Genomic DNA, 57,671 nt, shown 5'->3' on the forward strand with positions numbered 1-57,671 from the left:
GGAAAATCTGAGCGTTTTGCGCCCACGCCAGCACGGTCCGTGGGCTCATGACGGTGGAAAGCTCGCCGTTCATAAACGCCGTTCGGGTAAGGTCAGCAACGGTCACCATTTGTGAGATCGTCTTGCGGCCCTTGTCCGTGTTGTAAGCAGGGTTCTTGGCAATCACGATGTTCGCTTCGGCATCGTGGCTAAGATAGTTCAGCGTGGCAACAAGCGACCAACGGTCCATCTGGCCTTGGTTGATCTGCTGGGTGCCGTGGTAAAGGCCGGTTGTATCGCCGAGGCCAACGGTGTTTGCGGTGGCGAAAATACGGAAATAGGGATGCGGTGTGATCACCTTGTTCTGGTCAAGCAAAGTGAGCTTGCCGTCTGCTTCAAGCACCCGCTGGATGACGAACATTACGTCCGCGCGGCCTGCGTCGTATTCATCAAAGACAATCGCGGTATTGGTGCGGAGCGCCCAAGGCAGGATACCTTCCTGAAATTCCGTAACCTGTTTGCCGTCTTTAAGTTTGATCGCATCTTTACCAATAAGGTCGATCCGGCTGATGTGGCTATCGAGGTTCACACGCACAGATGGCCAGTTGAGGCGCGCGGCAACTTGTTCAATATGGGTTGATTTACCTGTGCCGTGGTAACCTTGGATCATCACACGGCGGTTATGCGCAAAACCAGCGAGAATGGCGAGCGTGGTGTCGGGATCAAACTTATAGGTGCTGTCGAGCTCTGGCACACGGTCGGTTTTCTCGGCAAAGCCCTTAACAATCATGTCGCTGTCAATTCCAAAGACATCGCGTACCGAGATCTCTTCTGTTGGTTTTACGTTTTGATCCATTGCTCCGTCCGCCATCGTCTGTTTCCTTGAAATTCACGCCGCGCGCGCCTCGTTTTCAAGAGGTGTTGTGCTTGAAAATCAAGTGACGTGCAAGGGCGGCGCGGATTTATCGGCGTCAATCTCTGCATGACGCCGTGAAACTACGGTACACTATGAAAAAGGGCCGCAACATTGTGCGACCCTTTGGTTGGTGTGTGGCGTATGACGCGCCTAATCTTTGAATACGCGGCTGTCTTTGATCTGGTCCCATGCCCAAACCACTTCCTGCAAACGCTCCTCGTCTGAACGGTCGCCGCCGTTCATGTCAGGGTGAAGGATTTTGATAAGCTTTTTGTAAGCTTTGCGGATTTCTGCCTTGGTCCAATGATCTTTGGCCTCGAGAATTTCGATGGCCTTGCGTTCGGTCGGGGGCAGGCGGCGTGTACCAGTAATAGATTTGCCGGGATTGCGTGTGGCGTTCTCGCCCAGAACCTGATGCGGATCATCGATGCCAAGGCGTTCCCATGCGCGCTGCTCGGCAGATTTTTTGCCGAGCGGCTTTGTCTCGCGTTCCCAGACACGATCTTTGCCGAGCTGCTTCTCGATCTCTTCCTCTGTGGCACCGTTAAAGAAGTTCCACTTGAGGTTAAATTCCCGCACGTGGTCCTTACAGAACCAAAGATATTCGTCGAGGTGATCGGGCGAGCGTGGCGCGCGATACTTGCCGACTTCCTCGCAACCAGGATGCTCGCATTTGCGCGTAGAGGTTTCAAAGGCGCCAGACATGCCGCGCCGCCCTCTGGTGCGTTTTTTCTTGTCGGAAGAAACGCTCATGTCAAACCCGAAGGGATCGTCTTTCTTCATGCTGGCGTCCTAAAACTTTGTGGCCTACAACGGCCGTGTCCAACCTGTGCCTGAGCCAATTCGCGACTCGGAGCAGAGAGTTTAGTGTTTTGGCCAGCAAGTTGAAGCGGAAAAGGTGGAAAAATGGCAATCGCAGAAAAAATTCACGAAAAACTTACAGCCGCCTTTGCGCCGGACACGCTTGAGGTGATCAACGAAAGCCACCTGCACGCTGGACACGCAGGAGACGATGGATCAGGCGAGAGTCACTTTCGAATTGTGATCAAGGCGTCCGAGTTTGCAGAAATGTCGCGTATCAACCGTCACCGCGCCGTTCATAAGGCGCTCGGTTCTGATATTGTTTCACGCATTCACGCCTTAGCGCTTGATATCTCAGGCTGACTTTTCGCCGTCTTTGTTGGCTTTTTTGTCGTCAGTAGCGGCGTCATCGCTTTCTACTTCGGCTTCATCCGTGTCGGTTTCTGCGCTGTCTTCTTTGCTGCTATCTTCGTCGTTTGACAGTTTGGCGATTGCGGCAGGTTCGGGTGCGGTCGCAGGGCCAACGGATTTGCCAAAGGGTGCAAAGAGCGATTTTCCGCGTTCGGGGGCAGCAAGCTTATTTTCGTTTTCTGCTGTTGCTTCGCGACGAAATACGAGGACGGATTGAAACGAATTTGACTTGGTGCCGAGGGTCGATCGCTCGACACAGGGCAATGTCTCTGAGCGCAGATACTCCCAGCCTTCACGCGCCATTTTGTTCACTTCGTCAGTGAGTGCATTGGCAAAGCGGGCTTCGGTAGTACGCATCCCTTTGCCTTTGAGGCCTTTCTGCGGGGCAGGAACGATCTTGTATTCAAAGGCAGTCATCTTTGGTGTCACTCCGTTGAAGATGTGAAGTCCCTAAAGGATTTACCGAAAAACTCAAGTGTTTCGGCCGCTCCGACGGGCGGAACGGCGCGTAACTTAGCCTGCGAGTTTCTTGGAAACGATCTCGTTGACCGCTTTCGGGTTCGCCTTGCCGCCAGTCGCTTTCATAACCTGTCCGACGAACCAACCGGCCAGTTTCGGGTTGGCTTTGGCTTTCTCAACCTGCGCTGGGTTATCGGCAATAATCTGGTCCACTGCGGCTTCGATTGCGCCCATATCGGTGACCTGCTTCATGCCGCGCTCTTCCACGATCTTTGCGGGGTCGCCACCTTCGGTATAGACGATCTCAAAGAGGTCTTTGGCGATCTTGCCTGAAATATCGCCTTTGGTGATCAATCCGATGATCGCGCCAAGCTGCTCAGGTGTGACGGGGCAGGAATTGATATCCTTGTCGTCTTTCTTGAGACGGCCAAAGAGCTCGTTGATCACCCAGTTTGCTGCGAGTTTGCCGTCTTGGCCCTCGGCGACCTTCTCAAAGAAAGCAGCATTTTCGGCTTCGGCGGTCAGAACACTTGCGTCATAGTCTGTCAGGCCGAAGTCGCTCATAAAGCGCGCTTTTTTCTCGTCTGGAAGCTCTGGGAGGCTTTCTTTTATGCCATCTACCCAGTCTTGCTCGATTTCGAGCGGAAGTAGGTCAGGGCAGGGGAAATACCGGTAATCATGCGCTTCCTCTTTGGAGCGCATAGAGCGTGTTTCGTTCTTGTCCGCGTCATAGAGGCGGGTTTCCTGATCGATTTCGCCGCCGCTTTCAAGAATGGCAATCTGACGCTTGGCCTCGTAATCAATTGCCATCTGGATAAAGCGCATGGAGTTCATGTTCTTGATTTCGCAGCGGGTTCCGAGGTGGCTGAAATCTTGCGTTTCCTGATATTTTTCGTACTGCCCCGGGCGGCAAACAGAGACGTTAACATCCGCGCGCATGTTACCGTTTTGCATGTTGCCGTCACAGGTACCGAGATAGCGCAGCAACTGGCGCAGCTTCATCACATAGGCAGCAGCTTCTTCGGGGCCGCGAATGTCGGGGCGGCTGACGATTTCCATCAATGCAACGCCTGTGCGGTTAAGGTCCACAAAGCTCATTGCGGGGTCCATATCGTGGATGGATTTGCCGGCGTCTTGCTCAAGGTGGATACGCTCGATCCGCACAAGGCGCGCTTCGCCATTGCCCATTTCAACCAGAACTTCGCCTTCGCCAACGATGGGGTGGTAAAGCTGGCTGATCTGATACCCTTGAGGAAGGTCAGGGTAGAAATAGTTTTTGCGGTCGAAGGCAGAGTAAAGGTTGATATCCGCTTTAAGGCCAAGCCCCGTGCGCACGGCTTGTTCTACGCAATATTCGTTAATCACTGGGAGCATGCCTGGCATCGCGGCGTCAACGAAGGCAACATTAGAGTTCGGCTCTGCGCCGAAAGTGGTGCTCGCGCCGGAGAATAGCTTGGCATTGCTGGCGACCTGTGCGTGGATTTCCATTCCGATCACAAGTTCCCAATCGTGCTTGGCGCCCGCGATTGTTTTGACTTTGGGCGTTGTATAGGTCAGGTCGAGCATGTGGTTTTCCCTCGGCAACCGCCTGTTGATAGGCCAACAGGCCGCATTTTTCTCAGTTCAAGCCTATCTAGATCAGCCGCCCAAGCGAGGCAAGAGGATCGCCGCTATTTTGCGCGTGTTTCCGCAAGCTATACGCGGGAAACGAAAAGTCGATTGCATCCGGTTTGTGATCTGGTGTTTCTTTTGCCGGTAATTCAAGAGGAGTTTGCGGATGCAGCGCATTGGCGGATTGACAAAACGGGCTAAGATGCTCGGATGTGGTGTTGTTCTAGCTGTTTTGGTTGGGTGCGGCGAAGGCGGGTTCATGGGGAATGCTGCGGACTCTGGTGAATTCAAACCAAGTGTCGCGCGATGGGACCACCTGCCGAGCGGTGATGTCTGGACCGAAACAACATTGAACGCTTTGCAAACGCACGGCGCGGTCCTGCCGAAAACAATCCCCGCTGACATCCACCAATGGTGCCCTGCCTACGCAGAAAACAGTGAAAGCCAGCGGGCCCAGTTTTGGGTAGGTCTGATGTCGGCGCTGGCGAAATGGGAAAGCACGTGGAATCCAAAAGCCGTCGGTGGGGGCGGACGTTGGTTCGGCCTTGTCCAAATCGCTCCGGCAACGGCGCGCGGATATGGTTGCGATGCGAAAAGCGGTGAGGAGCTCAAAAACGGCTCCGCCAACCTCTCCTGCGCTATTCGCATTTGGGCAGAGACCGTGCCACGCGATGGCGTGGTTGCCGCGAAAGAGAATGGCAGGCGCGGCGGAGTTGCTGCCGACTGGGGACCATTCAGCAGCGCCTCCCGTACCGCGGACATGCGTAAATGGACGAGCCGCCAAAGCTATTGCGAATAATTACCGCCCGCCTGTGACGTCAAGGAAGCTGCCGGTCATATACGATGAGGCGTCCGACAGCAGATACAGTATCGCTTCTGCGATTTCTTGCGCTTCGCCCGGGCGTCCCATGGGAACCATCGGCGCAATGCGGTCTTCGCGGCCTTCCTCGCCGCCTTTTGCGTGGATTTTTGTTCGTGTAACGCCAGGGCGAACCGCATTTACGCGAATACCCTCGCGGGCGTTCTCTTTGGCCAGCCCGATTGTGAACGCATCTAACGCGGCTTTTGCAGCGGCGTAATCCGCGTATTCATTCGGACTTCCAAGCAGTGCGGCAACCGAAGATACATTAACGATCACGCCGCCTTTGCCGCCATAGCGATGTGCCATAAGGCGAACGGCGGTCTGGGCGCATTGCATCGGGCCGATAGTATTCACCGCGAACATTTGATCCAGGCGTGCGCGGCTCATGTCCTCGACCCGTATACTCGGCCCGACAATGCCAGCGTTATTTACCAATGCATCAAGCTGCCCAAGTTCCGAGGTGAACGTCGCAAACACCTTTTGGATGTCTGCCTCGACCGAGATATCGCCTTGTAGCAAGACCGTTTTTGCCCCCAGTGCTTCTGCTGCACGGGCGGTTTCTTCGGCGCCCTTTTTATCAGTGCGGTATCCAATTCCGATGTTGTAACCGCGCGCCGCAGCGAGTTTGGCCGTTTCCGCACCAATCCCATCGCTTGCGCCAGTGATCAAAAGGTTGCGCCGTTCGTCCATATCAGTCTCCTAAAATGCGGGTAACCATCTCTGTCGTATCCCGCGAGAGTTTCGGAGTTGCGAGAATGCGGCTCAGCTCTGCCTTGATGAGCGCTTGACGGTCGGCATCATAGCGCCGCCAACTGTCAAAGCAGGTGCTCATGCGGGCAGTGGTTTGGGGATTTGCGGCGTCAAGTTTAATGAGCCAATCCGCAACTAGCCGATAGCCGCTGCCGTCTGGTGAATGGAAGCCAGCCATGTTGCCAGTCAGCCCGCCCAGCGTTGCGCGGAAGCGGTTGGGATTTTTCCAATCAAACGCGGCGTGTTTAGTAAGAGCTTCTGTGGTTTGAACAGCGGCTTCAGGCGCGGCGAGCGCGGTTTGCAGGTTGAACCATTTGTCCATGACAAGCCGGTCGTCTTTCCACTGTTCCTCAAAGGCCGCAAGTTGTTCGCGCCCGCGATCAATCCGCAGGAGGCAGGCAAGTGCTTGAAGTTGCTGGGTCATATTGTCAGCCGCCGCAAATTGCGCCCGCGCTTGATTGCCACCATCAAGTCGCGACAATAACGAAAGAACCGCGCCCTGAAGCGCACGTTTGCCAGCAGGCTCCGCATCCGGAGAATAGGGGCCGTCCACATGCATGTCGGCATAGATTTTGGGCAGCACGTCTTGCAGGTGCGTTGCATAAGAGAGCGCAACTGTCTCAAGCGCGGTGTGAATGCGGCTTGGGTCTGGAGTATGGCCCGCATCAAAGAGCGTTTGGGCAATGTCATCCGCGCTGGGCAGCGCAAGGACAAGTGCGCGGAACGCGGGATCTAGGCTGTCATCGCGCAGCACTTTGGAAATGGCATCCAAAAGATCACTGCCAACTGTGCTGTCGTCGGTCAGCATGCGCGTGATTGTATCTTTGGCCAAGGCACGGCCAGCTTCCCATTTGTTGAACGGATCAGTGTCATGGGCGAGGAGGAAGGCGCGTTCGGCGTTTGTTGTTTCGCGCTCAAGGATCACAGGAGCGGAAAACTCGCGCAGGATAGAAGGAATGGGCTTTGCGGCGAGGCCAGAGAAGCGGAAGCTTTGTTCCTCTTCTGTCATTTCCAGCATGCAAGTCTCGCGGACTTCGTCGCCGTTGGGGTTGAGCAAACCAACAGCGATCGGAATAACGCGCGGGTCTTTTTCTGGCTGGCCTGGAGTAGGAGGCGTTTCCTGTTTGAAAGTCAGGATATAGGTGCCGTCCTCGAACGCTTCGCTCACCTTGAGGCGCGGTGTGCCCGCTTGCGAATACCACAGTGCGAATTGTGAAAGATCGCGCCCCGTCGTGTCTTCAAATACCTTGAGCCAATCTTCAATCGTCGCGGCCTCGCCGTCATGACGTTCGAAATAGAGATCAAGTGCACGTTTATAGTTTTCATCCCCAACAAGCCGCTTGAGCATTCCGATAATTTCAGCGCCTTTGTCATAGACCGTAGCCGTATAGAAATTGTTGATTTCGACAAAGCTCTCTGGGCGCACAGGATGCGCCAGCGGTCCGTTGTCTTCTCGGAACTGACGAGCGCGAAGTGTTATCACATCGTCAATCCGCTTCACCGCGCGGCTGCGCATGTCGCTGGTGAATTGCTGGTCACGGAAAACTGTCAGTCCTTCTTTCAAACAAAGCTGGAACCAATCTCGGCAGGTAATGCGGTTGCCTGTCCAGTTGTGAAAGTATTCGTGGGCAATGATCCCTTCGATCCGCTCGAAATTCGCGTCGGTTGCGGTTTCGGGACTGGCCAGAACGCAGGAAGAGTTGAAAATGTTCAAGCCTTTGTTCTCCATTGCGCCCATATTGAAGTCATCCACGGCCACGATGTTGAAAATGTCCAAGTCGTACTCGCGGCCATAAACCTCTTCATCCCACGTCATAGAGCGTTTGAGCGCTCCCATTCCGAAGGCGCATTTTCCTTCATCTCCGGGGCGAACATAGATGTTGAGCTCCACCTCTTTGCCGCTATTTGTGGTGAAGCTATCTGGGTGTGCCACAAGGTTTCCGGCAACTAGCGCAAAGAGGTAGGCGGGTTTGGGCCATGGATCGTGCCATTCTGCAAAGCCTTCGCCTTGTTCAACCGGATTCCCGTTGGAGAGCAGCACGCTTTCGCTCCCTTGAATGCGAACCTTGAACTTTGCCATCACGTCTGGGCGGTCGGGATAGTAAGTGATTTTTCGGAATCCCTCGGCCTCGCATTGGGTGCAATACATGCCGCCGGACATATAAAGCCCCTCAAGTGCGGTATTGGTTTCGGGCGAAATCTCGACCACGGCTTCAAATACAAACGGCGCATCTGGCACATCTGCAGTTAGTCCAAGATCGGTAACTTCAGGAGAGATCTCTTTACCGTCAATCTTTGCAGAGATGAGCTTCAGGTTTTCGCCATGTAGGAAAAACTCACGTGAGTCACTGTCTGGATTGGGGCGGAAATTGATCTTGCTTTTGACCCGCGTGGCGCGCGGCGCGAGATCAAAGTTCAACTCCACCCCATCAATCAGAAACGGGAAGGGTTTGTAATCGGCGAGATAGATTTTCTGCGGAGCTTCGTTGGTCATGGCGTCTTTCCTTACTGCTTGGCCAAGGTTGACCGCAATTCGCCGAAAGCTGCAAGCAATTGGCATAAACTGTTTTCCTATTCTGTTGAAAATCCGAAAAAACCTTTCCCGAAAATTGGTAAAGAGTTTTGACCGCAAATCTTGCCATCACAGGTGAAAGCCCATAGGTTTTGCGCAAACATATTCAGGAGTTGCACGATGGCGCAGTATGTAGAGAGAGCGGGACTTCAGGTCGCGCTGGAATTGGCAGAGTTTATCGAAACGCGCGCCATTGTCGGAACAGGGGTTGAGCCTGCGGTGTTTTGGGATGGCCTTTCTGGCCTTATCCACGAGAAAGGCCCGAAGAACCGCGCTTTGCTTGAAAAACGCGCCGAGATTCAGGATCAGATTGATCGTTGGCATGTTGAGCACCGCGGCCAGTCTCATGATCCGGTTGAATATGAAGCCTTCCTGCGCAGCATTGGCTATCTCGTTGAAGAAGGCGAAGATTTCTCCATTGATACGGCGAACGTTGATCCGGAAATCGCCACGATTGCTGGGCCGCAGCTTGTGGTTCCGATCATGAACGCACGCTTTGCTCTTAACGCCGCGAATGCGCGGTGGGGAAGCCTCTATGATGCGTACTACGGCACGGATGCGCTGGGCAGCCTGCCGACTGTTGGCGGTTTCGACCCAGAGCGCGGCGCACAGGTTGTTGCCGCAGCAAAGGCACATCTTGATGCCACCGTCCCGCTCGCGGGCGCGAAATGGGCCGATGTCACTGGCATAAGTGTTGATGACGGCAAGGTTAGCTTTGCGACCGAAGGCGGAAATGTTGAGCTTGAGAATGCAGCACAGTTTGCTGGCGCCAAGGCGGATGGGTCCGAGGTTCTGTTTGTCAAAAACGGCCTACACATTCGCGTCGTGATCGACAAATCCCACCAGATCGGTGCAACCGACCCTGCGGGGATCGCAGATGTAATCCTAGAGAGCGCGATCTCAACCATCATGGATTGCGAGGACTCGGTCGCTGCTGTGGATGCAGAAGACAAAGTGCTTGCCTATTCCAATTGGCTCGGATTGATGCAGGGCAACCTATCCGAAACCGTGACCAAAGGCGGGAAAACCTTTGAGCGTGTACTTGCTGACGATATCGAGTTTGTTGCGCCTGATGGTTCGGATCTTAAACTAAAAGGCCGCTCTCTCATGCTCGTTCGTAATGTCGGGCACCTGATGACCAATCCTGCGATCCTCGACAAAGACGGAAACGAAGCGGGCGAGGGGTTGATGGATGCGATGATCACCACATTGATCGCCATTCACGACCTGAAGAAAGATAGCGGCAACTCGTTGCACGGCTCTGTCTATGTGGTGAAGCCAAAGATGCACGGGCCAGAAGAGGTTGCCTTTGCAGATGAGATTTTCACAGCGGTTGAGGGCACGCTTGGCCTTCCAAAGAACACCGTCAAACTCGGTATTATGGACGAAGAGCGCCGCACATCTGTAAACCTCAAGGAATGTATTCGTGCCGCCAAGAGCCGCGTTGCCTTTATCAACACAGGCTTCCTTGATCGCACGGGCGATGAAATCCACACGTCGATGGAAGCAGGGCCGTTTCTCAAGAAAGGCGACATGAAAACAACGCCTTGGATCCTGTCCTATGAGGACCGCAACGTAGATATCGGCTTGGCTTGCGGGTTGCAGGGCAAGGCGCAAATCGGCAAAGGCATGTGGGCGATGCCCGACATGATGGCGGATATGCTTGCAGCGAAATCCGGTCATCCCAAAGCGGGCGCGAACTGCGCATGGGTGCCAAGCCCGACAGCAGCAACGCTTCATGCCACCCATTACCACGAGATTGATGTTTTTGCGCGTCAGGACGAGATCAAAGCGGGCGGGCCGCGCGGCACACTCGCGGCGCTACTTACGATCCCGACTGCGGATAGGCAAAACTGGAGCGAAGAGGAAATTCAGGCAGAGATCGAGAACAATGCCCAAGGTATCCTTGGCTATGTTGTTCGTTGGATCGATGCCGGTGTTGGTTGTTCCAAGGTGCCGGACATCAACAACGTTGGCCTGATGGAAGACCGCGCCACTTGCCGGATTTCGAGCCAAGCTTTGGCAAACTGGCTGCACCACGGAGTTGTGAGCGAACCGCAGGTTATGGCCGCGATGCAGAAGATGGCTGCCGTGGTCGATGGTCAGAATGCGGGCGACCCGACTTATACGCCAATGGCGCCGAACTTCGATGGCATCGCGTTCCAAGCGGCCTGTGACCTTGTGTTTAAAGGGCGTGTCCAGCCTTCGGGGTATACCGAGCCCGTGCTGCACGCACGTCGTCTGGAGCTTAAAGCACAGGCATAGTTGCAGATAAATTGTGCAAAGACGGGGGAGCTTGTGGCTTCCCCGTTTTCGTTTCCTCAACAAGCTTCTTTGCGATTTGCTATTGATCTCTGTGCGGTATTAAAAATGTGAGCCGCGCCGACTGTGCGTTTCCGCGCATAATCTTGCAGTTATCCAACTGCTGCGCCGTGGTATAGAGCTCTGAAGCAAACAAGCGAGGCAGTATGGCGCGACCAGTCGTCGGTATCATCGGGAACCGGTTTCTTATTAATGACGAGTATCCGGCCCATGCGTCCGGTTCCATGAATTCCGAAGCAATCGCCAAAGTTTCGGGGTGTGTTCCGTTGATGGTGCCTTCGGATTCAGATCTGGTAGAGATCGAAGACCTGCTCGCGTGTTGCGATGGTTTTATGTTCACAGGGGGGCGACCAAATGTGCACCCCGAAGAATATGGCGAAGAAGAAACCGAGGCGCATGGCCTTTTTGATCGCGCACGAGACTCGCTTACGCTTCCGCTCATTCGCGCATGTGTAGAGCGCGGCCAACCCATTTTTGGCGTTTGTCGTGGATTTCAGGAAGTGAACGTCGCTATGGGCGGTTCGCTTCATCCGGAAATCAGGGATCTTGAAGGACGGGACAATCACCGTATGCCGCCCGATGGTACGCTTGAAGAGAAGTTTGCGCTTCGCCATGTTGTAACATTCAGCGATGACGGCCCATTCGAGCAGCTCCTTGGTGCGCGCCAAGTGATGACCAATACGCTGCATGGACAGGGTATCAAGGTCGCAGGCCCGCGCGTGATTGTTGACGGCCACGCACCGGATGGTACGCCCGAGGCCCTCTATATAAAGGACGCGCCCGGTTTTACGCTTTCGGTTCAGTGGCATCCGGAGTGGAACGCAGAAAACGATAGGGTTTCCCGGAAGTTGTTCGGCGCGTTCGGGGATGCGGTGCGCGATTGGGCCGCAAAAACATAAGGCGGCCTAAAAGAGATCGCGCGCCATATTGTATCGGTCAAGCTCAACGCCTTCGCGCACAATGGTTTCGCGGCTGGTTATATGCCAGCCTCGTTTGGCAAAGAAGGGCTGTGCCATGCGACTGGCTTCGGTGAACAGGCGCTGTAGGCCGAGGGCGTGTGCATCCACTAAGATAAGGTCATAAAGCGCCCCAGCGACATCGGTGCCGTGGTATTCCGGCAAAACGAACACAAGATCAATGTGGCCGTCCTGTTCCAGAGTAAAAAAGCCGATCACTTCGCCGTCATCCTCGGCCACCCAGCAGGCTGTCTGCGCGAGACGCTCCGGCCATCCAGGGCGCATCTCTTCGCTTGCGGCCCAGGCCGAGCGTTGTTCCTCGCTGTAGTAATCTGCGGTTCCTTCACGAATAGCGCGATAGAACACGGCATAGGTCGGCTCGGCGTCTTCTACCTTGTAGCGCCGGTACGTTCGGGTCATGACGCCCTCCGAATTGACGCTAGGGAAGCATTGCGCGTGTCATTGCAAAAGAAACGACCAAACCCATTGGCGGAAACCTTGGCGAAAACGGCGTCCTTGCCTACGCAATGTTGCAACACCTTTGGCGCCGCGCTTGCGATGGAGCCATTTCCGTTCGGTGAGCCTATTATCCGAGCAATATCAGACATCTTACCCTCTAACACCTTGCGCATCGTGGCTTTCTATCGCGGCTTTGGCAAGTGAATCCGTATCTTGGCAATTGAGAATCTTTATGAAATCCGCGGTGGTAACTTGAGAAACAATCTTGCGCGAGATATGAGGTGATCGGCCCACAGATTTCAAAACCTGTGTTTTAGATAGAGAAAAGGGGAAAAGTGCTGTGAAAATCGGAGCACCGAAGGAAGTTTTCGAGGGGGAGGCACGCGTTGCCATGACGCCCGAAAGCGCGCTCCAGTTGCAAAAGCTGGGATACGAATGCGCGATCGAAGCGGGCGCGGGGAAGGGCGCTGGTTTTTCTGATGCCGCTTATAAAGAAGCTGGCGTTGAAGTTATTCGCGGAGCCGCCGCATTGTGGAAGGCCTGCGATATCATCGCCAAGGTTCGCCAGCCAAATGCCACGGAACTTAAGCGTCTGACCAAAGACAAAACTCTGATTTCCTTCTTTAACCCTGCTGCGAATGACGATGGTATGGAGGCTGCCAAGTCTTCCGGTGCCAATGTTATCGCAATGGAAATGGTGCCGCGCATCAGCCGTGCGCAAAAGATGGATGCACTAAGCTCCATGGCAAACATCGCCGGTTATCGCGCTGTGATCGAAGCGGGTAACAATTTTGGCCGGTTCTTTACGGGTCAGGTGACGGCGGCGGGTAAAGTGCCTCCAGCCAAGGTTCTTGTTGTTGGTGCCGGTGTTGCCGGACTTGCCGCAATCGGAACGGCCACCAGCCTCGGTGCGATTACCTATGCGTTCGATGTGCGCCCAGAAGTGGCGGAACAGGTCGAGTCCATGGGGGCCGAATTTGTTTACCTCGACTTTGAAGAAGAACAGCAAGATGGTGCCGCAACTGGCGGCTATGCCTCTGTTTCTTCGCCAGAATTCCGCGAAGCACAGCTTGCGAAGTTCCGCGAATTGGCGCCAGAAGTCGATATCGTGATTACGACCGCCCTTATCCCGAACCGCGAAGCTCCAGAGCTTTGGACCGAGGATATGGTTGCAGCAATGAAAGACGGCTCTGTCATCGTTGACCTTGCAGCCGAAAAAGGCGGCAACTGTAAGCTGACCGTCGCGGACGAGAAGATCGTAACGAAAAATGGCGTAACCATCATCGGTTACACAGACTTCCCATCGCGCATGGCGGCACAGGCATCGTCTCTCTATGCCAACAACATTCGCCATATGATGTCCGATCTGACACCTGAAAAAGACGGTCAGATCAACCACGATATGGAAGACGATGTGATCCGCGGCGCGACTGTGACCTACGAAGGTGAAATCACCTTCCCGCCGCCGCCACCCAAAGTGGCAGCAATTGCGGCGGCCAAGCCGAAGCCGGCTGCGCCCGAACTCACAACCGAAGAGAAAAAGGCCCAAGAAGTTGCGGCATTCAAAGCTCAAACCAAGCAGCAATTCACGTTGCTCGGTGTCGGTGGTGCGCTCATGCTTCTTGCCGGTCTCTACGCACCAGCAAGCTTCATGCAGCACTTCATCGTGTTCGTTCTTGCCGTATTCGTCGGTTTCCAAGTGATCTGGAACGTCAGCCACTCGCTTCACACGCCACTTATGGCGGTGACCAATGCGATTTCGTCGATCATTATTTTGGGTGCGCTCATGCAGATCGGGTCGGGATCGTTCCTCGTCATTCTGTTGGCGGCTCTGTCGATCTTCATGGCCGGAATTAACATCTTCGGCGGCTTCCTCGTGACACGGCGTATGCTCGCCATGTTCCAGAAATCTTAAGGGGGTAGGGATCATGGAATTTGGTTTCACCACAGCCGCTTACGTTGTTGCGGCGGTTCTTTTCATCCTGTCCCTTGGCGGATTGTCCGGACAGGAAAGCGCGAAACGCGCGGTTTGGTATGGTATCGTCGGCATGGCGCTGGCGGTCTTTGCAACGCTCGTCGGGCCGGGGTCTGGCCTCTGGGTGCTGTCGATCGTTCTCATCGTAGCTGGCGGCGTGATCGGCACCTATGTCGCGCAACGCGTCCAGATGACCGAGATGCCGCAGCTTGTGGCGGCGATGCACTCGCTTGTTGGTCTTGCGGCGGTATTTGTGGGCTATAACGCGCACCTCGAGCTTGGCAATGTTTTGTCGATGGACGAGACAGCACGCCACGGCCTCGAAGGGTTTGCGGCTTTGCTTGCGCATAAAACTCCGGTTGAACAAAACATCCTGCGGATTGAATTGTTCCTCGGTATCTTTATCGGTGCGGTGACGTTCACCGGTTCGGTTATTGCCTATGGCAAGCTGGCGGGTAAGGTCACATCGGCGGCGCAAAAGCTCCCCGGTGGTCATGTTCTGAACGCTTCGGCCGCTATTTTGTCGCTTGTCTGCCTTGTCTGGTACTTCAACACTGGCGGCATCTTGCCTCTCTTTATCATGACGCTGGCAGCCTTCTTTATTGGCTATCACCTCATCATGGGGATTGGCGGCGCGGATATGCCCGTCGTTGTATCGATGCTTAACAGCTATTCTGGTTGGGCCGCGGCGGCGATTGGTTTCTCGCTCGGCAACGACCTTCTGATCGTTGTAGGCGCGCTGGTTGGTTCTTCGGGTGCGATCCTCTCTTATATCATGTGTAAGGCGATGAACCGCTCCTTCATCAGTGTTATCCTCGGTGGCTTTGGTGGCGCTGCGGGGCCGCAGATGGAAGTCGAAGGTGAGCAAGTCGCGATTGATGCAGATGGCGTTGCTACCGCACTTGAAGAAGCGGACAACATCATCATCATTCCTGGCTATGGTATGGCCGTGGCACAAGCTCAGCAAAGCGTTAGCGAGCTGACAAAGCGCCTGCGCGCCAAGGGCAAGAATGTGCGCTTTGCGATTCACCCTGTTGCGGGTCGTTTGCCGGGCCACATGAACGTGCTTTTGGCCGAAGCCAAAGTGCCATATGACATCGTGCTTGAAATGGACGAGATTAACGAAGATTTCCCCGAAACCGATGTTGCCATCGTGATTGGTTCGAATGACATCGTGAACCCAGCCGCACAAGATGATCCAAACAGCCCGATTGCCGGCATGCCGGTTCTGGAGTGTTGGAAAGCCAAGCAGGTGTTCGTGTCCAAGCGCGGGCAGGGTACTGGCTACTCCGGTATCGAGAACCCGTTGTTCTATAAAGAAAACACACGGATGTTCTATGGCGATGCGAAGGCAAGCCTCGATCAACTGCTGACGATGATCAACTAACATCACTTCCGTTTTCGGAAGATCAATACCAAGCGCTCCGCCGGATATGGCGGGGCGCTTTTTCTTTGTTTGACGTTTTTGTATACATTCGCACACCATTAACGCATTGAAAACAATGCGAAAATTTCTTTACACTTTGGTGCGGCGCCTTATGTTGGATGAAAATCATAGCCCACTATTCACGGGCCGTAAGGGGCAAGTATGGACGAGATCAAAGATCATCCAGACCGATATCATTTGGCGAATGAACTTCATGCACGGCCATTCCCCGCGCTTTCCGCGCCAGCGAGCGCCGTTTTTCTGGCGCTAAAAACACCAGATGGCCAAGAGCGAGACTATGCAGCCGAGCGTGCGCATCTTCTGGATTTACTGGACCGTCACGGCGCTGTGCATCCACGTCCCGGCGCGACACACTACTTTGGCCCACTTGGCCGCCATTTTCTGAAATGGGAGAGTCATAGCGAGTTCTTAACCTATACGATCTTCACCGAAGCGGCCTCGAGTCGGGCGTTCGATCCGAAGGGTTTTGAAGTCTTTCCAAAAGATTGGTGCGCCAAAGCGCCCGGACTTCGGCTTACGTCCGCGCATTTTCATATCGAGAAGCGACCGGAGCATGACGAGGCAATCCTTGAAAATCTGATTCAGTGGTTTGTTCCGGAAAGCCTTGCCGTGAGCGAAATTTTGGATGCTTCTGCGCTGGTTGCCTCTGACTTTCGTATTGATGAGGCTGGCCATGTCAGGTTTGCAATGATGATGCAGGATGGCGTTGGTCCGCAACGGACAGGGCGTATTCTTCAACGGCTATGTGAGATCGAAACCTATAAGACTATGGCCATGCTCGGCTATCTCACGGCCAAAAATCTAATGGGTGAAATTGGCCCCATTGAATCCGAATTAACGGGTGTTGTGGCGCGGATGGGGACAACAGTGGACGCCGCCGAGGAGACCCTTGCCGAGCTCAAGCCTCTTACAGCGAGGTTGGAGCAGTTGACTGCTGAAACAAGCTATCGGTTTGGCGCGACAAACGCGTATGAGGCAATCGTAAACCAACGGATCAAGATATTGCGTGAAGAACGGTATAGAGGGCGACAGACCTTTGACGAATTCATGATGCGTCGATTTGATCCTGCGATGCGCACCGTTACGGCTGCGGAGAAATTGTTGCAGCGGATGTCAGATCGGGCGGTGCGCGCTGCTGAGTTGCTGCGCACGCGGGTGGATGTGGAGCGCGGACGACAAAATCAAGAGATCCTGCGGTCAATGGACAGACGCGCGGATTTGCAATTGCGCCTCCAACAAACTGTTGAGGGGCTCTCGGTTGTCGCAATATCTTATTATGCTGTCAGTCTTCTGGGGTATTTCTTTGCACCTATGGCCAAGAACTTTCATCTTTCCAAAACGGTTCTGACTGCGGGGCTTGTACCGTTTGTCGTGTTTGGAGTTTGGATGTACCTGAAAAACCTCAAGAAGCGAATTGGTCATTAAAGACACGATGGTTTTGCCATAAGAAAAGGGGCCACAAGGCCCCTTTGTTGTTTTTGGTATGTTGATTAGCGCCCGCGAATGCGTGGATCGAGCGCATCGCGCAGCCCGTCGCCGATATAGTTAACCGACAGCACCGTCAGCGAGATCGCAATGCCCGGGAACAGAACGCGCTCTGGGTACTGCTGAAGGAAGTCAACGCCGTCAAAGAGCAATCGGCCCCATGTTGGGAAGTCTGGTGGGAAGCCGAGGCCGAGGAACGAGAGCGCACTCTCTGTGATAATGGCATTGGCAATTCCGAGCGTGGCCGACACCATGATGGGCGACATCACGTTGGGCAGAATATGCCGTAGGATCATCTTGCGCGGGGCGGTACCGATGGAATGGGCAGCCAAAACAAACTCGCGTTCCTTGAGCGCTAGCACGTCACCGCGCACAATCCGCGCAGCCTGCATCCAGCTTGTTATGCCGATCGCGAACACCATCAGGATAAAGATGCCGCCCTCCGGCCCGAATACCGAACTTAGTCGTTCGCGGAACAGCAGGATAATCACCAAAAGCAGCGGAAGCAGGGGCAGGGCGAGGAACAGGTCGGTCAAGCGCATAAGCGGCCCGTCGAGCCATTTGAAATACCCAGCCAACACCCCGATCAATGTGCCGAGGAACAAGGAAAGCGCCATCGCGGTCATGCCCACTGCCATGGAAACCTGACCCCCTGCCATCATCCGCGCAAAGATATCGCGGCCAAGCTGGTCAGTGCCAAAAGGATGCGCAAGGCTTGGCCCCTGGTTGCGGGCGCGGATATCGATATGGGTTGGATCAATGCTCCACACCCACGGCCCGACAACGACGAACAACAGGATTGACACAAATATGATCAAGCCGACCATCGCGCCGCGGTGGGTCTTGAACTGATCCCAGACGTCCCACCACTGGCTGCGGGTTGCAGTTTCTTCGGTGGCGTCGTTTGAATGTACGGCTGTCTTAGTCATAGCGGATCCTTGGGTCGAGGATACCATAAAGGATATCGGCAATTAGATTGAACAGGATGATCAGGATCGCAAAGATCACGGTCAGCGTTTGAACTGTTGGAAGATCGTTGGCCTGAATGGCCGTAATCAGAAGCTGGCCGAGGCCATTCACCTTGAACACCTGTTCGGTAATGATCGCACCGGAAAAGACCGTCGGCACACCAAGCGCAATCACCGTCACAACAGGGATCATCGAGTTGCGCAGCACATGGACCAAAACGACGGCCCGCTCGCCGAGCCCCTTTGCACGTGCAGTGCGAACGTAATCCTGATTGAGGTTGTCGAGCATGGAGGCGCGCATAAAGCGGCTGATCTGGGCTGCGTTATAAAGCGCCAGAACAAAGACCGGCATCACCATCTGCTTGAGCTGTTTAACGAAGGAAGGCCAGTCGTTCACAACCAGTGTCGTGTCATAAATTGATGGGAACCAGCCAAGGTTGACCGAGAAGATCACGATCAGCAAAACACCGGTAAAGAAGGTCGGAACCGAGAAGCCGACCATCGAAATGAATGTCCCGATTTGATCGAAGATCGAGTACTGACGATAGGCTGAGATAACGCCGATCGGAACAGCGATCATGGCACCAATCACATAGGAAAGGCCAACAACCCAAAGAGTTTGCGGGATACGTTGGGCAACGACGTCAAGAACCGAGGAGCGCCATTGCCAAGAAATGATGCGGGGCAGACCTTCGGACCAGCTGGTTCCGAATAAAGCGTCTGCGAGATAAAGCGGTTCAACCACATAGAACTGGTAGAGCCATTTGACAAAGCGGATATGGATCGGTTGTCCAAGGCCGAGAGCCTCGCGCATCTGCGCCTTTACTTCTGGAGGGACCGTCAAGGGCACTTGTGCCATCGGATCGCCGGGTGCGAGTTCCAGAAGCAGGAAAATGACCAACGAAATGAAAATAAGCGTCGGGATCGCGAGCAGCAGCCTGCGGAGCGTGAATGTGAGCATGTGGTTTGCCTCGGGCCGATTGATCGGCTCTGGTATTCAGGGGAAGCCAAGATATGGAAAAGGGGCGCCCGAAACTTACGGACGCCCCAATTCACATAGGTTTACTTGACGCGATGCCAGTCAGCTGCGTTCCACAGCTCGCTGTCCCAAGTATTGAGGATCACACCACCAAGAGTGTTGGAGTGAGCCGACACTCGGCCACGGTCCACAAGTGGAATGATGACATATTCTTGCATCAGCATGTCGTTCATAGCTTTGGCAAGTTCGGCACGCTCATTGATGTCGCCAGTCACAGCCATCTTGGCCACGAGAGCGTCATACTCTTCAGAGCAGAAGCGTGGCATGTTGTTGCCTTGCCACTGGTTCTCTGGGCTTGGAGCCTGCTTACACTCCCAGTTTGCCATATAGGACTCTGGGTCTGTGCCGTCGAAGTTGTTGGCGTACATTTCTACGTCAGCAAAGAACTTCTGGAATGTGTCAGGCGAACCTGGATCACCACCGAAGAACACGGACGCATCAAGGTTGCGAAGTTCGGTTTCAACGCCGATTTCGCCCCACCACTGTTTGATCAGAGCTTGGAAGTCCTGGCGCACAGCGTTTGTGGATGTTTGATACAGCATCGAAAGACGCACACCATCTTTGGCGCGGATGCCGTCAGCACCTTTCACCCAACCAGCGCTTTCGAGAAGCTCATTTGCGCCAGCAATGTCTTGCACAAGGCAGCCGTCGTTTGCGGTCGAGGCATAGATCGCAGGTGCAGGCAGCACGTTACAAGTTGGACGACCAGCAGCACCATAGCCGATTTCTGTCAGCAGTTCGCGGTCAATCGCCATGGAAAGCGCTTGGCGTACGTTCTTGTCTGTCAGGAACGGGTGTGGGTGCTTCTTGGTTGCACGCTCTTCGCCAAGCTCTGGCGATGGATCGGTGAGGTTCACCATGATCCGCTCAACAAGTGTACCGAAGCCTGAGACAACTTTGCCTTTGCCCTTGGCTTCCATGTTGGCAAGCACGTCTGGTGCAAGCTGAAGGTTCCACGCGTAGTCAAACTCGCCGGTTTCAAGAACCGAACGGCCAGCCGCGGTTGCGTCGCCGCCGCCTTTGAGTGTCGCTGTCGCAAACGCTGGTTTGGACGCATCACGGTAGTTCGGGTTTGCTTCGAGCGACACAACGTCATTCGGGCGGAACTCTGTGACGGTGAACGGGCCAGTGCCAATCGGTGCGAAGTTCTCTTCTGTACACTCAGGTGCCTTTGGGCCGAGGCAGTTTTCAAACTGCGCCTTTTGAAGGATCGGAGCTTGCGCGCCAACAAAGGGGCCATAAGGGAAGGGCTTGGAAACGCCGAATTTTACAATCGCTGTAAGTTCGTCGGGTGTTTCAACGTCAACAACATCATTGTACTTTTCGGACTGCGCACAGCCGCCGCCGTCTGCGGTACAGTATTCCCAGCTAAACTTAACGTCAGCAGAAGTAACTGGTGTGCCGTCAGACCAAAGAAGGCCTTCTTTCAGCTTCCACGTTACAGTTGTGAGGTCTTCGGAGACGCCGCCGTTTTCTACTGTTGGTACAGAGTCGACGAGCCATGGAACCATGTTGCCGTCTTGGTCATAGCGGGCGAGCGGCTCAATGACGAGGCTCGCGGCCTCAAGGTCTTTTGTACCGCCGGAAAGATATGGGTTCATGATCGATGGCGCTTGCCAATAGATGATGTTTACATGGCCGTCTGCGCCTCGTTCCGCCATGGCCATAGGGGCCATCGCAAATGCGGCAGCAGCGCCCAGTAGGGCTGTCTTCATTTTCATATTACTCTCCTTGTTGGATATGCGGACCCCGGCTTTCCGGATTTTTTGGACACGAGTTCTCGGACTCGCTTGGGTAGAAGCAAATTTCGTTTCATATGCAATAACGACTCACTTCGAGGTTCGATCCGCCATGCGGGGTAGTTCAGGGCAAATGTAAAAAAAAAGCAAGCGTGCCGTTGCCCGGTTTCCGTTGCGATAACGGTTGGATTTGTCAGAATGTCTGATTTTTCGGCATATTGTACGTTGTTGGGTGGTGATTTTAATCGGATTATCGAAATTCAAATGTGAATTGCCTCGAATTTTTCTGGATCAGGATTCGGGTTTGACTTTCGCTATTCTCGGCGCTTAGCGTGACGAGCATCCTGATATACGAGATCATACACTATGCTAGACAGCCACCTAATCGACGTTAAGAACCTTCGCGTAGAGTTTGAAACTAATAGCGGAATCGTAATTGGCGTTGAGGATATATCCTTTAGCATTGATCCCGGAGAGACCCTCTGTGTTGTTGGCGAATCGGGATCGGGTAAATCGGTGTCGTCGCTTTCGATCATGCGGCTTGTCGAGTTTGGCGGTGGTGAAATCACCGAAGGATCCCTTGAGTTTAACCGCGGTGCCGAAGGCGAGGTTGATCTTGCTAAGGTTGATCCAACCGACATGCGTTCAATCCGTGGTAACGAGATCGGAATGATTTTTCAGGAGCCGATGACCTCGCTCAATCCGGTATTTACCGTCGGCAAGCAGCTAACCGAAGGGTTGATTCTTCATAAGGGACTTAGCAAATCTGAAGCCAACAAACGGGCAATTGAAATCCTTAAAGACGTGCGGATTCCTGAGCCTGAGCGCCGCATGACGCAGTATCCGCACGAGCTTTCTGGAGGGATGCGCCAGCGCGTGGTGATCGCGATTGCAATGGCTTGCGAGCCGAAGCTGCTGATCTGTGACGAGCCAACAACCGCACTGGATGTGACCATTCAGGCCGAGATTCTTGCGCTCATTGACCGCCTTAAGCGCGAACATGGCACCGCTGTTCTGTTTATTACCCATGATATGGCGGTTGTGGCCCAGATGGCCGACCGGGTGATAGTGATGTATCGCGGGAACATGATGGAAGAGGGGCCGGTCGAGCAGATATTCGAGAATCCGCAGCACGATTACACCAAGTCGCTGTTGGCGGCCGTTCCGAAGCTTGGCGAGATGACGGGAAAGGCCTTCCCAGAACCAATGCGTATCCTCGGTGATGAGGATAAATACGAAGTTGTTATGGCCGCGGCCAAAGCAAAACAGGAAATCGCCGCGAAGGCGGGCGAGGTTCCGCCTCTGCTAAAGGTCAAGAACCTAACGACGCGTTTCCCTGTGAAGAAGGGCCTGCTGCGCCGTACTGTGGCCAATGTTCACGCTGTCGAAGATGTGTCGTTTGAGCTCAAACCAGGGGAAACACTATCGCTGGTTGGGGAATCCGGCTGCGGGAAATCCTCTTGCGGGCGGTCCATTCTACGGCTTGTTGAGCCACAAAGCGGCGAAGTAAACCTCGGCGGTGTTGATATTCTTGCACTCAGCCCCACAGAGTTGCGCAAAGCGCGCCGCGATATGCAAATGGTGTTTCAGGATCCCTTTGCCTCGCTCAATCCTCAAGTGCGGTTGGTCGATCAAGTAGCGGAACCAATGCGCAACTATAACCTCGCAAGTGGCAGCGAAGTGAACGACCGCGTGGCGAGCCTTTTTGATCGGGTTGAACTCCCACGCAGCTTCTTAAAACGATACCCGCATGAGCTCTCCGGCGGCCAACGCCAGCGGATCGCGATTGCCCGCGCGCTTGCGCTTAACCCGAAACTCGTTGTTGCGGACGAGGCCGTTTCTGCGCTTGATGTGTCGGTTCAGGCGCAAGTGCTGAACTTGCTCATGGAGCTACAGGCAGACCTCGGAATCGCGATGCTGTTCATTAGCCACGATATGGCTGTGGTCGAGCGTGTGAGCCACCAAACTGCGGTGATGTATCTGGGTCGTATCGTCGAGATCGGACCGCGCCAAGCGGTGTTTGAAAACCCGCAGCACAGCTATACAAAATCGCTAATGTCTGCGGTTCCTGTTGCCGATCCGCGCCAAAAGAAAATCGCCTCTGACCTCAAGTTCAAGCCGATCCCGTCGCCAATCTTTCCCGTGTCACACGAGGCGGCGCCTTCGGTCTATACAGAGGTCAGCAAAGGCCACTTTGTTCTTCAATAACAACGACCAAACGGCCGTTCCTAAAGTCTGGAAATCCTCATGGGAGAGCCTCTATCCGCGCGCGAGATTCTTGGTAAGCTCGTAAGCTTCAACACCGTTAGCAGCGAAAGTAACCTGCCGCTGATCGAGTGGATCGAGGGCTATCTTGAAAGCTTTGGCGTAAAGTCATTCCGCGTTTATGACGAGACCGGCCAAAAGGCCTCGCTCTTTGCAAATGTCGGGCCGGAGGTTGCAGGCGGCGTTGTGCTGTCGGGGCACACGGATGTCGTACCTGTTGTCGGGCAAGCGTGGGAGAGCGATCCATTCGAGATGGTCGAAAAAGACGGCCGTCTTTATGGGCGTGGTACCGCGGATATGAAGGGCTTTGGCGCTTTGGCGCTCTGGGCGGTGCCGCATATTCTTAAGTCGGGGGTAAAACGGCCAATCCAACTTGCGTTCTCCTATGACGAAGAGGTCGGCTGTTTCGGTGCGCCTCCGATGATCGAGGCGATGAAAGCGCTTCCTCCTGCCTCTGCAGCAATTATTGGGGAGCCTTCAATGATGAAGGTTGTCACGGGGCATAAAGGTAGCGTCGGGTATCAGGTATCGGTGCGAGGCTTCGAGGTGCATAGCTCTCTACTTCACACGGGTGTTTCCGCGATCATGTATGGCACCGAGTTGATTCAGTGGGCGCATGAACAGAACGCACTCTCTGCGAAAGCGACGCCGAATCCGCTCGCCGCGGATTTCGTGCCGCCCTATACAACGCTGCACATCGGTAGAATAAGCGGCGGCACGGCGCATAATATTACCGCCAAAGAGTGTCATTTCGACTTGTCGTTCCGCGTCGTGCCCGGGGAGTCTTTGGCCGATTGGGAGGCGAAGCTTCGCGCCAAAGCCGAGGAGATTTCAGAACGGATGCAGGCCATCCACCCCGACACCGGTATCGATATATCGCAAGGATACGCCGTTCCGCCGCTTGCGCCGGAAACCGAAGGCCAGTCCGAGCAACTCCTCCGCCACCTGACAGGCGATAACGCGACCAATGTTGTGGCTTACGCAACAGAAGCCGGACAGTTTCAGGCGGGGGGCTACTCCGCAGCTGTCTGTGGACCTGGCGATATCGCGCAGGCCCATCAGCCGAATGAATATTTAGAAATCAGCCAGTTGGAGGCCGGGGAGGCCTTTATGCTTCGGCTTATCCAACACTTAACACAGGACTAGACAATGCCCGTAAAGAACCGCTTCGCAGAACTTCTGCCCGAAATTACCGAATGGCGACGAGACTTCCACGCAAACCCAGAAATCCTGTTTGAAACGCACCGAACTTCGGCGCGGGTGGCGGAATTGCTGCGCGCATTCGGCTGTGATGAGGTTGTTGAGGGTATCGGCCGCACTGGGGTTGTCGGCGTTATCAAGGGCAAGACTGATACGTCTGGCAAAGTTGTGGGACTGCGCGCAGATATGGATGCGCTTCCGATCCTTGAAGCAACAGGCGTTGAATATGCGTCCAAAACACCAGGCGCAATGCATGCTTGTGGTCACGACGGTCACACCGCCATGCTACTTGGTGCAGCAAAATACCTGTGCGAGACGCGCAACTTTGACGGCACCACGGTTGTGATCTTCCAGCCCGCAGAAGAGGGCGGCGGCGGTGGCCGTGAAATGTGTGAAGACGGCATGATGGAACGCTGGAACATCCAAGAGGTCTATGGGATGCATAACTGGCCAGGTCATCCGCTTGGTAGCTTCGCAATTCGTAAAGGCCCGTTCTTTGCTGCGACCGATACTTTTGACATTTTTGTCGAGGGCAAGGGCGGCCACGCGGCAAAGCCACAAGAGGTTGTCGATACGACGATCATCGCGAGCCAGATCGTTTTGGCGATGCAGACAATCGCCAGTCGAAATGTGGACCCTGTGAAGCAAGTCGTTGTTTCGGTCACGAGCTTTGAAACCGAGAGCAACGCTTACAACGTCATTCCCCAGAAAGTGCATCTGAAGGGGACTGTACGGACGCTGTCAAACGACGTCCGTGACCTTGCCGAAGAGCGGATTAAAGCAATCGCTCCGCTCACAGCAGAGGCGCTTGGTGGGGTGGCCGAGGTTAACTATATGCGCGGTTATCCGGTGATGGTAAACCACGATACGGAAACCGAATATGCGGCTGAAGCGGCCAAGAAAATTTCTGGTGATTGCGAAGATGCGCCGCTTGTGATGGGCGGTGAGGATTTCGCCTTTATGCTCGAAGAACGCCCCGGCGCTTATATCCTCGTCGGAAATGGCGACACAGCAGCGGTGCATCACCCAGCCTATAATTTCGACGACAATGCAATCCCAGCGGGGTGTAGCTGGTGGGTTGAGATGGTCGAAAGCCGAATGCCTGCTGTCTCATGAGGTAAGCTAAGATTGATAGAAAAGGCCGCCCAATCTGGCGGCCTTTTTCTTTTTAAATCAAGCTATTGTGTTGTAAAGTTGATCTAAAGCTTTAGCCGCCGGTATGGCTCATGTGGCGGCTCATTTGCCCAGCCACTTCCTGTCGCGAATAGTCAAAATCATGGCCCTTGGGCTTGAGCGCGATCGCGGCGCGGATCGCTTCATTCAGCTTTGTATCGCTTTCGCTCGCACGCAATGGCGCACGGAGATCGGATTTCCCTTCTTGTCCCAGACAGGTGAAAATTTCGCCCGTGCAAGTCACCCGAACGCGGTTACAGCTTTCACAGAAATTATGTGTCAGCGGCGTGATAAAACCAATGCGTTGGCGCGTTTCCCCGATCCTGACATATCTCGCAGGGCCCCCGGTTTTGTCGGGAAGGTCGGCAAGGCTAAAACGTGTGGCCAGAGTTTCTCGTAAGTCTTCGAGAGACCAATATTGCCCGATCCGGTTTTCATTGCCGATATCTCCCATGGGCATGACCTCGATAAAGGTCAGGTCCATATCTCGTGCGGCGCAAAATTCGGTGAGGGTAAAAAGCTCGTCCTCGTTAAAGCCTTTAAGCGCCACTGTGTTCAGTTTTACTTTAAGGCCTGCCGCTTGAGCGGCCTCGATCCCTTCAAGAACCTGTGGCAAGCGGCCCCAGCGCGTAATCTCGGCAAATTTCGCTTCATCGAGCGTATCCAAAGAGATGTTGATCCGTTTCACCCCACAGGCAGCGAGCTCATCAGCATATTTTGCCAGTTGTGAGCCGTTGGTCGTAAGGGTGAGTTCGTCCAGCGCACCTGATTTCAGGTGCCGCGACATGGCTTTGAAATAGCTCATGATATCACGGCGCACCAACGGTTCCCCGCCCGTAATCCGAAGCTTGCGCACACCCAGCCCGATAAAGGCAGAAGACAGCCGATCCAACTCCTCGAGCGTCAGCAACTCTTTTTTCGGTAGAAAGGTCATTTGCTCCGCCATGCAGTAAACACAGCGGAAGTCGCAACGGTCCGTTACCGAGAGGCGCAGATATGTAATCGGGCGCAAGAAGGGATCGATCAATGGTGCGGTCATGCGGATAGCCTAGGCGTGGTGGTATTGAGGGGCAAGGGGGATTTATGGATGGTGGGGTGGTGCGCGGTAATATTTGCGCGATAACTGTCTGTCGGAATGGCGAAAACGCAATTGACGCTGGCGGACGCGGGCGGTTAACTGAACGCTCGTTCACAATCTCTGGGGAGGAGATGGATGCAAGAGCAGGATAAGCGACGATTGATCAAGGATTTCACAACGTGGGATGCTGTTGCGGCCGCATTTCGTTGGGATATTCCGCCGGTTATGAATATCGCTGAACTTTGCTGTACCTCTTGGGCCCGTAGCGCGCCGGATCAGGAGGCGATCGTCCATGTGGAGGAGGATGGAACCGAAACTCGTTGGACATATAGCGAGCTGGAAGAGGCTTCCAATGCGCTGGCCAATGCCTTTGCTGCAAAAGGTGTCGGAGAAGGGGATCGCATTGCTATCCTGTTGCCGCAGGATCCGGCGGTGATGATCGCACATTTCGCAGCCTATAAGCTTGGCGCGGTTGTGCTTCCGCTGTTTACGCTATTCGGAGAAGACGCGTTGCGGTATCGGCTTTCCGATAGTGGCACGAAGCTTTTGATAACGAGCGACGAAAGCCTTCCCAAGGTTGCCAAGATACGTTCTGACCTGCCTGCTCTTGAAACGGTTTTGACCACTGGCGATGCAACTGATTTTGAGTCAGTTTGGGATGAAATCGCAAAGCATCCTACTACATGTACCCCTGTCGAAACCCACGCTAATACGCCCGCGGTTTTGATTTATACATCCGGTACAACGGGCGACCCAAAAGGCGTTTTGCATGGGCACAGGTTCCTGCTTGGTCATCTTCCGGCCATCGAAGTGCATCACGACGGCTTTCCAAAACAGGGCGATTGCGGCTGGACGCCAGCAGATTGGGCGTGGATCGGTGGGTTGATGGATATGGCAATGCCCTGTCTTTATTACGGCGTGCCGCTTGTCTCGCATCGGATGCGGAAGTTCGACGCTGCCGCGGCCTTTGATCTGATGGCGCGGTATCGAATACGGAACCTCTTTATGCCGCCAACCGCACTCAAAATGATGCGCGGAGCGGACGTTCCTGTCGGCGTGGATATCCGCAGTATCAGCTCTGGCGGAGAGAGCCTTGGCGCAGACTTGTTGCAATGGGCAGAGGATGTTCTGGGCGCACCGGTGAATGAGATTTACGGTCAGACTGAGTGTAATCTGGTGGTTTCCGCATCAAAAACGCTTGGCAAACATATGGCTGGTGCTATGGGCGGTGCCGTTCCTGGTCATGAGGTTGCGATTATCGACGCTGACGGCACGCCAGTTCCCGCTGGAAAGATTGGCGAAATTGCGGTGCGCGCGCCTGATCCGGTGATGTTTCTGCGCTATTGGAATAAGCCCGAGGAAACAGAACGTAAATTCGTGAATGGCTGGCTGCGCACTGGTGATCTGGGAAGTTGTGATGCAGACGGCCATTTCCGCTTCTCCAGCCGAGATGACGATGTGATTACTTCCGCTGGCTATCGCATTGGACCGAGTGAGATCGAAAATTGTCTTTGCGCTCATCCATCGGTTGCCATGGCGGCCTGTATTGGAATTCCGGATGCACTGCGAACAGAGGTTGTAAAAGCATTCATCGTGTTGCGCGAAGGCGAGAGTGCTGATGGGCTAGAAGATGAGTTGATCGCTCGCGTCAAAGACAAGGTCAGTCCGCACGTCGCTCCGCGTTCCGTTGAGTTTATTGACGAAATGCCAATGACGGCGACGGGCAAGATTATGCGTCGGGCGCTTCGTCAGGCTTAGGGGCGTCAGCAGTCTCGACGTCTGGCTCTTTGAGCGGCGGTACTGTGTAATCACGCATGTGGCGCGTGGCTTCCTTCTGTGCGAATGGTTTCAAGCGCGGGCCATATTCATTCAAAAACGCCTGCGCGCGTGGCACATCGTGCTTTGACAGATCGCGCAGCCACCACGAAATCGCTTTTTGGATAAACCATTCCTTGTCCTCAACCAGCGTCGCAGCCCAGCCCAATACGCGTTCCCGTGCTTCGATTTCGGCGGGTTTCGGGAAATTCTGTTTGGTCCACGGCAATGTGATGACAAAGGCCGCGCGGCGCGTCCACATGTGATCAGATGCGATCCAAGGTTCTACCTCATCAAGGCGAGTGGGGTCGGCAACGAGGCGTTTTTGCCCCGCGATGCAAGCGTGATCGGCAATGGCCCATGCATTGAAATCTGGAACCCAGCTTTGAATAAGCTCCCACGCCTCTTCGTCAGGGCGCAGCCGCGCTTGGGTCAGCAATTTGGCGGCTGCTACACGTGCCTCGTGGATATCTGTGGCCCAAAGATCGCGGGCGAGGGCAACGCGTTCTGGAACGTCCAACGCCTTGCGCCACGCTTTGGTGCAGTTGTCGATATCGGGATTGGCAACCCCAAGATACTCTCGATCGGCCTTGTGATAGGCGCGCATTTCTTCGGCCTTGCCATCTTGGGCGTGGGTGCGAAGGTCGGATAGGGCGGCTTCTGGGGTCATTCTACGGTCACCGATTTTGCAAGGTTACGTGGTTGGTCTACGTCGGTGCCCTTGGCGATCGCCGTGTGATAGGCCAGTAGCTGCGCAGGGATCGCATAGAGGATTGGGGCGAAGACAGGCTCGATCTCCGGCATGGTGATCGTGCTCCAAACGCCTTGCCCTGCTTCAGCGATACCGGCGGCATCAGAGATCAACAGCACCTTGCCTCCACGGGCCATAACCTCCTGCATATTGGAGATTGTTTTTTCGAACAGAGCGTCGCGTGGGGCCATGACCACAACAGGAACATGCTTGTCGATCAGCGCAATTGGCCCGTGTTTCAACTCGCCACTCGCATAGCCTTCAGCGTGAATATAGCTGAGTTCCTTGAGTTTGAGCGCGCCTTCTAGCGCCAGTGGGAACATCGCGCCTCGTCCGAGGAACAGGATGTCTTGTGCTTCTGCAACGAGTTTGGCGGCTTCTTTCACAGCGTCGCCAACATTCAGCGATTGGCTCACCAGCGCGGGCGACTTTTGCAAATGGGAAAGGTAGCTTTGCACTTGCTCTGTGCTTTGCGCCCCACGGTCCGATGATGCCTTGAGTGCAAGCAAAAGCAGGAGCGACAATTGACACGTAAATGCTTTTGTTGAGGCCACTGAAACTTCGACGCCCGCCAGGATCGGAAGCGACATATCGCTATCCCTAGCCATGGAGCTTTCGGTGACGTTGACCACTGAAAGGATCGTTGCCCCTTGGGATTTGGCATATTGAAGTGCCGCCAGCGTATCAGCTGTTTCTCCCGATTGGCTGACGAATATCGCCAAGGTCCGCTCAGGCACTGGCGGCTCACGGTAACGGAACTCCGAGGCGATATCGACCTCGACAGGAATGCGCGCGATCTGTTCGAACCAGTACTTCGCAGTAAGACAGGCAAGATATGCTGTGCCACAGGCAACCATGGTCACGCGATCAAATGCGCTGAAATCCAGTTCAACAGGCAGGGTGATGTTGCCGTCTTTGATGTAATGGGCTTGTGCATCGGCCAAAACGACGGGCTGTTCCGCGATTTCCTTAGCCATGAAATGCTTGTAGCCGGATTTTTCGATGCGTGTTGCGTCGAGTTGAACCTGCTTGACGGCGCGCTCGACCTCGGCGCCGTCAGCGTCAAAAATTTCAACAGAGGTGCGGGTGATTACGGCGTGATCGCCTTCTTCAAGATAAGTGATCCGATCCGTCATCGGGGCAAGCGCGATCGCGTCGGAACCGACATACATCTCGCCTTCGCCATGACCAATCGCCAGAGGTGAGCCCTTGCGTGCTGCTATGAGCAGATCATCCTCGCCATCAAACAAGAAGCACAGCGCAAATGCGCCCTCTAGGCGGTTGATGGTAGATTTAGCAGCGTCAACTGGCGCTTGTCCTTGTTCAAGGAAGAACTGCGCAAGCGTTGCGACTGTTTCGGTGTCGGTTTCACTTTCGAAACTGTATCCTGCTGCAACCAACTCTTCGCGGAGGCTCTGGTAGTTTTCGACAATTCCGTTGTGAACCACCGCCACGCGGCCCGCTTTGTGCGGGTGGGCGTTGCTGACGGTCGGAGCGCCATGGGTGGCCCAGCGGGTATGACCGATGCCCGATTTTCCGGTAAGAGGGTTGTGAACAAGAGCGTCGGATAAGTTCACCAGCTTGCCTACGGCGCGCCGACGATCAAGTTTGCCATCGTCGACCGTTGCAATGCCCGCACTGTCATAGCCTCGGTATTCCAACCGTTTAAGCGCCTCGACCAATAGGGGCGCAACCTCATGCGTTCCCAATACACCAACGATACCGCACATTACGATTTACCACCCGATTTTTTGGCTTTTATTTGTTGCAATTTTTGAAACAATTTATCCGCAAGGCCCTCTTTGTTGATTTGCTTGCTGCGTCCTATGGCCAATGCGTCGGCAGGTACATCACTTGTAATCACCGAGCCGCTCGCCGTCATTGCGCGGTTGCCAACCTTTACCGGGGCAACCAGCATTGTGGAAGAGCCGATGAAGGCATCATTTCCAACGTCGGTGTGATGCTTCATCACGCCGTCATAGTTACACGTAACTGTGCCAGCTCCGAGGTTGGCGCGCGCTCCGATTGTTGCATCTCCGACATAGGTGAGGTGATTGGCTTTTGCCCCTTCGGCGAGGGTGGCGTTTTTGATTTCGACGAAATTGCCGACACGCACATCTTCGGAAAGTTCCGCTCCGGGGCGCAGACGGGCATATGGGCCAACGATCGCGCCGCGGCTGACGTGACAGCCCTCTAGGTGGCTGAACGCGCGGATGTGCGCGCCTGATTCAACGGTGACTTCGGGGCCGAACACCACGTTTTGCTCCACAACTGTATCGCGCCCAATGTATGTGTCGCGTGCGAAATACACCGTTTCGGGCGCAAGCAGCGTGACGCCGTTTTCAAGAGCTTCGACGCGTTTTGTGGCCTGAAATACGGCTTCGGCATTTGCAAGTTCGGCGCGGGTGTTGATGCCTAGGGTTTCGGCCTCCTCGCAGGTCACAACGCCTGCTGAAAGCCCGCGGTCGCGGGCAATTTTGACGATGTCGGTCAGGTAGTACTCGCCCGCCGCATTGTCGTTCCCAACCCCGTCCAGAAGCGAGAACAAGGTTTCGGCGTCAGCAGAAATAACGCCGCTATTGCAGAGTGTTACCGCGCGTTCCTCATCAGTTGCGTCCTTGAACTCAACAATGCGCTCAAGGTAATCGCCCTTTGTGATTAGTCGGCCGTAGCGCGCAGGATCCGCAGCTTCAAACCCAAGGACCACGACGGTGTGGGTTTGGCGCGCTGCTGCCATCTTGGAAAGCGTTTCGGGGCGAATGAACGGTGTGTCGCCATAGAGAACGAGCGCATCACCCGTGAAATCAGAAAGGGCCGCGCGGGCCTGCAAAACCGCGTGGCCTGTACCAAGTTGCTCCTCCTGAACCACCACGTCAGATACGCCAAGGTCTTCGGCTTCTGCGCGCACAAGATCAGCCCCATGTCCGGCAACAACAATCCGGCGGTCGACATCCAGTTCCTCAGCACTTGCCAAAGCATGCTCAAGTAGCGTTGCACCGCCGATTTTATGTAGAACTTTTGGCAAATCCGAATTCATACGGCTGCCCTGACCGGCGGCCAGTGTAATAAGGGCTGTTGGCATTTAATGTCTTTTCTGTTGTGGTCGCGGCGGAATGTTCCCCCGTTTTATCGCTCAAAGGGCGCGGGGCAAGGGGCAAAATGTTCAAATAGCTTTACAGGATGTTACAGGGATACGCTGAAAATTGCCAAATAATAGAAAAAGATGCGTGGTTTTTGACCTCGACGGAACGCTTGCCGATACCAGCGCCGATCTGATTGCGGCGGCGAATTATTGTTTTCAAGGTTTGGGGCACGGCGATGTGCTTGATCCCGTTGCAGATGCATTGACAGCATTTCACGGAGGGCGTGCAATGCTGGCGCTTGGGTACGCGCGCGTTGATCCTGAGGGAGCTGAGGCGGGGGTTCCTGAGCAGTATCCTGTATTGTTGGAAGCATATGGGCGAGAGATTGATCGCCACACACGGCTTTATGATGGTGCAATGGATGCGGTAGAGGCCCTGCGAGGGCGCGGCTTCGCGGTTTCGATTTGTACCAATAAACCTGAAGGGTTGGCAGAGAGCCTGCTGTCGCGACTGGGTGTGCGCGATGCGTTTGATGCTTTGATTGGTGCTGACACCTTGCCCACACGAAAGCCGGATGTTGCCCCGTATCACGCGGCCGTAACACAGGCAGGCGGAGAGGTTGAGCGTTCAATCTTGATTGGCGACACAGTGACAGATCGTGACACTGCGCGCGCTGCTGGTGTGCCGATTGTGTTGGTTGGATTCGGCCCGACGGGCGAGGCGGTTTCGGCCCTTGAGCCTGATGCATTGCTTGCGCATTACCGCGACCTTCCCGACCTCGCAGAGGCACTGCTGCCTTAATTTTCAAACGCTTCTCGGAGTTCTTGCCTGTCGTCTTGCGAAGGATTGACGCGACTCGCTCTGTGCTATTAAATGAACAAGCGTTCAATAAATGCGCGATCAGGAAATGGGAGAGAGCCGTGTTCACCGCAACTATGACGTTTGACTTGGGCGAAGAAGTTAATGCGCTGCGCGAGATGGTGCATCGTTGGGCGCAAGATCGTGTGAAGCCGATGGCGGCCGAAATTGATGCCAAGAACGAGTTTCCACCGGAGCTATGGCAAGAAATGGGGGAGCTTGGCCTATTGGGGATTACCGTGCCAGAGGAGTTCGGCGGCGCGGACATGGGGTATCTGGCGCATGTGATCGCGGTTGAAGAAATCGCGCGTGCCAGCGCCTCTGTGAGCTTGTCATATGGGGCGCACAGCAACCTTTGTGTGAACCAAATCAAACTCAACGGCACACCAGAACAACGCGCAAAATATCTGCCCAAACTTATCTCCGGTGAACATGTCGGCGCGCTTGCTATGTCTGAAGCAGGGGCGGGGTCTGACGTTGTGTCGATGAAGCTGCGCGCCGAGAAAAAGAACGGCTACTATACCCTGAACGGTACGAAATTCTGGATCACCAACGGGCCCGACGCAGATACGCTGGTGGTTTACGCGAAAACGGACCCGGATGCCGGCAGCCGTGGAATGACTGCATTCCTCATCGAAAAAGATATGGCGGGTTTTTCAACCAGCCCCCATTTCGACAAGATGGGGATGCGCGGCTCCAACACGGCCGAGTTGATTTTTGAAAACGTCGAAGTGCCGTTTGAAAATGTGCTGGGCGAAGAGGGCAAAGGCGTACGCGTTTTGATGAGCGGGCTTGATTACGAGCGCGTTGTGCTCTCGGGTATCGGAACGGGGATTATGGCCGCGTGCCTTGATGAGGTGATGCCCTATATTTCGCAGCGCAAGCAGTTTGGCGAGCCTGTTGGGAACTTCCAGCTCATGCAGGGTAAAATTGCGGATATGTACACCAAGATGAATTCCGCGCGCGCCTATGTTTACGAGGTGGCGCGGGCCTGTGATCGCGGCCAAGTTACGCGGCAAGATGCGGCGGCTTGTGTGCTCTATGCGTCCGAAGAAGCGATGACCTGTGCGCACCAAGCGGTACAGGCCATGGGTGGCACGGGCTTTATGAACGAAAGCGCCGTGAGCCGTATTTTCCGTGATGCAAAGCTGATGGAGATCGGTGCGGGCACCTCCGAAATTCGCCGGATGCTCATTGGTCGCGAGATGATGGGAGCGATGTCGTGAAGCTGGTCAGCAAGGCGATAACAGCAGGGGAGGACTTCGAGGCCAACCGCGCCGCGCATCTAGAGGCGCTGGGCGTTGTATCCGAGGCGGCTAAGCTGGCTGCTGCTGGCGGCGGGGAGAAATCCCGCGCACGCCATGTAAGCCGTGGCAAGATGCTGCCGCGGGAAAGGGTGGCGAACCTGCTTGATGCGGGCAGCGATTTTCTTGAGGTCGGTGCAATGGCGGCCCATGGCATGTATGATGGCGCGGCCCCCTGTGCGGGCGTGATCGCGGGCATCGGCAAAGTCATGGGGCAGGACGTAATGGTCGTTTGCAACGATGCCACCGTAAAAGGCGGCACCTATTACCCAATGACCGTCAAAAAGCACCTACGAGCACAAGAAATCGCCGCGGAATGTCGGTTGCCCTGCGTCTATCTTGTGGATTCCGGTGGTGCGAACCTTCCGAACCAAGACGAGGTCTTTCCTGATCGGGATCATTTCGGTCGTATTTTCTATAACCAAGCCAATATGTCGGCGGCGGGTATCCCGCAAATCGCCGTGGTGATGGGCTCATGTACGGCAGGTGGAGCTTATGTTCCGGCGATGGCTGACGTGAGCATCATTGTCAAAGAGCAAGGCACAATTTTCCTTGCCGGTCCTCCGCTCGTGAAGGCGGCGACGGGCGAAATTGTGTCGGCTGAAGATCTGGGCGGTGGCGATGTTCATACGCGCTTATCAGGGGTTGCGGACTACCTCGCGGAGGACGACGCTCATGCGCTCGCCCTAACGCGTCAGGCCATTGGCAACCTCAACATAACCAAGCCTGCAACGGTCAGCTGGCAATCGCCGGAAGAGCCAGTTTATGACCCAGAGGAGCTTTTGGGGGTGGTACCCGCTGATCTGCGCACGCCCTACGACATCCGCGAAGTGATCGCGCGTGTGGTCGATGGTAGCCGCTTTGACGAGTTTAAAGCACGGTTTGGCGAAACATTGGTCACGGGGTTTGCGCATCTTGAAGGCTGTCCCGTTGGCATTATCGCCAACAACGGGGTGTTGTTTTCCGAAGCCGCGCAAAAGGGTGCGCATTTTGTGGAACTGTGCAGCCAACGAAAAATACCGTTGATATTCCTGCAAAATATCACTGGCTTTATGGTTGGTCAGAAGTACGAGAACGAAGGGATCGCGCGACACGGCGCCAAGCTGGTGACGGCGGTTGCCACAACGAGCGTGCCAAAGGTGACGATGGTTGTTGGCGGCAGTTTCGGTGCTGGCAATTACGGCATGGCGGGACGCGCTTACCAGCCCCGTTTTATGTGGAGTTGGCCCACAAGCCGCATTTCGGTGATGGGTGGGCCACAGGCCGCTGGCGTTCTGGCCACCGTGAAGCGCGACGCGATTGAGCGCGGCGGCGGAAGCTGGAGCGCGGAAGCAGAGGCGGCGTTCAAGCAGCCCACAATTGATATGTTCGAGGAGCAGAGCCATCCGCTCTATGCCTCTGCACGGCTTTGGGATGACGGCATTGTCGATCCGCGCAAAACGCGGCGGGTTCTCTCGCTGTCGCTGCGCGCGGCCCTAAACGCCCCAATTGATGACACGCGCTTTGGCGTGTTCCGCATATAGTTTGGAGAGCAGCATGTTTGCCAAGATTTTGATTGCGAACCGCGGCGAGATTGCCTGTCGTGTTATTGAGACCGCCCGTACGATGGGCGTTGGCACGGTGGCGGTTTATTCCGACGTCGATGCGGGGGCGCGACACGTGGCGCTGGCTGATCAAGCGGTGCATATCGGTGCGGCGGCACCCGCCGAAAGCTACTTGCGCGGTGATGTGATTATTCAGGCCGCTCTTGATACGGGCGCGGAGGCGATCCATCCCGGTTATGGATTTCTGTCGGAAAACCCGCAGTTTGTAGAGGCTGTCGAGGCAGCGGGCCTTGTTTTCATTGGTCCCTCTGCCAAAGCAATCCGCGCCATGGGCCTTAAGGATGCGGCTAAAGCTTTGATGGAAGAGGCGGGCGTTCCGGTTGTTCCGGGTTATCACGGCAGCAATCAAGATAGCGCCTATCTCGCCGAACAAGCAGCACAGATAGGCTATCCCGTTTTGATCAAAGCCGTAGCGGGCGGTGGTGGCAAGGGGATGCGCCTTGTCGAGAAGGAAAGCGAGTTTGATGCCGCTCTGGCCTCTGCGCAGGGCGAGGCAAAAACGGCCTTTGGCAATGCTGATGTGCTTATTGAGAAATACATCACATCGCCGCGCCATATCGAGGTTCAGGTTTTCGGCGACGGCACGGATGCCGTGCATCTATTCGAGCGCGATTGCTCGCTCCAACGGCGGCACCAAAAAGTGATCGAAGAAGCTCCTGCACCGGGTATGACCGAGGATGTGCGTGCGGCAATGGGCAACGCTGCTGTTCGTGCGGCAAAGGCGATTGGCTATGCGGGCGCAGGTACGATTGAGTTTATCGTTGATGGCTCGGATGGGCTGCGAACCGATGGCTTCTGGTTCATGGAAATGAACACACGTTTGCAGGTCGAGCATCCTGTGACCGAAGCAATTACAGGCGTTGACCTTGTGGAATGGCAATTGCGTGTTGCATCAGGCGAAGGGCTTCCGGCCTCACAGTCGGACCTTGCAATAAAAGGCCATGCGTTTGAGGCGCGGCTCTATGCCGAGGATGTGCCAGCGGGGTTCCTTCCTGCAACGGGTACGCTCTCGCATCTTGAATTTCCCCAAGATGCGCGGATTGATACCGGCGTGCGCACTGGTGACGAAATTTCGCCGTGGTACGACCCGATGATCGCGAAACTTACAACACATGGCCCAACCCGCGCCGTTGCGCTCAAGCAGTTAGAGCAAGCCCTGACGCGAACAGAAGTGGCCGGTTCCGTGACGAACCTTGCTTTTCTAACCAGCCTTACCCGCCACAAAGGCTTTCGCGCGGGGGTTGTCGATACCGGCCTCATTGGGCGTGATCTTGAGCATCTCGCAGAAGAGCCGGTGGCCTGTTCTCGTACGCGAGCGCTGGCAGCACTGGGCTTTGCTGGTCTCACCGAGGCCGTTGGCGAAGTGGTAGATAATGAGAGTGCGGGCTTCACTCTTTGGGAGCCTGTGCCGCAAACGATAACATTCCTTTACAACGGCGAGGAAATCGCTGCGCGGATCACCACGCTTGCTGCTGGCGAGCATCGCGTCGAGCTCGGAGAAACCGCGCATAACGTAACGCGCCGCGCAGGTATCTGGTTTGTTGATGGAGCCAAAACTCGAGCACGGGTACGACGATTTGGTGAAAGCCTAAGCGTGTTCTGGGGCAATGGTTATGTCTTTGAGGCGATTGACCCGCTGGCGCGCGGCGGCGCGGCGGAGGAGGGCGGCAATATCGTCGCGGCACCTATGCCCGGGCTGCTTAAGGCGGTGTTTGTCAAACCCGGCGCTAAGGTGACTGAAGGTGATCGGCTCGTAATTCTTGAAGCGATGAAAATGGAACATAGCCTCTTGGCTTCGCGGGACGGTGTTGTCGCTGATGTGTTGTGCGGCGAGGGCGATCAGGTGGTCGCGGGCGCTCCGCTTATTCAACTTGAAGAGGCGGAGATCTAAAGCGGCATGACCGACATAACCCTACATCATGCGCCGCAAACCCGTTCCATGCGGAGCCTTTGGCTGTTGCACGAGATCGACCGCGCTATTGGGTTGCCGTTTCTAGTTGTGGAGCATCCGTTTGGTAAGAACCTGCGTTCGCCGGAATACCTCGCACTAAATCCTGCGGGGCGGGTACCAGCGCTGGAGATTGGCGGCCAGACGCTTTTTGAAACTGGCGCGATCACCGAGTATCTTTGCGAGCAGTATCCTGAAGCGGGACTTGGATGCGCTGCAGGGGATTCAGAGCGCGCGGACTGGCTTATCTGGGTGCATTTTTCTGAAACGATTAGCCAGCACGCAGCAGCCCTGACGCAGCAGCATATCGCGCTCTACGAGGACGAGATGCGCAGCCTGATTATCATGAAGCTTGAGGCCGCGCGACTTAAAAAATGCTATGCGGCGCTTGAGGCGCGGCTTGAAGGGCGGGATTACGTTTTGGACCGTGGGTTTTCTGCGGCGGATATCTCGCTCGGGCAAGCGTTGTATATGTCCAAGCACTTTGCATCCACGGATGAATTCCCGAACATAACCGCATGGTACACCCGCCTTTCCGAACGCGCGGCGTTCAAGGCGAGCTTGCCCGAAGCGGGTGGGCAGCTATTGTACCAAAAGGATTTTTACGAGGTGCCAGATGTCGGGGCTTGAATCGGATAAGGTCGAGATTTTCGAGGCTGGGCCCCGCGATGGGCTTCAAAACGAGAAATCTGTCATCTCGACGGCTGACAAGATTGCCTTGGTGGATTGCCTGAGCCGAGCAGGGTTCAGGCGGATTGAGGTCGCCAGTTTTGTGTCGCCCAAGTGGGTGCCGCAGATGGCGGATTCGGCTGGGGTCTTGGCGGGGATTACGCGCGCTGAGGGAGTTTCCTACGCCGCACTTACGCCAAATATGCGCGGGTTCGAAGGCGCTGTTGCCGCTCGTGCAGATGAGATTGCGATTTTCGGAAGTGCCAGCGAAGGGTTCAGCAAGGCCAACATCAACTGCACGATCGCAGAAAGCCTCGCTCGTTTCGCTCCTGTTGCCGAGGCAGCAAGGGCCAAGGGTATTCCGGTTCGCGGATATATCTCTTGCGTTGTCGAATGCCCCTATGACGGGCCAACAGCGCCGGAGCAGGTTGCACGCGTTGCGGCGCAGTTGCTGGCTATGGGCTGTTACGAAATTTCGCTTGGCGATACGATTGGGCGCGCAACTCCAGAGGGCGTAGATACCATGCTGGCCGAAGTTCTTCGCGTTGCGGGCGCCGATCAGCTTGCGGGCCATTTCCACGATACATCGGGTCGTGCGCTTGAGAATGTAACCGTTGCGTTGGAGCGCGGCTTGCGCGTGTTTGATGGCGCGGTAGGAGGGCTTGGCGGCTGTCCTTACGCGCCAGGAGCGGCAGGGAATGTTGCGACAGAGGCTTTGGCAGCACATGTTGCCGCATTGGGCTATGACACGGGGCTGCATGAAGCCGTTTTGCTTGAAGCAGCACAACTGGCGCTAGCGATGCGTGGCCCGAAGGAGGACAGCGATGTTTGCAACACTTGAGATTTCCATGGATGATCGCGGCGTCGCCAACTTGGCGCTTGCGCGGCCCGAAAAGCACAACGCGCTGTCAGAGCAATTGATCACCGAGCTGACCCGCGCGGCAAAGGAACTTGGCACGGATAAATCGGTGCGCGTTGTTGTTCTATCTGGGCAGGGGAAGAGCTTCTGCGCGGGCGGTGATCTGGCGTGGATGCAACAACAGATGGCGGCAGACGCAGACACACGCAGACGCGAAGCAGGCAAGCTTGCCTATATGCTTCAAGCGCTGAATACGATGCCCAAGCCGTTGATCGGGCGCGTGCACGGCGCTGCGTTTGGCGGCGGTGTGGGTATGGCCTGTGTCTGTGATGTAGCGATCGGCGTTGAAGGGGGCAAGTTTGGCCTTACCGAAACCAAACTAGGACTTATCCCCGCAACCATAGGTCCCTATGTTCTGGCACGCATGGGCGAAGCGATGGCGCGGCGTGTCTTTATGAACAGCCGGATTTTTCAAGCCGAAGAAGCAGTCGAACTCGGCATTCTTGCGCGGGCCGTTGCACCAGATGCTTTGGATGCTGCGGTTGAAGCCGAGGTTGCGCCATACCTTTCTTGTGCGCCGGAGGCGGTCGCCGCAGCAAAAGCGCTGACACGGCGCTTCGGCCCGCCGATTGGCGAGACGGAAATCAATGCAAGCATTGATGCGCTGCTCGGCTGTTGGGACGGAGAGGAAGCACCTGAAGGTATTGCCGCTTTCTTTGAGAAGCGGCCGGCAGCTTGGGTAGTGAAATAACAGGGCGGTAACTGCGATATGACACCGGAAATCGCCGCTAAAATTTATGCAATCGCGATGATTCCACCCGTGGGTCTACAGATTGCTTTGATTTTCGGTGCGCCTTGGGGGCACTTAACGATGGGCGGGAAGTTTCCAGGAGTATTACCGCTGCGTGTTCGTTGGATCGCAGCACTTCAGATCGCCGTTCAAGTCACGATGACATTGGTTGTGTGGCAGGCTGCTGGGTTGCCGTTGCTGGCAATTTCAAACCTCACTTTTCCTGATTGGGCTATTTGGATTGTCTTGGCGCTGTCGGTGTTGAGTTGCATCGGGAACTGGGCAACGCCAAGTCGAATGGAAAGATACCTTTGGGGGCCGACGACTTTGGTTTTACTTGGGTGCGTTACCGGCGTGATCGTTCTGTGAGGCGATAAAACTGAACGGTGTTTCGTCTTAATCCTGATTGTTTTTATCAACTTAAAGACGCCTAAACTGCGGCAAATAATCCGCAAAAACAATGTGAAAGTGACCCTCGCCTCGGTTGACCAAGGCAAGAGGCAAGAGTAAACCACGACAAGCTATTAGGCATGTGCACAGGCACAACCAAAGGAGCCATACGTGGAAGAGCTGCTAAGAGAATACCTCCCCATCCTTGTTTTCTTGGGAATCGCCATTGCGCTGGGGGTCGTCTTGATTCTCGCGGCTGTGATCATCGCGGTGCGTAACCCTGATCCGGAAAAAGTGTCGGCCTACGAATGCGGATTTAACGCATTTGATGATGCCCGCATGAAGTTTGATGTACGGTTCTATCTGGTTGCGATCCTCTTCATCATTTTTGACCTCGAGATTGCCTTCCTCTTCCCGTGGGCAGTTGCATTCAAAGATGTAGGGCTGGTTGGTTTCTGGTCAATGATGGCGTTCCTTGCGGTTCTGACAATCGGCTTTGCCTATGAATGGAAAAAAGGAGCTCTGGAATGGGACTAAGTACGTCGCCAAACCAAGCGGGCGTTGACAAAGACGTCGCGACCCAAGCCCTGAACGCAGAGCTTCAGGACAAAGGCTTTCTGCTGACATCTAGCGAAGACATCATCAATTGGGCGCGCACAGGCTCGCTGCATTGGATGACATTCGGGCTGGCATGTTGTGCGGTCGAGATGATGCACACAGCGATGCCGCGCTATGACGTGGAGCGTTACGGCTTCGCGCCTCGGGCTTCTCCGCGCCAATCCGACGTGATGATTGTTGCCGGCACTCTGACCAACAAGATGGCTCCTGCGCTGCGCAAGGTTTACGACCAGATGCCAGAGCCGCGCTATGTAATTTCAATGGGCTCCTGCGCTAACGGTGGCGGGTACTATCATTATTCCTATTCCGTTGTGCGCGGATGCGACCGGATCGTTCCGGTTGATATCTATGTGCCGGGTTGCCCGCCCTCTGCTGAGGCGCTGATGTACGGCATCCTGCAACTACAACGCAAAATCCGCCGCACCGGCACGATCACGAGGTAGGCTCTATGTCTGAAGCACTGAACGAACTGGGCGCCTATATCGAACTAAAGCGGCCCAACTGTGTGATCGGCTACTCGATTGCATTTGACGAGTTGACCGTCGATGTCACGCCGGACGCGCTTGTCGGGCTTGTCGAGTTTCTAAAGACAGACCGGACCTGCCGTTTCTCGACGCTTGTCGACGTTACCGCGGTTGATTACCCAAGCCGTGAGAAGCGGTTTGACGTGGTGTATCACTTCCTGTCGATGTACCAGAACCATCGTATTCGCCTGCGCGTTATGGTGCGCGAAGACGATATGGTGCCTTCGATCGTTTCTGTTTATCCGGCTTCGAACTGGTTCGAGCGCGAAGTGTTCGACATGTACGGTATCCTGTTTTCCGGCCATCCGGACCTGCGCCGTATTCTCACAGATTATGGCTTCCGCGGGCATCCGCTGCGCAAGGATTTCCCGACAACGGGCTATACCGAAGTGCGTTATGACGAGATCGAAAAACGCGTTGTTTACGAACCCGTAAGCCTCACGCAGGAATACCGCCAGTTTGATTTCATGTCCCCTTGGGAAGGTGCAGAGTACATCCTCCCTGGCGATGATAAAGCAGACGAGGCAAAAGGCTGATATGTCGAACGCGACTCATCTTTTTGGAATTGGGGCTGCCAAGGCGGGAACGTCTTGGTTGTTCAAATTCCTTGAGTCGCATCCAGAGGTCGCTTCACCAGCTGTAAAGGAACTGCATTATTTTGATGATGCAGATACCGATACGCCCGAACGTGCGTTGATCAAGCGGAATGAGGCAATTCAGCAAGACATCGTTACCCTTGAATTGCGCAGGCTCATTTCCGCGGAAGGAAAGAAACGAAAACTTGCGAGCCGGATTGAACGTTTGAAGCAGGTCTCCTCATTGCTTAAGCTTGGTTATTCCCCAGAGGCATATGCTGAGTATCAGCAAGCCGAGGCGGTAAAAGCGAACGCTAAATTAACCGCTGACATCACGCCAGCCTATGCTCTGGTGTCTAAGGCCACGCTGAAGATGATGGCCGGATTGGGACAGACGACCAAGTTTATCTATATCCTGCGCGATCCTGTTGAACGGCTTTGGAGTAATATCCGGATGGTCGCGGACGCGCGCGCAAAGAACAACGCAGAGATGGCCAAGATCAGCAATCGCATTGCCGACAGCATCTTAAGCGGGGAAGGGCATCCTTCGTTCCTGCGGAGCGATTATGCTGGAACGCTTGATCGGTTGTTTGCCGCTGTTCCAAGTGCTGATCGTCTTGTGCTGTTTTTTGAGCGCCTGTTTGATCAGGACACGATTGAAACTCTCTGCCGCTTCCTGATGATTGCACCGATGCCCGCCAAAACGCATCGAACCGTGCACGCAGGGGCGACATTCCCGCTTGATGATACGCGACGGGCCGGCCTAAGCCAGCTGCTCGCGCCACAATACGCCGCCGTAGAAGCGCGTTTCGGGGCTCTTCCCGACCGCTGGCAGCAGAATATGACGAAGGTGTAAGATATGGACGGAAATTTCGAAGACGTTCTGACGGGCGAACAGAAAATCCGCAATTTCAACATCAACTTCGGGCCACAGCACCCTGCGGCTCACGGTGTTTTGCGCCTTGTGCTTGAGCTTGATGGCGAGATTGTCGAGCGGTGTGACCCGCATATCGGCCTTCTTCACCGCGGTACCGAAAAGCTGATGGAGAGCCGCACGTATCTCCAGAACCTTCCGTATTTCGACCGGCTTGATTATGTGGCGCCAATGAACCAGGAGCACGCTTGGTGCCTTGCCATCGAAAAGCTTACCGGAACAGAGGTGCCGCGCCGTGCGCAGCTTATCCGCGTTCTCTATTCCGAGATTGGCCGTATCCTCAATCACCTATTGAACGTCACGACACAAGCGATGGACGTTGGCGCGCTGACGCCGCCGCTCTGGGGCTTTGAAGAGCGTGAAAAGCTTATGGTGTTTTACGAGCGGGCTTGTGGCGCGCGCCTCCACGCCGCCTATTTCCGCCCTGGTGGTGTCCATCAGGATCTGCCACCGGACCTTATCGAAGACATTGATACTTGGGCCGATACATTCCCGAATGTCCTTAGCGATATTGACGGGTTGCTCACCGAGAACCGTATTTTCAAACAACGTAACGCTGATATCGGCATCGTCTCCGAGCAGGATATCCTTGATTGGGGTTTCTCTGGCGTGATGGTACGCGGCTCCGGCCTTGCGTGGGATTTGCGCCGTGCACAGCCTTATGAGTGCTATGACGAGTTCGAGTTCGACATTCCCGTTGGCAAGAACGGCGACTGCTATGACCGTTATCTCGTGCGGATGCAGGAGATGCGCGAAAGCCTCAAGATCATTAAGCAAGCCTGTGAAAAGCTGCGCAACGAGCCGGGTGATGTTCTGGCGCGAGGTAAGCTGACGCCGCCGAAGCGGGGCGATATGAAAACCTCGATGGAAGCGTTGATCCACCATTTCAAACTCTACACCGAAGGGTTCCACGTACCTGCTGGTGAGGTTTACGCAGCGGTTGAGGCCCCGAAAGGGGAGTTTGGCGTGTACCTTGTGGCCGACGGCACCAACAAACCTTATCGCAGCAAAATCCGCGCTCCGGGGTATCTGCATTTGCAAGCTATGGACTATGTGGCCGGTGGCCACCAACTGGCCGACGTGGCCGCAATTATCGGCACGATGGACGTCGTGTTCGGGGAGATCGACCGCTAATGCTACGCCGTCTACACGCAACCCAACCCGAGAGTTTCGCCTTTACAGAAGCCAACCGCGCATGGGCGCAGGCGCAGGTAACCAAGTATCCCGAGGGCCGTCAGGCCAGCGCGATCATTCCGCTTTTGTGGCGTGCCCAAGAGCAAGAGGGCTGGCTTTCCCGCCCCGCGATTGAATATGTCGCCGATATGCTTGGCATGGCTCATATTCGTGCTCTTGAAGTGGCGTCTTTCTATTTCATGTTCCAGCTTCAACCTGTTGGTTCAGTTGCACATATTCAGATTTGCGGCACGACCTCCTGCATGATCTGTGGGGCTGAAGATTTGGTTGCTGTGTGTAAAGAGCTTATCAACGAAAAGCCGCATGAACTGTCCGCTGATGGTAAGTTCTCGTGGGAAGAGGTCGAGTGTCTCGGCGCTTGTGCGAACGCGCCAATGGCGCAAATCGGCAAGGATTACTACGAAGACCTTACCGCGGAGAAATTCCGAGAGTTGATGGCAGAATTGGCCGCTGGCCGCGTGCCTGTTCCTGGCCCGCAAAATGGCCGCTACGCTGCTGAGCCGCTTTCCGGCCTGACGTCGCTTACAGAGCACGAAAGCGGTAAAACGCAATACAACGCTTCTGCGCAACGGGCTGTTGATCTTGGTGATACAATCAAGCGGATTGACGGTGAAGAAGTTCCGCTTATCACACCATGGCTCGGCAAGTCGAAAGCGAATGTGGCCCCCAAAAAGGCCGCCGCAAAGCCACCGGCAAAACCTGCACAGAAGAAAGCCGCAAGCGCAGAAGCAGCGAAAACGGTGAAAGAGAAGAAGCCGCGCACGATGGCCAAGCCGCGCAAAGCAGGCGCAGATGATCTCAAGCAACTAAAGGGTGTTGGCCCAAAGCTTGAAACGACCCTTAACGAGCTGGGAATTTGGCATTATGACCAGGTCGCAAAATGGGGTCCGGCAGAGATCAAATGGGTTGATGAACGCTTGAAGTTCAAAGGCCGGATCGAGCGCGATGACTGGATCGCTCAGGCCAAAATTCTTGCTGAAGGCGGCAAAACAGCATTTTCCAAGAAAGTAGAAAAGGGCGGGGTTTACGACGAGGATTAAGGCTACATAACCCCGTAAATAACGACGAGAAGACAATGAGAAACCAACACACATACTCACAAAACCATACAGGGCGCATTGCTGCGGTCTCTGTTCGGATTTGTGCGCAACGTGTTGATATAAAACATTTTTTCTAGGGAGTTATGTATGACTAAAACTCAAGAATCCGGCTTTTTTACCTGCGCGAACATGTGTTGGATCATTGGCGTTTTGCTTGGGTTGGCAGCGTTCCTGATTTTGCGTGGCCAGCTTGGACTTGCAACGATTGTTGCCTTGATCATCGGAGTTGCCGTTGCCGCCGGTGTTGGTTTTGCACTGCGCTTTTATTTCTGCTTTGGTGAGCAGGAAGTCACGACTGCAGAACAAGCTGCAAGCACTTTTGAAGCGGCGCCAGAGCCAGTTGCCGAGCCAGATCCTGTTCCCGTTGCTCCTGTAACTCCACCTATGGCGAAAGAAGTCGTTCCGGAACCGATCGAGGCGGAAACGCTCGCGCCGGCACCTGCTGCGGAGAAGAAGCCGCGCACGATGAAAGCGCCACGCAAAGCGGGTGCGGATGACCTCAAGAAACTCAAGGGCGTGGGACCGAAACTTGAAACTACTCTTAACGAACTCGGCATTTGGCATTTTGACCAGGTGGCCAAGTGGGGCGCTGCAGAGATCGCTTGGGTTGATGAGCGCCTGAAGTTCAAAGGTCGTATCGAGCGTGATGGCTGGGTCGATCAAGCAAAAATCCTCGCCGAGGGCGGCGAGACCGAATTTTCCAGCCGGAAGAAAGGCTAGGAGATGACACAAAAGGGCAGCGGCCCAGAAGACAAGGTGCAGGTAAAAGGGCGCATGTTGGCGCTTGTGATTGCCGGAACCGCTATTTTCTGGGTTGCGGCCCAATCGCTCGGGTCAATGCTGGACTGGTCGCAACGGACGCGGCTGTTGTTTGACCTTATGGCAGGAGCCGGCTTCGTTTGGTCGGTGGTTGTAGGATATCAAATTTGGCGCGCGCGCCAGAAATAACACGTCGGGGGCTGCCCCCGGGAATTGAAGGATGACGAGGATGCTCAAGGATCAAGACAGGATCTTTACCAACCTGTACGGAATGCACGATCGCAGCCTTGCGGGCGCGAAATCGCGTGGGCATTGGGATGGAACTGCGGGCATCATCAAGAAGGGCCGTGACTGGATCATCAACGAAGCAAAGTCCTCTGGTTTGCGCGGGCGTGGTGGTGCGGGCTTCCCGACTGGTCTGAAGTGGTCGTTCATGCCCAAAGAAAGCGATGGCCGCCCTGCGTACCTCGTAATCAACGCCGATGAATCCGAGCCCGGTACATGTAAAGACCGCGAGATTATGCGTCACGACCCGCATACGCTGATCGAAGGCGCGTTGATGGCCTCTTTCGCGATGGGCGCGCACGCCTGTTATATCTACATCCGCGGCGAATTTATTCGCGAACGCGAAGCGCTGCAGGCCGCGATCGACGAATGCTATGACGCAGGCCTGTTGGGCAAAAACGCCGCGAAATCGGGTTGGGATTTTGACCTCTATTTGCATCACGGTGCTGGCGCATACATTTGCGGCGAGGAAACTGCGCTGCTTGAGAGCCTAGAGGGCAAGAAGGGTATGCCGCGCATGAAGCCGCCGTTCCCTGCGGGCGCGGGTCTCTATGGCTGTCCAACCACAGTGAACAACGTTGAATCGATTGCGGTTATCCCGACAATCATGCGGCGCGGTGCGGAGTGGTTTAGCTCCATGGGCCGCCCAAACAACGCTGGCACCAAGCTCTTTGGTATTTCGGGCCACGTTGTGAACCCTTGCGTTGTCGAAGAAGAAATGTCGATCCCTCTGCGTGAACTTCTTGAGCGCCATTGTGGCGGTGTTCGTGGCGGTTGGGACAACCTCAAGGCGGTTATTCCAGGGGGCTCTTCGGTTCCGCTATTGCCAAAAGATATCGCTGATGAAGCGATCATGGATTTTGACTGGCTCCGTGAGCAGCGTTCCGGCCTTGGGACTGCGGCGGTGATCGTGATGGATCAATCCACCGACGTTATCAAAGCGATCTGGCGTCTGAGCAAGTTCTACAAGCACGAAAGCTGCGGCCAGTGTACGCCATGCCGTGAAGGTACTGGCTGGATGATGCGCGTCATGGATCGTTTGGTCACCGGAGATGCAGAAGTCGAGGAAATCGACATGCTTCTTGACGTGACCAAGCAGGTTGAGGGCCACACGATCTGTGCGCTTGGCGACGCGGCAGCATGGCCGATCCAAGGTCTTGTGCGCCACTTCCGTAACGAGATCGAAGACCGGATTAAACACAAGAAAACAGGGCGTGTAAGCGCCGTGGCGGCGGAGTAAGCCCATGACTGACCTACGCAAAATCATCATCGACGAGACAGAGATCGAAGTTGATCCCGCGATGACTCTTATTCAGGCGTGCGAGCAGGCTGGCGTTGAAATTCCGCGGTTCTGTTATCACGAGCGTTTGACGATTGCAGGCAACTGCCGGATGTGCCTTGTTGAGGTTGTGGGCGGACCGCCCAAGCCAACAGCATCTTGCGCGATGCAGGTGCGCGATTTGCGCCCCGGCCCAGAGGGACAGCCGCCTGTTGTGAAAACAAACTCTCCTATGGTGAAGAAGGCCCGCGAAGGGGTGATGGAGTTTATGCTCATCAACCACCCGCTCGATTGCCCGATTTGCGATCAGGGTGGCGAGTGCGATCTTCAGGATCAGGCGATGGCCTATGGTATCTCTGAGAACCGTTACAATGAGCCAAAGCGCGCCGTAGATGATCTTGATCTCGGCCCGCTTGTTTCAACAACGATGACCCGCTGTATCTCTTGTACGCGCTGCGTGCGGTTTACAACCGAGGTTGCCGGCATTTCGCAGATGGGCCAAACTGGCCGTGGCGAAGATGCGGAAATCACAAGCTATCTAAACGAAACGCTCGACAGCAACCTTCAAGGCAACATCATTGATCTTTGCCCCGTTGGTGCGCTGACCAGCAAACCCTATGCCTTTACCGCCCGTCCGTGGGAATTGACCAAGACCGAAACCATCGACGTGATGGACGCGCTCGGCAGCAACATCCGCGTCGATACCAAGGGCCGTGAAGTGAAGCGGATTGTTCCGCGTAACAACGACGGTGTGAACGAAGAGTGGATTTCCGATAAGACGCGCTTTGTTTGGGATGGTCTGCGTCGTCAGCGCCTTGATACGCCGTATATCCGTGAAAACGGCAAGCTGCGCAAAGCAAGCTGGGGAGAAGCGCTCGCTGCGGCGGCCGCTGGTATTAAGGGGAAGAAACTGGCCGGTCTGGTTGGCGATCTTGCGCCCGTCGAAGCAGCCTTTGCGCTTAAACAATTGGTAGAGGGGCAGGGCGGCAATGTTGAGTGCCGTACTGATGGCGCAAAACTGCCAACAGGTAACCGCTCGGCATATGTTGGCACAGCAACTGTCGAGGACCTTGATACCGCGAAAGCGATCATGCTCATCGGTACCAACCCACGCGTAGAAGCGCCCGTTCTGAACGCGCGCATCCGCAAAGCTTGGCTTGCAGGCGCGAAAATCGGTGTGATTGGTGAAGCGGCTGACCTGACATATGAGTATTTCCATCTTGGTACAGGCCGCGCAGATCTGGTGAAGCTGAACGAAGGTGAACATACAGACGCGCTCGGCAAAGACACCATCGTGATCGTTGGCCAAGGTGCGCTTCAAGAAGCTGACGGCGAGGCTGTTTTGAGCCAAGCGATGAAGTTTGCCGAAACCACTGAAAGCAAATTCATGGTGCTGCACACGGCTGCGAGCCGCGTGGGCGCGATTGATGTTGGCGCAGTGACAGAAGGCGGCGTAACTGCGGCGCTTGATGGTGCTGAAGCTGTTTACAACCTTGGTGCGGATGAAATCGAAATCGCGCCGGGTGCATTTGTGATCTATCAAGGCAGCCATGGAGATCGCGGTGCGCATCGCGCTGATGTGATCCTGCCTTCTGCTGCATATACCGAAGAGAGCGGTGTTTTCGTGAATACCGAAGGCCGACCGCAGCTTGCGCAACGCGCAGGGTTCGCGCCGGGCGAAGCCAAAGAAAACTGGGCGATCCTTCGTGCACTTTCCGCCGAGCTTGGCGCGACATTGCCGTATGATTCCCTTGGGGCGCTCCGCCAAGCCTTGATCGAGGCTGTTCCGCACCTTGGCAATATCGACGAAGTGCCAGAAAACGCATGGAAACGGGTGCCGCTGCGCAAACCGGCCAAAGCGGATTTCGTGAATGCGGTAACAGATTTCTATCTGACCAACCCGATTGCGCGGGCGAGCCAGCTTATGGCCGAGCTCTCCGCCAATGCAAAAGCACGCAGCCAAGAGGCCGTAGCAGCAGAATAATGCAACAAACGCAAAGACATATCGCCACAGATGTCAGGCGCAAGGGGGCAGGGCGACCTGCTGTAAGCGCGCCTTTCGCGGATGTATTTGCGCAACAAAGAATTTTTGTGCCCGTGTGGGGCGCAATTGCGAATGTTGAGGGTGGAAATTGGTGTGGGGATGCTGTTTACAGCACACCAAACCCATTCCCTCGCGACCGCGCTCGAAACACAGGCGCCACGCGCCCGAGCGGGTGGCACAGAAATTGGGATACCGACGGTGTGAGGATCTATGGCTGAGTTCTTTTCAACCCCTTGGGGAATCTTTGTGATCATCGTCGCGCAGTGTCTTGCTGTCGTGGCGTTTGTGATGATTTCCCTTCTGTTTCTGGTCTATGGCGACCGGAAGATCTGGGCGGCGGTTCAGATGCGCCGCGGTCCGAACGTTGTTGGGGCATGGGGTGTTTTGCAATCTGTTGCTGACGCGTTGAAATATGTCGTCAAAGAGGTCGTGGTGCCCGCGGGTGCCGATAAACCGGTTTATTTTCTCGCTCCGCTGACAAGCTTCGTATTGGCGATGGTGGCTTGGGCGGTGATCCCGTTCAACGACGGCTGGGTTCTTTCCGATATCAACGTGGCGATCCTCTTTGTGTTCGCGGTGTCCTCGCTTGAAGTTTATGGCGTGATCATGGGCGGTTGGGCCTCGAACTCGAAGTATCCATTCCTTGGTTCGCTTCGTTCCGCAGCGCAGATGATCTCTTACGAAGTGTCGATCGGACTGATCATTATCGGTGTGATCCTTTCGACCGGTTCTATGAACTTTAGCGACATCGTGCGCGCTCAAGATGGTGCTTACGGCTTCTTTAGCTGGTACTGGTTGCCGCATTTGCCGATGGTATTCTTGTTCTTTATCAGCGCCTTGGCCGAAACAAACCGCCCACCTTTCGATCTTCCCGAAGCGGAATCCGAGCTTGTGGCCGGTTATCAGGTTGAATACTCCGCGACTCCGTTCCTGCTCTTTATGGCGGGCGAATATATCGCGATCTTCCTGATGTGCGCCCTGATGAGCTTGTTGTTCTTCGGCGGCTGGCTGTCGCCAATTCCGGGCCTGCCTGATGGTGTGCTCTGGATGGTCGGCAAGATGGCGTTCTTCTTCTTCATCTTCGCGATGGTTAAAGCGATTACACCGCGTTACCGCTATGACCAACTCATGCGCATTGGTTGGAAAGTATTCCTGCCGCTGTCGCTGGCTTGGGTCGTGATCGTTGCGTTCCTTGCTCAATTTGGTGCCTTTGGCGGAGCCTATGCCCGCTGGGCGATCGGAGGCTGATTATGGCTATGGATTACACCCGCGCCGCGAAATACTTCCTGCTGGCGGATTTCGTTAAGGGCTTCCAGCTTGGGTTGAAGTATTTCTTTGCCCCCAAGGCAACGATCAACTACCCGCATGAAAAAGGGCCAATCAGCCCGCGTTTCCGTGGCGAACACGCGCTGCGCCGTTATCCGAATGGCGAAGAGCGTTGCATCGCATGTAAACTTTGCGAAGCGGTTTGCCCCGCACAGGCGATCACAATTGATGCTGAGCCACGCGAAGACGGTAGCCGCCGCACAACACGGTATGACATCGACATGACTAAATGCATCTACTGCGGTTTCTGCCAAGAAGCCTGTCCGGTGGATGCGATTGTTGAAGGGCCGAACTTCGAGTTCGCCACTGAAACCCGCGAAGAGCTTTTCTATGACAAGGAAAAACTCCTTTCCAACGGCGAACAATGGGAAGCCGAGATTGCGCGAAACCTCGAGATTGATGCGCCTTACCGCTAAGGGCGGCGCATAACAGGCATCGGCAGCACGTCCGGCGCCAGAAGACAACGCCCCAAGAGGGCAGAGAAACGTCCCGCAGGGGACAGGAAGAAGGACAGTAAAATGGGCATTGCAGATTTCGCCTTTTATGTCTTCGCCATCACCGTGATCACGGCGGGGCTGTTCGTGGTTGTGTCTCGCAACCCTGTGCACTCGGTGCTGTGGCTTATTCTCGCGTTCATTTCTTCGGCAGGGCTCTTTGTTCTGCTTGGAGCGGAGTTCGTGGCGATGCTTCTGGTGATCGTATACGTGGGGGCCGTTGCGGTTCTCTTCCTCTTTGTGGTGATGATGCTTGATGTTGATTTCGCTGAATTACGTGGGGAAATGGCGACGTTTGTACCCTTTGCCATTCTGATCGGTGTGGTGTTGCTGATGGAAATCGGCCTTGCAATCACCGTTTGGCAGTTTGCTGATACGGCGCAATCTTCGCTGATGTCTGCTGCCCCCGCAGCGGATGAGGTACAGAACACTGCGGCGCTCGGCCAAATCATCTATGACGATTACATCTATCTCTTCCAAGGTGCGGGTCTGATCCTGCTGGTGGCGATGATTGGCGCAATCCTTCTGACAATGACACACCGCAAGGATGTGAAGCGTCAGGATGTGCTTGCCCAGATGCACCGCGATCCTGCGAAAGCCATGGAAGTTATCGACGTAAAGCCGGGACAGGGCTTGTCGTAAAAGAACAAGCGCCCTGAAAATTGGGCGCGATTGAACGCGCGCGGAACATACCGCGCAACGAAGAACGAGAAGGACGAGGACTGAAATATGGTCGGACTTGAGCATTATCTAGCGGTGGCGGCGGCTTTGTTCGTCATCGGGATTTTCGGGATCTTCCTGAACCGGAAAAATGTGATCGTGATCCTGATGTCGATCGAGCTCATGTTGCTCGCAGTCAACATCAACTTCGTCGCTTTCTCAAGCTTCTTGGGCGATCTTGTGGGGCAGGTGTTTACCCTGTTTATCCTCACGGTTGCTGCCGCCGAGGCCGCCATTGGCCTCGCGATCCTTGTGGTTTTCTTCCGTAACCGTGGCACCATCGCGGTTGAAGACGTCAATGTGATGAAGGGCTAGGGCATCATGGAAAAAATCATTCTCTTTGCCCCGCTCGTGGGCGCGTTGATCGCCGGCTTCGGCTGGCGCTACATCGGCGAGAAAGGCGCTCAGTATGTGACAACGGGGCTGTTGTTCCTTGCTGCATTCCTGAGCTGGATCGTGTTCCTCGGATTTGATGGCGAGACCCGCTATATCCACATCCTGACGTGGATTCAGTCCGGCGCGTTGGATACGTCTTGGTCAATTCGTCTTGATCGTCTTACCGCGATCATGTTGATCGTTGTGACCACGGTATCAAGCCTCGTTCACCTTTATTCCTTTGGGTATATGGATCATGATCCCCAGTGGAAAAAGGGTGAAAGCTATAAGCCACGGTTCTTTGCTTACCTTAGCTTCTTTACCTTTACGATGCTGATGCTGGTGACAGCGGACAACCTCGTTCAGATGTTCTTTGGCTGGGAAGGCGTGGGCGTTGCCTCATACTTGCTGATCGGCTTCTACTACCGCAAACCAAGCGCGAATGCCGCTGCGATGAAAGCGTTTATCGTGAACCGCGTTGGTGACTTTGGCTTTGTGCTCGGGATCGTCGGCCTCTTCATGCTGACAGGTTCGATCAACTTCGACGATGTGTTCGCCGCCGCACCAACCCTCGCAGAAACAGAACTTCATTTCCTTTGGACGGATTGGAATGCTGCCAACCTTCTGGCCTTCCTGCTGTTCATTGGTGCGATGGGTAAATCAGCGCAGCTTTTCCTCCACACCTGGCTTCCAGACGCGATGGAAGGCCCGACACCTGTTTCGGCCCTGATCCACGCCGCGACCATGGTTACTGCGGGTGTGTTCCTCGTTTGCCGTATGTCGCCGCTGATGGAATTTGCGCCAACGGCAACCTCGATCATCGTTGTGATCGGCGCAACAACAGCGTTCTTTGCCGCTACTGTTGGCCTCGTTCAGAACGACATTAAACGTGTAATTGCTTACTCTACCTGTTCGCAGCTTGGCTATATGTTCGTTGCTGCGGGAGTTGGTGTTTACTCCGCCGCGATGTTCCACCTCTTCACACACGCATTCTTCAAAGCGATGCTCTTCCTTGGTGCCGGTTCGGTCATCCATGCCATGCATCACGAGCAAGACATGCGCCATTACGGCGGTCTGCGGAAGAAAATTCCGATGACATATTATGCGATGCTGATTGGTACGCTTGCCATTACCGGTGTTGGCGTTCCGCTTACGACAATCGGTTTCGCGGGCTTCCTGTCGAAAGACGCGATTATCGAGAGTGCTTGGGGGGCGCAGACTGGCGTTGGCCTCTATGCCTTCTGGATGCTGGTGATTGCCGCCTTTATGACGAGCTTCTATAGCTGGCGTCTGATGTTCATGACCTTCTTCGGCGAAGCACGTGGCGATAAGCATACACATGATCACGCGCATGAAAGCCCGATGGTTATGTTGATCCCGCTCGGTGTACTCGCGCTTGGTGCGGTTCTTTCGGGCATGATCTGGTTCGGTAGCTTCTTTGGAAGCCACGACGACGTGAACAAGTTCTACGGCGTTCCATCCCATCACGAAGTTGCAGAAACCGACGGCCATGGTGACGATCATGCGGATGATCACGCCGATGATCACGCTGTTGCGACGACTGACGATCACTCAGACGAGCACGCAACAGATGGGCATGGTGAAGAAACCGCCCACGCCGCAGGCTGGACCAAAGGGCAGGGCGCTGTTTACACACACCCTGACAACCACGTGATGGACGAGGCACACCACGCACCTAAGTGGGTCAAAGTATCGCCGTTCGTTGCGATGCTCCTCGGCCTCGGGTTGGCGTATCTCTTCTACATCAAGGATACGAGCCTGCCGAAGCGTTTGGCCAAGAGTCAGCACCGCATGTACCAGTTCCTGCTGAACAAATGGTACTTCGACGAGGTCTATGACGTGATCTTCGTGAAAGGCGCGCTGCGGCTTGGTAAATTCCTCTGGAAGAAAGTCGACGGTTTGGTGATCGACGGTTTCATCAATGGGGTTGCCATGGGGATTATCCCGTTCTTCACACAACGCGCAGGCCGCGCCCAATCGGGCTACTTGTTCCACTATGCTTTGGCCATGGTGGTTGGGCTTGTGGTTCTCATTACATGGATGACTATCAGCGGAGGGGCTGAATAATTATGGAAAACCTCCTTTCCATCGTCACATTTATTCCGCTGTTTGGTGCCGTAATCCTTGCGCTCTTCCTGCGCGGCGATGACGAGTTTGCCCAACGAAATACCAAGTGGCTCGCGCTTGCGGCCACGACGATCACATTCCTCGTGAGCCTTGCGATCCTGATGGGCTTTGACGCGAGCGATACCGGTTTCCAGTTTGTTGAAGAAGCCGACTGGATCATGGGCTTTACTTATAAAGTGGGCGTCGATGGCATCTCGGTTCTGTTCGTGATGCTCACCACATTCCTGATGCCGCTGGTCGTTCTGTCCTGCTGGAACGTCAAGACCCGCGTCAAGGAATACATGATCGCGTTCTTGATCCTTGAAACGCTGATGATCGGTGTGTTTGTCGCGCTTGATCTGATCCTGTTCTACGTCTTCTTCGAGGCGGGCCTTATCCCGATGTTCCTGATCATTGGTATCTGGGGTGGCAAGGATCGCATCTATGCTGCGTTCAAGTTCTTCCTTTATACCTTCATCGGCTCGGTGCTGATGCTGGTTGCGATGATCGCCATGTATATGGATGCAGGAACAACCGATATCGTTGCCCTGCTGACGCATGAGTTCAATAGCGAAACCATTAGCATTCTGGGCTTCAGCATCATTGGCGGTGCGCAGACCCTCATGTTCCTCGCGTTCTTTGCGAGCTTTGCAGTCAAGATGCCGATGTGGCCTGTTCATACCTGGCTTCCGGATGCTCACGTTCAAGCGCCGACAGCTGGCTCCGTTGTACTTGCGGCAATCCTGCTGAAAATGGGCGGCTATGGTTTCCTTCGGTTCAGCTTGCCGATGTTCCCAGTGGGTGCAGAGCAGCTTGCCTGTTTCATTCTGATCATCTCGGCAATTGCGATTGTGTTCACAAGCCTCATCGCGCTTGTACAGAACGACATGAAAAAGCTGATTGCCTATTCCTCCGTTGCCCACATGGGCTACGTGACCATGGGTATCTTTGCGGTAAACCAGCAAGGTATCGACGGTGCGATCTTCCAGATGATTAGCCACGGCTTTATTTCCGGCGCGCTCTTCCTCTGTGTGGGCGTGATCTATGATCGGATGCACACACGCGAGATCGATGCCTATGGTGGCCTTGTAAACCGGATGCCGGCCTATGCGCTGATCTTTATGTTCTTCACAATGGCGAACGTCGGCCTGCCGGGTACATCGGGCTTTATTGGTGAATTCCTCGTTATTATGGGCATTTTCCAAGTGAACACATGGATCGCGCTCTTTGCGGCATCGGGTGTTATCTTCTCGGCGGCTTATGCACTCTGGCTCTATCGTCGCGTGGTTATGGGGGACCTCATCAAAGAGAGCCTCAAAACCATCAAGGATATGACAAGCCTCGAAAAGGCGATCTTTGCGCCGCTGGTATTCATGACGCTGCTTCTGGGTGTTTACCCAAGCTTGGTCACCGATATCATCGGCCCCTCGGTCGAGGCGCTTATCACAAACTATAACGCTGCTTTGCCCGCTGTGGTCGAAGCTGCAACTACAGCAACACACTAAGGGTGGGTCCGATGCTCTCTGCAGATATTTCCACTGTTCTTCCGGAACTGATCCTCGCCGTTTCGGCCATGGGCCTCCTGATGTTTGGCGTCTATACCAGCAAGGACAAAGCTGCGCCTTTGATCCTCTGGGCAACGGCGGGTTTGATGGCGGTGCTTGGCCTCTGGATTGCGGTTGCCGGAGACGGCGCGCAAACTGCCTTTAACGGGGCCTTTGTGGACGACGCGTTCTCGCGGTTTGCCAAGGTTGTGATCTTATTCTCTGCGGCGCTGATCCTTATCATGAGTCAGGATTACCTCGCAAAGCAGAACCTGCTGCGTTTTGAGTATCCAATCCTTGTCGCCTTGGCGGTTGTCGGGATGATGATGATGGTCTCCGCGGGCGACCTTCTCGCACTTTATGTCGGCCTAGAGCTACAGTCCCTGTCGCTATACGTGGTTGCCTCCATGAACCGGACATCGGTGAAATCTACTGAAGCAGGTCTGAAATATTTTGTTCTTGGTGCGCTGTCCTCAGGGATGCTGCTTTATGGGGCGTCGTTTGTGTATGGCTATACCGGCACAACGTTGTTCTCTGATATCGTTGCCTCAGTTGAGGGCGAGCACCTGCCAATCGGAATGCTCATCGGTCTCGTGTTCATCATGACGGGCCTCGCGTTCAAAGTTTCCGCCGTTCCATTCCACATGTGGACACCGGATGTTTACGAGGGCGCGCCAACACCGATCACGGCGTTCTTCGCCACTGCTCCGAAAGTGGCCGCGATGGCACTCTTTGCACGTGTTGTGTTTGATGCCTTTGGTGCTACCGTCGGAGATTGGAGCCAGATCGTAGCATTGATTTCTGTGCTGTCGATGTTCCTTGGCTCGATCGCCGCGATTGGCCAAAAGAACATCAAACGCCTGATGGCCTATAGCTCCATCGCTCACATGGGTTTTGCACTTATGGGCCTTGCCGCCGGAACAGAAACCGGTGTTCAGGCGATGCTCATCTATATGACGATCTACGTTACCATGAACCTCGGTACATTCGCGTTCATTCTTTCGCTTGAGAAAGACGGCAAGCCTGTAACCGATATTGCGAGCCTGAACCAATACTCCACTCGCGAGCCCCTACGTGCGCTGGCGCTTCTTGTCCTGATGTTCAGCCTCTCTGGTGTTCCACCAATGCTCGGCTTCTTCGGTAAGTTCTGGGTGCTGAATGCCGCTGTGCAGGGTGGGCTAGTTTGGCTCGCTGTTGCCGGTGTGATTGCGTCTGTGATCGGCGCCTTCTACTAC

The 57,671-nt window shown here is 55.0% G+C and carries 50 protein-coding genes (2 of these 50 cut by a window edge); 36 read left to right on the plus strand and 14 right to left on the minus strand.

Features of this window, described 5'->3' with window-relative positions; translation table 11 throughout:
• Window positions 1-850, minus strand: partial view of a cobaltochelatase subunit CobS gene (cobS, locus tag OU789_RS04710; RefSeq protein ID WP_274653745.1) — the 5' portion only. The gene continues 137 nt to the left of window position 1, outside the view; the window shows 850 of its 987 coding nt (coding positions 1-850); its start codon is at window positions 848-850; the stop codon falls past the left edge of the window.
• Window positions 851-1,045: 195 nt separating this feature from the next.
• Complete coding sequence (locus OU789_RS04715; RefSeq protein WP_263953593.1) at window positions 1,046-1,678, minus strand: J domain-containing protein; 633 nt, start codon at window positions 1,676-1,678, stop codon at window positions 1,046-1,048.
• A 123-nt stretch (window positions 1,679-1,801) separates the two neighbouring features.
• Here OU789_RS04715 and OU789_RS04720 point away from each other — a divergent pair, with 123 nt between their 5' ends.
• The gene (locus tag OU789_RS04720; RefSeq protein ID WP_274653747.1) at window positions 1,802-2,059 is read left to right on the plus strand and encodes a BolA family protein; all 258 of its coding nucleotides are present in this window, start codon (window positions 1,802-1,804) and stop codon (window positions 2,057-2,059) included.
• Here the strand turns inward: OU789_RS04720 and OU789_RS04725 are convergent.
• Window positions 2,051-2,524: a DUF4177 domain-containing protein gene (locus tag OU789_RS04725; protein ID WP_274653749.1), complete on the minus strand. Its 474-nt coding sequence runs from the start codon at window positions 2,522-2,524 to the stop codon at window positions 2,051-2,053. The genes OU789_RS04720 and OU789_RS04725 overlap by 9 nt on opposite strands.
• A gap of 96 nt (window positions 2,525-2,620) precedes the next feature.
• Complete coding sequence (gene gatB / locus OU789_RS04730) at window positions 2,621-4,132, minus strand: Asp-tRNA(Asn)/Glu-tRNA(Gln) amidotransferase subunit GatB (RefSeq protein WP_263953590.1); 1,512 nt, start codon at window positions 4,130-4,132, stop codon at window positions 2,621-2,623.
• Window positions 4,133-4,436: 304 nt separating this feature from the next.
• Here gatB and OU789_RS04735 point away from each other — a divergent pair, with 304 nt between their 5' ends.
• Entirely contained in the window at window positions 4,437-4,976 is a 540-nt protein-coding gene (locus tag OU789_RS04735) for a lytic transglycosylase domain-containing protein (protein ID WP_446719165.1), read from the plus strand.
• Here OU789_RS04735 and OU789_RS04740 read toward each other — a convergent pair whose 3' ends face one another.
• The gene (locus OU789_RS04740) at window positions 4,977-5,729 is read right to left on the minus strand and encodes an SDR family oxidoreductase (protein ID WP_274653754.1); all 753 of its coding nucleotides are present in this window, start codon (window positions 5,727-5,729) and stop codon (window positions 4,977-4,979) included.
• 1 nt (window position 5,730) lies between these two features.
• Window positions 5,731-8,283: an aminopeptidase N gene (gene pepN / locus OU789_RS04745; protein WP_274653755.1), complete on the minus strand. Its 2,553-nt coding sequence runs from the start codon at window positions 8,281-8,283 to the stop codon at window positions 5,731-5,733.
• A 198-nt stretch (window positions 8,284-8,481) separates the two neighbouring features.
• Here pepN and OU789_RS04750 point away from each other — a divergent pair, with 198 nt between their 5' ends.
• Window positions 8,482-10,626 carry a malate synthase G gene (locus OU789_RS04750; RefSeq protein WP_274653757.1) on the plus strand — a complete coding sequence of 715 codons (2,145 nt, stop codon included), beginning with the start codon at window positions 8,482-8,484 and terminating at the stop codon, window positions 10,624-10,626.
• Window positions 10,627-10,829: 203 nt separating this feature from the next.
• On the plus strand, window positions 10,830-11,582 hold the full coding sequence (locus tag OU789_RS04755) for a gamma-glutamyl-gamma-aminobutyrate hydrolase family protein (RefSeq protein ID WP_274653759.1): 753 nt from the start codon (window positions 10,830-10,832) through the stop codon (window positions 11,580-11,582).
• A gap of 6 nt (window positions 11,583-11,588) precedes the next feature.
• On the opposite strand, the gene OU789_RS04760 is transcribed toward OU789_RS04755, so the two are convergent.
• On the minus strand, window positions 11,589-12,059 hold the full coding sequence (locus OU789_RS04760; protein WP_263953584.1) for a GNAT family N-acetyltransferase: 471 nt from the start codon (window positions 12,057-12,059) through the stop codon (window positions 11,589-11,591).
• Window positions 12,060-12,438: 379 nt separating this feature from the next.
• On the opposite strand from OU789_RS04760, the gene OU789_RS04765 reads away from it, so the two are divergent.
• The 3 genes from OU789_RS04765 (at window position 12,439) to OU789_RS04775 (ending at window position 16,945) form a co-directional block, all read left to right on the plus strand.
• The gene (locus OU789_RS04765; RefSeq protein ID WP_274653762.1) at window positions 12,439-14,013 is read left to right on the plus strand and encodes a Re/Si-specific NAD(P)(+) transhydrogenase subunit alpha; all 1,575 of its coding nucleotides are present in this window, start codon (window positions 12,439-12,441) and stop codon (window positions 14,011-14,013) included.
• A 13-nt stretch (window positions 14,014-14,026) separates the two neighbouring features.
• Window positions 14,027-15,460 (plus strand): NAD(P)(+) transhydrogenase (Re/Si-specific) subunit beta, encoded by a 1,434-nt coding sequence (locus OU789_RS04770; protein WP_263953582.1) that lies wholly within the window; start codon window positions 14,027-14,029, stop codon window positions 15,458-15,460.
• 201 nt (window positions 15,461-15,661) lie between these two features.
• The gene (locus tag OU789_RS04775; RefSeq protein WP_274653764.1) at window positions 15,662-16,945 is read left to right on the plus strand and encodes a DUF3422 family protein; all 1,284 of its coding nucleotides are present in this window, start codon (window positions 15,662-15,664) and stop codon (window positions 16,943-16,945) included.
• 65 nt (window positions 16,946-17,010) lie between these two features.
• On the opposite strand, the gene OU789_RS04780 is transcribed toward OU789_RS04775, so the two are convergent.
• The 3 genes from OU789_RS04780 to OU789_RS04790 all read right to left on the minus strand — a co-directional run bounded on the left by OU789_RS04780 (window position 17,011) and on the right by OU789_RS04790 (window position 20,733).
• Window positions 17,011-17,934 carry an ABC transporter permease gene (locus tag OU789_RS04780; RefSeq protein WP_274653766.1) on the minus strand — a complete coding sequence of 308 codons (924 nt, stop codon included), beginning with the start codon at window positions 17,932-17,934 and terminating at the stop codon, window positions 17,011-17,013.
• On the minus strand, window positions 17,927-18,934 hold the full coding sequence (locus tag OU789_RS04785; protein WP_263953579.1) for an ABC transporter permease: 1,008 nt from the start codon (window positions 18,932-18,934) through the stop codon (window positions 17,927-17,929). Before OU789_RS04785 ends, OU789_RS04780 begins: the two co-directional genes overlap by 8 nt.
• Window positions 18,935-19,035: 101 nt before the next feature.
• Window positions 19,036-20,733 carry a peptide ABC transporter substrate-binding protein gene (locus tag OU789_RS04790; RefSeq protein ID WP_274653768.1) on the minus strand — a complete coding sequence of 566 codons (1,698 nt, stop codon included), beginning with the start codon at window positions 20,731-20,733 and terminating at the stop codon, window positions 19,036-19,038.
• Window positions 20,734-21,117: 384 nt separating this feature from the next.
• Between OU789_RS04790 and OU789_RS04795 the strand changes: the two genes are divergently transcribed.
• From OU789_RS04795 to OU789_RS04805, 3 genes are read left to right on the plus strand one after another with little or no spacing between them, the layout of a single operon-like run.
• Window positions 21,118-22,959: an ABC transporter ATP-binding protein gene (locus OU789_RS04795; RefSeq protein WP_274653770.1), complete on the plus strand. Its 1,842-nt coding sequence runs from the start codon at window positions 21,118-21,120 to the stop codon at window positions 22,957-22,959.
• Between the two features lie 39 nt (window positions 22,960-22,998).
• Window positions 22,999-24,162, plus strand: coding sequence for an acetylornithine deacetylase (argE, locus tag OU789_RS04800; protein ID WP_274653772.1), 1,164 nt, complete (start codon window positions 22,999-23,001; stop codon window positions 24,160-24,162).
• Between the two features lie 3 nt (window positions 24,163-24,165).
• Window positions 24,166-25,332, plus strand: coding sequence for a M20 aminoacylase family protein (locus OU789_RS04805; RefSeq protein WP_274653774.1), 1,167 nt, complete (start codon window positions 24,166-24,168; stop codon window positions 25,330-25,332).
• A 91-nt stretch (window positions 25,333-25,423) separates the two neighbouring features.
• Here the strand turns inward: OU789_RS04805 and moaA are convergent, their stop codons facing one another.
• Window positions 25,424-26,428 carry a GTP 3',8-cyclase MoaA gene (moaA, locus tag OU789_RS04810; protein ID WP_263953574.1) on the minus strand — a complete coding sequence of 335 codons (1,005 nt, stop codon included), beginning with the start codon at window positions 26,426-26,428 and terminating at the stop codon, window positions 25,424-25,426.
• 174 nt (window positions 26,429-26,602) lie between these two features.
• Between moaA and OU789_RS04815 the strand changes: the two genes are divergently transcribed.
• Complete coding sequence (locus OU789_RS04815; protein WP_274653776.1) at window positions 26,603-28,225, plus strand: AMP-binding protein; 1,623 nt, start codon at window positions 26,603-26,605, stop codon at window positions 28,223-28,225.
• Here OU789_RS04815 and OU789_RS04820 read toward each other — a convergent pair.
• The 3 genes from OU789_RS04820 to glmU are packed head-to-tail and all read right to left on the minus strand — an operon-like array spanning window position 28,197 to window position 32,115.
• Window positions 28,197-28,952: a DNA alkylation repair protein gene (locus OU789_RS04820; RefSeq protein WP_274653778.1), complete on the minus strand. Its 756-nt coding sequence runs from the start codon at window positions 28,950-28,952 to the stop codon at window positions 28,197-28,199. The genes OU789_RS04815 and OU789_RS04820 overlap by 29 nt on opposite strands.
• The gene (gene glmS / locus OU789_RS04825; RefSeq protein ID WP_274653781.1) at window positions 28,949-30,763 is read right to left on the minus strand and encodes a glutamine--fructose-6-phosphate transaminase (isomerizing); all 1,815 of its coding nucleotides are present in this window, start codon (window positions 30,761-30,763) and stop codon (window positions 28,949-28,951) included. Before glmS ends, OU789_RS04820 begins: the two co-directional genes overlap by 4 nt.
• Window positions 30,763-32,115, minus strand: coding sequence for a bifunctional UDP-N-acetylglucosamine diphosphorylase/glucosamine-1-phosphate N-acetyltransferase GlmU (gene glmU, locus OU789_RS04830; RefSeq protein ID WP_274653783.1), 1,353 nt, complete (start codon window positions 32,113-32,115; stop codon window positions 30,763-30,765). Before glmU ends, glmS begins: the two co-directional genes overlap by 1 nt.
• Window positions 32,116-32,260: 145 nt before the next feature.
• Here glmU and OU789_RS04835 point away from each other — a divergent pair, with 145 nt between their 5' ends.
• The 25 genes from OU789_RS04835 to nuoN form a co-directional block, all read left to right on the plus strand.
• Window positions 32,261-32,917: an HAD-IA family hydrolase gene (locus tag OU789_RS04835; protein WP_274653785.1), complete on the plus strand. Its 657-nt coding sequence runs from the start codon at window positions 32,261-32,263 to the stop codon at window positions 32,915-32,917.
• Window positions 32,918-33,036: 119 nt separating this feature from the next.
• A complete protein-coding gene (locus tag OU789_RS04840) occupies window positions 33,037-34,200 on the plus strand; it encodes an isovaleryl-CoA dehydrogenase (protein WP_274653787.1) in 1,164 nt (387 codons plus the stop codon).
• Window positions 34,197-35,801 carry a carboxyl transferase domain-containing protein gene (locus OU789_RS04845; RefSeq protein WP_274653789.1) on the plus strand — a complete coding sequence of 535 codons (1,605 nt, stop codon included), beginning with the start codon at window positions 34,197-34,199 and terminating at the stop codon, window positions 35,799-35,801. The genes OU789_RS04840 and OU789_RS04845 overlap by 4 nt, the downstream gene beginning before the upstream one ends.
• 13 nt (window positions 35,802-35,814) lie before the next feature.
• Window positions 35,815-37,773: an acetyl/propionyl/methylcrotonyl-CoA carboxylase subunit alpha gene (locus OU789_RS04850; RefSeq protein WP_274653791.1), complete on the plus strand. Its 1,959-nt coding sequence runs from the start codon at window positions 35,815-35,817 to the stop codon at window positions 37,771-37,773.
• A 6-nt stretch (window positions 37,774-37,779) separates the two neighbouring features.
• Window positions 37,780-38,460, plus strand: a complete 681-nt coding sequence (locus tag OU789_RS04855) for a glutathione S-transferase family protein (protein ID WP_274653793.1) — start codon at window positions 37,780-37,782, stop codon at window positions 38,458-38,460.
• Window positions 38,447-39,340, plus strand: coding sequence for a hydroxymethylglutaryl-CoA lyase (locus OU789_RS04860; protein ID WP_274653795.1), 894 nt, complete (start codon window positions 38,447-38,449; stop codon window positions 39,338-39,340). Before OU789_RS04855 ends, OU789_RS04860 begins: the two co-directional genes overlap by 14 nt.
• Window positions 39,324-40,109, plus strand: a complete 786-nt coding sequence (locus tag OU789_RS04865) for a crotonase/enoyl-CoA hydratase family protein (RefSeq protein ID WP_274653797.1) — start codon at window positions 39,324-39,326, stop codon at window positions 40,107-40,109. Before OU789_RS04860 ends, OU789_RS04865 begins: the two co-directional genes overlap by 17 nt.
• Before the next feature lie 18 nt (window positions 40,110-40,127).
• Entirely contained in the window at window positions 40,128-40,517 is a 390-nt protein-coding gene (locus tag OU789_RS04870; RefSeq protein WP_274653799.1) for a hypothetical protein, read from the plus strand.
• 192 nt (window positions 40,518-40,709) lie between these two features.
• Window positions 40,710-41,075, plus strand: coding sequence for an NADH-quinone oxidoreductase subunit A (locus OU789_RS04875; RefSeq protein WP_263953561.1), 366 nt, complete (start codon window positions 40,710-40,712; stop codon window positions 41,073-41,075).
• Complete coding sequence (locus OU789_RS04880; RefSeq protein ID WP_274653802.1) at window positions 41,066-41,599, plus strand: NuoB/complex I 20 kDa subunit family protein; 534 nt, start codon at window positions 41,066-41,068, stop codon at window positions 41,597-41,599. The genes OU789_RS04875 and OU789_RS04880 overlap by 10 nt, the downstream gene beginning before the upstream one ends.
• A 5-nt stretch (window positions 41,600-41,604) precedes the next feature.
• A complete protein-coding gene (locus tag OU789_RS04885) occupies window positions 41,605-42,216 on the plus strand; it encodes an NADH-quinone oxidoreductase subunit C (RefSeq protein ID WP_274653804.1) in 612 nt (203 codons plus the stop codon).
• Between the two features lies 1 nt (window position 42,217).
• Entirely contained in the window at window positions 42,218-43,111 is an 894-nt protein-coding gene (locus OU789_RS04890; RefSeq protein WP_274653806.1) for a sulfotransferase, read from the plus strand.
• A gap of 3 nt (window positions 43,112-43,114) precedes the next feature.
• Window positions 43,115-44,323: an NADH-quinone oxidoreductase subunit D gene (locus tag OU789_RS04895; protein WP_263953557.1), complete on the plus strand. Its 1,209-nt coding sequence runs from the start codon at window positions 43,115-43,117 to the stop codon at window positions 44,321-44,323.
• Entirely contained in the window at window positions 44,323-45,423 is a 1,101-nt protein-coding gene (nuoE, locus tag OU789_RS04900; protein WP_263953556.1) for an NADH-quinone oxidoreductase subunit NuoE, read from the plus strand. The genes OU789_RS04895 and nuoE overlap by 1 nt, the downstream gene beginning before the upstream one ends.
• 147 nt (window positions 45,424-45,570) lie before the next feature.
• Entirely contained in the window at window positions 45,571-46,203 is a 633-nt protein-coding gene (locus OU789_RS04905) for an NADH:ubiquinone oxidoreductase (protein WP_274653809.1), read from the plus strand.
• Window positions 46,204-46,206: 3 nt separating this feature from the next.
• Window positions 46,207-46,431 carry a DUF5337 domain-containing protein gene (locus OU789_RS04910; protein WP_274653811.1) on the plus strand — a complete coding sequence of 75 codons (225 nt, stop codon included), beginning with the start codon at window positions 46,207-46,209 and terminating at the stop codon, window positions 46,429-46,431.
• A 40-nt stretch (window positions 46,432-46,471) separates the two neighbouring features.
• Complete coding sequence (gene nuoF / locus OU789_RS04915) at window positions 46,472-47,767, plus strand: NADH-quinone oxidoreductase subunit NuoF (RefSeq protein WP_263953554.1); 1,296 nt, start codon at window positions 46,472-46,474, stop codon at window positions 47,765-47,767.
• Between the two features lie 4 nt (window positions 47,768-47,771).
• The gene (nuoG, locus tag OU789_RS04920; protein ID WP_274653813.1) at window positions 47,772-49,790 is read left to right on the plus strand and encodes an NADH-quinone oxidoreductase subunit NuoG; all 2,019 of its coding nucleotides are present in this window, start codon (window positions 47,772-47,774) and stop codon (window positions 49,788-49,790) included.
• 270 nt (window positions 49,791-50,060) lie between these two features.
• Window positions 50,061-51,098 carry an NADH-quinone oxidoreductase subunit NuoH gene (gene nuoH, locus OU789_RS04925; RefSeq protein WP_263953552.1) on the plus strand — a complete coding sequence of 346 codons (1,038 nt, stop codon included), beginning with the start codon at window positions 50,061-50,063 and terminating at the stop codon, window positions 51,096-51,098.
• Window positions 51,098-51,592, plus strand: coding sequence for an NADH-quinone oxidoreductase subunit NuoI (nuoI, locus tag OU789_RS04930; RefSeq protein WP_263954427.1), 495 nt, complete (start codon window positions 51,098-51,100; stop codon window positions 51,590-51,592). The genes nuoH and nuoI overlap by 1 nt, the downstream gene beginning before the upstream one ends.
• A 102-nt stretch (window positions 51,593-51,694) precedes the next feature.
• Complete coding sequence (locus tag OU789_RS04935) at window positions 51,695-52,312, plus strand: NADH-quinone oxidoreductase subunit J (RefSeq protein ID WP_274653816.1); 618 nt, start codon at window positions 51,695-51,697, stop codon at window positions 52,310-52,312.
• Window positions 52,313-52,399: 87 nt separating this feature from the next.
• The gene (gene nuoK / locus OU789_RS04940) at window positions 52,400-52,705 is read left to right on the plus strand and encodes an NADH-quinone oxidoreductase subunit NuoK (RefSeq protein ID WP_263953550.1); all 306 of its coding nucleotides are present in this window, start codon (window positions 52,400-52,402) and stop codon (window positions 52,703-52,705) included.
• A 6-nt stretch (window positions 52,706-52,711) separates the two neighbouring features.
• Window positions 52,712-54,853 carry an NADH-quinone oxidoreductase subunit L gene (gene nuoL, locus OU789_RS04945; protein ID WP_274653819.1) on the plus strand — a complete coding sequence of 714 codons (2,142 nt, stop codon included), beginning with the start codon at window positions 52,712-52,714 and terminating at the stop codon, window positions 54,851-54,853.
• Between the two features lie 2 nt (window positions 54,854-54,855).
• Window positions 54,856-56,397: an NADH-quinone oxidoreductase subunit M gene (locus OU789_RS04950; RefSeq protein WP_274653821.1), complete on the plus strand. Its 1,542-nt coding sequence runs from the start codon at window positions 54,856-54,858 to the stop codon at window positions 56,395-56,397.
• An 11-nt stretch (window positions 56,398-56,408) separates the two neighbouring features.
• Window positions 56,409-57,671 carry the 5' portion of an NADH-quinone oxidoreductase subunit NuoN gene (gene nuoN / locus OU789_RS04955; RefSeq protein WP_274653823.1) on the plus strand. The gene runs 177 nt beyond the window's last position, so the window shows 1,263 of its 1,440 coding nt (coding positions 1-1,263); the start codon lies at window positions 56,409-56,411; its stop codon lies beyond the right edge, outside the window.

The organism is Halocynthiibacter sp. C4 (assembly GCF_028823805.1).
Taxonomy (GTDB): domain Bacteria; phylum Pseudomonadota; class Alphaproteobacteria; order Rhodobacterales; family Rhodobacteraceae; genus Falsihalocynthiibacter; species Falsihalocynthiibacter halioticoli.

Excerpts from the sequence above, each read along its gene's own strand:
- OU789_RS04815 (WP_274653776.1), top strand. The coding sequence starts at position 26,603 with ATGCAAGAGCAGGATAAGCGACGATTGATCAAGGATTTCACAACGTGG.
- OU789_RS04865 (WP_274653797.1), top strand. The coding sequence starts at position 39,324 with ATGTTTGCAACACTTGAGATTTCCATGGATGATCGCGGCGTCGCCAAC.
- OU789_RS04755 (WP_274653759.1), top strand. The coding sequence starts at position 10,830 with ATGGCGCGACCAGTCGTCGGTATCATCGGGAACCGGTTTCTTATTAAT.
- OU789_RS04860 (WP_274653795.1), top strand. The coding sequence starts at position 38,447 with ATGTCGGGGCTTGAATCGGATAAGGTCGAGATTTTCGAGGCTGGGCCC.
- gatB (WP_263953590.1), bottom strand. The coding sequence starts at position 4,132 with ATGCTCGACCTGACCTATACAACGCCCAAAGTCAAAACAATCGCGGGC.
- OU789_RS04785 (WP_263953579.1), bottom strand. The coding sequence starts at position 18,934 with ATGCTCACATTCACGCTCCGCAGGCTGCTGCTCGCGATCCCGACGCTT.
- glmU (WP_274653783.1), bottom strand. The coding sequence starts at position 32,115 with ATGCCAACAGCCCTTATTACACTGGCCGCCGGTCAGGGCAGCCGTATG.
- OU789_RS04790 (WP_274653768.1), bottom strand. The coding sequence starts at position 20,733 with ATGAAAATGAAGACAGCCCTACTGGGCGCTGCTGCCGCATTTGCGATG.
- OU789_RS04795 (WP_274653770.1), top strand. The coding sequence starts at position 21,118 with ATGCTAGACAGCCACCTAATCGACGTTAAGAACCTTCGCGTAGAGTTT.
- OU789_RS04905 (WP_274653809.1), top strand. The coding sequence starts at position 45,571 with ATGACTAAAACTCAAGAATCCGGCTTTTTTACCTGCGCGAACATGTGT.
- glmS (WP_274653781.1), bottom strand. The coding sequence starts at position 30,763 with ATGTGCGGTATCGTTGGTGTATTGGGAACGCATGAGGTTGCGCCCCTA.
- OU789_RS04950 (WP_274653821.1), top strand. The coding sequence starts at position 54,856 with ATGGAAAACCTCCTTTCCATCGTCACATTTATTCCGCTGTTTGGTGCC.
- pepN (WP_274653755.1), bottom strand. The coding sequence starts at position 8,283 with ATGACCAACGAAGCTCCGCAGAAAATCTATCTCGCCGATTACAAACCC.
- argE (WP_274653772.1), top strand. The coding sequence starts at position 22,999 with ATGGGAGAGCCTCTATCCGCGCGCGAGATTCTTGGTAAGCTCGTAAGC.
- nuoH (WP_263953552.1), top strand. The coding sequence starts at position 50,061 with ATGGCTGAGTTCTTTTCAACCCCTTGGGGAATCTTTGTGATCATCGTC.
- OU789_RS04850 (WP_274653791.1), top strand. The coding sequence starts at position 35,815 with ATGTTTGCCAAGATTTTGATTGCGAACCGCGGCGAGATTGCCTGTCGT.
- OU789_RS04890 (WP_274653806.1), top strand. The coding sequence starts at position 42,218 with ATGTCGAACGCGACTCATCTTTTTGGAATTGGGGCTGCCAAGGCGGGA.
- nuoF (WP_263953554.1), top strand. The coding sequence starts at position 46,472 with ATGCTCAAGGATCAAGACAGGATCTTTACCAACCTGTACGGAATGCAC.
- nuoE (WP_263953556.1), top strand. The coding sequence starts at position 44,323 with ATGCTACGCCGTCTACACGCAACCCAACCCGAGAGTTTCGCCTTTACA.
- OU789_RS04750 (WP_274653757.1), top strand. The coding sequence starts at position 8,482 with ATGGCGCAGTATGTAGAGAGAGCGGGACTTCAGGTCGCGCTGGAATTG.
- OU789_RS04910 (WP_274653811.1), top strand. The coding sequence starts at position 46,207 with ATGACACAAAAGGGCAGCGGCCCAGAAGACAAGGTGCAGGTAAAAGGG.
- OU789_RS04725 (WP_274653749.1), bottom strand. The coding sequence starts at position 2,524 with ATGACTGCCTTTGAATACAAGATCGTTCCTGCCCCGCAGAAAGGCCTC.
- OU789_RS04820 (WP_274653778.1), bottom strand. The coding sequence starts at position 28,952 with ATGACCCCAGAAGCCGCCCTATCCGACCTTCGCACCCACGCCCAAGAT.
- OU789_RS04780 (WP_274653766.1), bottom strand. The coding sequence starts at position 17,934 with ATGACTAAGACAGCCGTACATTCAAACGACGCCACCGAAGAAACTGCA.
- OU789_RS04740 (WP_274653754.1), bottom strand. The coding sequence starts at position 5,729 with ATGGACGAACGGCGCAACCTTTTGATCACTGGCGCAAGCGATGGGATT.
- nuoK (WP_263953550.1), top strand. The coding sequence starts at position 52,400 with ATGGTCGGACTTGAGCATTATCTAGCGGTGGCGGCGGCTTTGTTCGTC.
- moaA (WP_263953574.1), bottom strand. The coding sequence starts at position 26,428 with ATGACCGCACCATTGATCGATCCCTTCTTGCGCCCGATTACATATCTG.
- OU789_RS04935 (WP_274653816.1), top strand. The coding sequence starts at position 51,695 with ATGGGCATTGCAGATTTCGCCTTTTATGTCTTCGCCATCACCGTGATC.
- OU789_RS04885 (WP_274653804.1), top strand. The coding sequence starts at position 41,605 with ATGTCTGAAGCACTGAACGAACTGGGCGCCTATATCGAACTAAAGCGG.
- OU789_RS04880 (WP_274653802.1), top strand. The coding sequence starts at position 41,066 with ATGGGACTAAGTACGTCGCCAAACCAAGCGGGCGTTGACAAAGACGTC.
- nuoL (WP_274653819.1), top strand. The coding sequence starts at position 52,712 with ATGGAAAAAATCATTCTCTTTGCCCCGCTCGTGGGCGCGTTGATCGCC.
- nuoG (WP_274653813.1), top strand. The coding sequence starts at position 47,772 with ATGACTGACCTACGCAAAATCATCATCGACGAGACAGAGATCGAAGTT.
- OU789_RS04715 (WP_263953593.1), bottom strand. The coding sequence starts at position 1,678 with ATGAAGAAAGACGATCCCTTCGGGTTTGACATGAGCGTTTCTTCCGAC.
- OU789_RS04775 (WP_274653764.1), top strand. The coding sequence starts at position 15,662 with ATGGACGAGATCAAAGATCATCCAGACCGATATCATTTGGCGAATGAA.
- OU789_RS04760 (WP_263953584.1), bottom strand. The coding sequence starts at position 12,059 with ATGACCCGAACGTACCGGCGCTACAAGGTAGAAGACGCCGAGCCGACC.
- OU789_RS04855 (WP_274653793.1), top strand. The coding sequence starts at position 37,780 with ATGACCGACATAACCCTACATCATGCGCCGCAAACCCGTTCCATGCGG.
- OU789_RS04735 (WP_446719165.1), top strand. The coding sequence starts at position 4,437 with ATGGGGAATGCTGCGGACTCTGGTGAATTCAAACCAAGTGTCGCGCGA.
- OU789_RS04870 (WP_274653799.1), top strand. The coding sequence starts at position 40,128 with ATGACACCGGAAATCGCCGCTAAAATTTATGCAATCGCGATGATTCCA.
- OU789_RS04805 (WP_274653774.1), top strand. The coding sequence starts at position 24,166 with ATGCCCGTAAAGAACCGCTTCGCAGAACTTCTGCCCGAAATTACCGAA.
- OU789_RS04770 (WP_263953582.1), top strand. The coding sequence starts at position 14,027 with ATGGAATTTGGTTTCACCACAGCCGCTTACGTTGTTGCGGCGGTTCTT.
- OU789_RS04720 (WP_274653747.1), top strand. The coding sequence starts at position 1,802 with ATGGCAATCGCAGAAAAAATTCACGAAAAACTTACAGCCGCCTTTGCG.
- OU789_RS04895 (WP_263953557.1), top strand. The coding sequence starts at position 43,115 with ATGGACGGAAATTTCGAAGACGTTCTGACGGGCGAACAGAAAATCCGC.